Below are 57,671 nucleotides of genomic sequence, written 5' to 3' on the forward strand. Positions count from 1 at the left end.
GATGGTAAACGCCCATAGACCGGAACCGCCATAGCTAAACATAGGCAGCGGAATGCCAATAGTTGGTATTAAGCCCATAACCATACCAATATTAATAAGAAAATGTATAAAAATAATTGATGCGACACCGTAACCGTACACTCTGCTAAATTGTGTTTTCTGGCGTTCGGCCAAATGTAAAATACGAATAATAAGAAGCACAAAAAGCACAACAACAAATGTGGTGCCCAAAAAGCCCCATTCTTCGCCAACGGTACTAAAAATATAATCGGTATGCTGCTCTGGTACAAATTTTCCGGTGGTTCTTGTACCTTCCATAAAACCCCTACCGGTTAAACCGCCAGAGCTTATCGCTTTTTCAGATTCGTTTAAATTATAAGCAAAGGTTTTTTTCATTTGCTCTAATTTTTCAGGGTCTTTTTCTAATCGAAGCCAGAGGCTTATACGATCTTGCTGGTGTGGTTTTAAAATGCTCTGGTAAAAAAACTGTACTCCAATCGATACGGCTATAGCGACCAAAAAAACAGATATAGATTTAAACATACGCCACTTTTTCTTACTTAAAAAATGAAAACCAGTAAGCAACGTCAATACCAGGGTTGAGGTGATCAAGGCGCCAAATTTTAAAGATAAAATTGATATTATTATTACAGATACGCCAAGCGTTAAGTGGTATTTAGGCAACCCTTCGCGATAGAGCACAAAAAAGAATGCCCCATAGACAACGGTGCTTCCCGTATCGTTTTGCAACAGCACCAAAATAGCTGGGATAGCTATAATTATAATGGCCTTTATTTGGTCTTTTAACCTGTTTATATTGGTATTTAAATCGCTAATATGCTTAGCTACGGCCAGTGCTGTTGCTACTTTGGCAAACTCACTGGGTTGTATGGTAAGACCTCCAAAAGCATACCACGATGTGGCTCCGTTTACATTTTTTCCAAATATAAAAAGCCCTATTAAAGACAGCATGGACACCATGTAAATAATGCTGGAAAAGCGTTCGTAAAATTTAGCATCGACAGCCAATAAAAGAACAATTAAACCAAAGGTTAGAAAGATAAAGATTAGCTGCTTTCCATAAGGTTGCGAAAAATCGAAATAATCTATTGTGCTTCCTGTATGTGATGCCGATAAAATATTCAAATACCCAAAACCTACTAGCAATAAGAAGATAATAATGGTGATCCAATCGAATCTAAAATGTCTATTCGTGTCTCTAACCATTTAATTGCTTTGGTTGTTAATCTTGTTTAATCGTTTTTTCAAGCGATTGCTTTCTGTTTTATCTACAAATTGGTAGCTAGATTGCTCGTTAATTTTAAAAGGTTCTCCAGAGTAGGGTTTGGCATATTCTGCTTCTAAGCTGCGATCTAAAAGCCAATTTTCCAAATCTTTTCTGGTGGTAAACCCTTTTATGTGCTTTTCAATCATTAAACTTGCTACTTTTCCTGCAAATCTGCTACCGTAATATCCGTTCTCTACAAAAACGGCGAGTGCAATTTTAGGGTTTTCTTTAGGTGCAAAAGCCACAAAAATAGAGTGGTCTGTTAGCTGTGTTTTTACGCTGTCAATTATTGCAAAGTTTTCAACGGTTCCTGTTTTGCCACAAATGTCTATGTCTTTTACCTGCAACCATTTTGCAGTTCCGTTTTTGTAAACTTGGTGCATCCCCTCTATCACGGGCTCAAAATGGGCCTTGTCTATAGATGTGTATTTTGGTCTTGTGAATTTTTCCGGTAGTATTTCTCCTTCAATATGTTTTATTATGTGCGGCGTGTAATAGTGCCCCCTGTTAGCTATGGCTGCAACCATGTTGGCGAGTTGAATTGGTGTGGTTGCAACTTCGCCTTGGCCAATGGCATTAGAGATGGTATAGGTTGCATAAAAGGTTTTAGGATATACTCTTTTATAGTATGCCCTATTAGGGATTCTTCCTTTTTGACCTACTTTTAGGTCGTAGCCCAAAAAGTTGCCCAGGCCAAAGCTTTTGGCGTGTTTGCTCCATACATCAATACCGTCAGCAGCATTTCCTGTTTTATCTAAAATCTTCCGGTAGGCCGTAGCAAAATAAGCGTTGCAGGATTCTTGAATACCGCTAACCAAGTCATTGCGTTTACCAATATAGCAGTGGCATTTCATAAACCTGTTTCCGTATTTGTAACCCGCGTAGCAGGTAACTTTTTCGTTGGGTGTTATTACGCCTTCCTGCAAGCCAATTAAAGCATTCATAAGCTTAAAGGGAGACCCGGGTTCGTAAACGCCTTGTAAGCTACGGTTAAATAGGGGTTTGGCAATTGAATCGTTATATAGTTTTGTGAAATTTTTAGAGCGTTGCCGGCCAACCAAATCGTTAGGGTTGTACGTTGGGGCAGCAACCATGGCCAATATCTCTCCTGTTGAGGGCTCGATGGCGATAACGCCACCACGTTTGTTATGCATTAGCAACTCGCCATATTCTTGTAATTTGGCATCTATGGTTATGGTAATGTCTTTGCCTTGTTCTGGAATGGTATCTAGTTTTCCGTCTTTATAGGGGCCTATGTTTCTGTTAAATCTGTCTTTTTGAATAAATTTAATGCCTTTTACACCTCGTAGTGTTTTTTCGTAAGAAGCCTCGACACCCTGTTTGCCTATTAAATCGCCCATTCTGTAATAGGGGTCTTTTTTTATGTCTCTGGTATTTACTTCTCCAATATCGCCCAATACATTGGCGCCAATTGAGGTTTCGTATTTCCTTAGCGATCGCTTTTGAATGTAAAACCCTGTGAATTTTCGCATTTTTTCTTGTAATACCGCATAGTCTGCTTTTGATAGGTGCGAAACAAATACAGATGGCAATCTGGGTGAGTAGCGATAGGCCTTGTTGTATGTTTTCATAAATTGTCCTTTATCGATTTTAAGTAAGCTGCAAAACTCAAGTGTATCTAAAGGTTCTACTTCGCGCGGAATAACCATAACATCGTAAGATGGTTGGTTGGCCACTAAAAGTGTGCCGTTCCTGTCGTAAACAAAGCCGCGTTTTGGGTAATCGTAAACTTTTCTAATAGCGTTGTCCTCGAATAAATTATGGGAGTTAGAGCTATATACTTGCAAATAAAAAAGCCTTCCTATAAATACAATGCCAACAAAAATTACGGTTATGAAAAGTAAAAGCTGTCTCATTTTGATTTTCGGCTAAAAATAATAGTTATTAAAACACATAGAATAATGGTAAATATACTTGAGAATAACGTTTTTTGAAGCACTAAAATTATTTTGGAAAAGCTAAAAATTTCCAAACAAAACAAAATAATGTGGTGCGCAACTACCATTATGGACATATAGGTTAGTTTTGCACCAAAATCTACGGCATCAAATTTCATGTTTTGGTGCTCGTACACCATACCAAACGAGAACTTTAATGCTATGGGTCTTGCATAAGCAATAAATACAGAGGCTGCAGCATTAATACCACCCGAATCCAGAAAAAAATCTACTATTAACCCCAATAAAAAACTTAAGAAAATAAATAAAGAACGGTTGTTTTTTACTGGATATAGAATAATGAAAAGCACATAGATATACGGGTTTATGTAGCCCAAAAAATTAATATGGCTGCATATTAATACCTGAATCAAAATAAGTATTATAAAGCGAATGCTATGTATAGATACAAGACTATTCATTCGTTTGGTTTAGTAAATTAGCGATCTCTTCGGCATCTTTGTTTTTTATGATGTAAACATGCTCTAGGTTGGTCATGTCGGTAAAGAGTTTTACATTAATCTCATAATAATTTTCGGCAACATCTAAATTAAAATCCTTTACTGTTCCTATATCTATGTTTTTTGGGAAAATCGATGAGCGACCAGAGGTAACAATGGTATCGCCAACCTTTACAGGTGCTATTTTTTCAACATCTATTAATTGTACAATGTTTGGTGAATTGCCATTCCAGGTTAAGGACCCAAAATGGTTTGTTTTTTTTAATTGTGCACTAATTTTACTTGTTGTGTTTAATATTGAGATAATGGTAGAATAGTTTGGGCTGGAATTATCAACTATACCCAAAATACCTTTATTGCTAATTACTCCAAAATCTTCTTTAATGCTATCGTTTGTGCCTTTGTTTATAAGCAAAACATTGTCGGTTAAAGCATAACTGTTTTTTATGATTTTAGCCGTTTCAATTTTATACAGTCCATTAAAAATTGTACTATTTATATAGGTTGGATCTGTATTGTTTTCAGAATTGAACAGCAGCGATTTTAAGCGTTTGTTTTCTTCGGCCAAAACCTGGTTCTGCGATTTTAAGCTAAAATATTCGCTAATGTTGTTTGCCGAGTTGTAAACGCCACCAGTTAAAAAATTGGCAGAATTTATAAACTTGCTCTTATGGTACGAATGTGACTGAATGGTAAAAACAATAGCCACAAAAAAAAGCAACAAGAACAATAAAAACCGTTTGTTTCTTATTATAAAATTAATAATCTGTTGCATGATTTAGGGACTGTTTTATGCTTATTACTCGATAATCGAGATTTAAATGCTATAAAGCTAGCTACTATATTTTAAGTTATTTTTTTCTTAAAAAGCCTCGTGTACTAGCCCCGAGGTAGGTTATTTAATTAAAACACTTTTGTATTTAGGTAAATTTTTAAGTGTAATACCTGTGCCTCGTACTACGGCACGTAAAGGGTCTTCGGCAATATAAACAGGAAGGTCTGTTTTTTGCGACAAACGTTTGTCCAATCCGCGTAGCATCGATCCGCCACCGGCCAAATAAATACCGGTGTTGTAAATATCGGCAGCCAATTCGGGAGGGGTTTGCGATAGGGTTTCCATAACCGCATCTTCAATTCGTAAAATAGATTTATCTAAAGCTTTCGCAATTTCGCGGTACGAAATAGAAACTTGTTTTGGTTTTCCCGTTAGCAAATCGCGCCCCTGCACGCTCATGTCTTCTGGCGGTAACTCTAAATCTTCTGTAGCGGCACCAATTTGTATTTTTATTTTTTCGGCAGTACGCTCACCAACATATAAATTGTGTTGGGTACGCATGTAGTACACAATATCGTTTGTAAACACGTCTCCAGCAATCTTAACCGATTTATCACAAACAATTCCGCCTAGGGCTATTACCGCAATTTCGGTAGTTCCACCACCTATATCTACTACCATATTGCCTTTGGGCTGCATAATATCTACCCCAATACCAATTGCGGCCGCCATGGGTTCGTGTATTAAATACACTTCTTTGCCATTAACGCGTTCTGCACTTTCTTTTACCGCACGCATTTCAACTTCGGTAATCCCCGACGGAATACAAATAACCATGCGCAAGGCCGGTGTAAAAAACTTCTTTTTTAAAGCCGGAATGTTTTTAATAAACATGCTTATCATTTGCTCTGAAGCATCAAAATCTGCAATAACACCGTCTTTTAGGGGGCGAATCGTTTTAATGTTCTCGTGGGTTTTGCCTTGCATTAAGCTGGCTTGTTGGCCAACGGCAATTATTTTTCCAGAAATCCTGTCGCGGGCCACTATAGATGGCGAGTCCACGACCACCTTGTCGTTATGTATAATGAGTGTGTTTGCAGTGCCTAAATCTATTGCAATCTCTTCGGTTAAGAAGTCAAAAAAGCCCATGTGCTATAAGTCGTTTTTAAGGGGTTGTTAACAAATCTTGTAAAAGTAATAAAAGTTAATAAATATATGGGTTTTAAGCTCCTCAAAATTCCATAAACAATTACAGATTATTTCATGTACGCAGTTCATCGGTTTTTAGACTATAAAATTTATTATTTGGGTTTTGCTTAAAGGTAGGGCTTGTAGTTTATCCTGAGTGCGGTTTAAGGGTTGTGTCTTTTTAAAAACCTTATTGCGAGGGCAAAGCAACTGTTAATCTACTAGGTTTTTGTTTACCCAAATTTTGTTACATTCAAGCTTTAAAAAAGGACGCTCCCGAAGCCTTGGGACAACCCCTTACGCGTCTGTTTGTTGTCTGAACTTTTAAAACTGATAGTTGTTTTGCTTTTTTGGAAGTAGTTTCGTTTGGCGGTTAGTGTAAAGTTAGTTGCGTTTTTTTGTTAATTCTCGGTTACAGAGCTCCAATTTTCTCCTTTTTTTATTCTATGAATTTGTGTGTCGGATACTCCAAAACGTTTTGCAATCATATTGATTCGGGTTCTTTGGTTTTTTAATTGGCGTTTAATTATTTTTACTTTGCCTTCATTTAATTTACCAATTTTTTTGCTTCTGTTTTTAACAATTTTTTCCCAATTAGGATTGTTAAATTGATGAAGTTCTTTTTCTCTTTTGGTCGCCCATTTTAGGTTTTCAATTCTATTGTCGGTTTTGTCGTAATTTAGGTGGATAACATAAATACCGTCATTTTGTTCAAGGAAATGTTGAGCCACAAGTTTGTGAACATATCTACTTGTCGATTTTCCATTTAGTTTTTGTTTCAGCGGAAGGTTTTGGTAGCCATTTATAAATGATTCTTTAACTAAAAATTCCTTTTCTCCTTTACAATTTAAAATTCGACCATAATTTGAGATTTTGAACTTTTCGTTTTCTGCAATTCCTTCGTCAAATTCAACCTTTTTCCATTCTTCCTTCCAATAGTTTCTTATCATTCCAAATGTTTTTCAAAAATGCTCCACAATGCTTTAAAATATAAAACCGTTTTAATACTTAAACAAGTTCTGCAAAGGTTTTTACATTAGCCGTTTAACGACTAAGGTAGTTTAAATTTTTTAAAAACTCAAGCCATGCGTTAATTGTAGAAACATCTAGCCTACTTCTGTTAAACTTCGTTATTGTTAAAAAAAGCAAGACCTGTTAGGTCTTTAAAACTTAACAGGTCTAAATTTTGGTTAGTTTTTAAAACAAAAATTTAATGCTTAAAATGGCGCGTACCCGTCATTACCATCGCAACATTATTGGCGTTGCAATAATCAATGCTCAATTGGTCTTTTATAGAGCCACCTGGCTGAATTACAGCAGCAATACCCGCGTTTTTAGCAATCTCTACACAATCCGGGAACGGAAAAAAGGCATCGCTGGCCATTACGGCTCCGTTTAAATCAAAATTAAAAGTGCCGGCTTTATGTATAGCTTGTTCTAAGGCATCAACACGACTGGTCTGCCCCGTTCCGCTAGCGCACAATTGTTTGTTTTTTGCCAAAACAATGGTGTTCGATTTGGTGTGCTTACATATTTTTGATGCAAATATTAAATCTTGCAATTCACTATCTGTAGGGTTTAAATTTGTAACGTTTTTTAAGCCTTCAATAGTATCGGTAATATTATTTCTGTCTTGCACTAAAACACCGTTTAGGCAACTTCTAACATTGGTTTTTGGCAAATCAACATCATGGATTTCTAATAAAATCCTGTTTTTTTTGCCTTTTAAAATATCTAACGCTTCCGCGGAAAAAGAAGGCGCAATTACAACTTCACAAAATAATTTATGAATTTCTTCGGCAGTTTCTAAATCCATCTCTTTATTACTAATTAAAACACCTCCAAAGGCCGAAACCGGATCGCCAGCTAAAGCATCGATATATGCTTGGTGTAAGGTGTTGCGTTGCGCTAATCCGCAAGCATTGTTGTGTTTTAAAATGGCAAATGTTGGTGCGTCGTTTTTAAATTCCAGCATTAAATTTACGGCAGCATCTACATCTAAAAGGTTGTTGTAGCTTAATTCTTTGCCGTGAAGTTTGGTAAAAAGCTCATTAAAATCCCCAAAGAAAAAGCCTTTTTGGTGCGGGTTTTCGCCGTAGCGTAAAGCCTTGCCTTTGGTTTCGCTTATTTTTAAAACCACTTCATCATGGTTTTTGTTAAAGTAATTAAAAATAGCCGTATCGTAATGCGATGACACATTAAATGCTTTTGCGGCAAAACGCTTTCTGTTTTCTTCAGAAATACTGCCGTTGTTTTCAGAAATCAATTCTAAAAACTCAGCATAATCATCGACTGATGGCACACAAATTACATCAGCAAAATTTTTTGCAGCGGCACGAATTAACGAAATACCACCTATATCTATCTTTTCAATAATGTCTTGCTGGCTGGCACCAGAAGCAACTGTTTTTTCAAACGGGTATAGATCTACAATAACAACATCGATTTGCGGAATGTTATATTCTGCTAATTCTGCAACATCGCCATCATGGTTTTGCCTGTTTAAAATCCCTCCAAAGACTTTAGGATGCAACGTTTTTACGCGGCCACCAAGAATAGAAGGGTACGAGGTAACATCTTCAACCGGAACCACATCAATACCTAAATCGTTAATAAATTTTTCTGTTCCGCCGGTGGAATAAATAGTAACACCTTGTTCGTTTAATTTTTTAACAATGGGTGCTAATCCATCTTTATTAAATACAGAAATTAGTGCAGATTTAATCGTTTTTTCGTTGCTCATTTTAGTGTTTTATTTAAAGAGATTTAAATTGCGTTTAGCTTAGCGCCTTTAATAAATGCAAAAGTAGTTATTCCTATTAAAAAATAAGCTTTGTAATTCTCAAAAAAGAAGACGTTTTTTTTAACTAAAGTAAAGAGTTGTTAACAATGTGATGTTTTCAGACCTGGCAATCCCGTGGCTTTGGGTTAAAACCAAGCAGGTCTTTGGAGTTTATAATTTGTAAAATTGGAATTTTCATGAAAGTATCGTAGCCACATGAGCACAAACAAACTCCAAAAAGCGCTCGTCTGCTTCAGTAAAAGGGTCTGGTGTGTTAGAGTCAATATCAATCTGCCCAATGTTTTTTCCGTCAACAAATATGGGCACTACAATTTCAGCCTTTACTGTAATGCTGCACGCAATATAATTGTCTTGTGCCGCAACATCGGGCACTACAAAATTTTGGTTGCTAACAGCTACTTGTCCGCAAATGCCTTTCCCGAACGGAATTACTGAATGGTCTGTGGGTTCGCCAACATAAGGTCCAAGATGCAATTCTTTTTTATCGCTATCTGCAAAATAAAAACCTACCCAATTGTAATGATCTATATGGGTTTCCAATAATTGGCAAATGGATAATAAACGCTCGTTGGTTGTTTTTGCAGTATCAGAAATAATAGTTTCTATTTGTGGTTTTAGCACTTCAAAATTCATAAATAAAAATTTTTGGTAAAAGTATTTAAAAAGGTGTACATTAGATATTTGGTTTCAGATAATTTTAACGCTTTTATTTTTTTTTTTTTTGAAAGAACTCGTTGTAAAATATAAATTGGTAATTAAATTTATACTTACTTTTTTGTTGGTGTATGTTGTGTTTTCGGTGTTATATCATTTTTATTTGGAGTTTTCAGATGGCGCGACATATTACCCCGATTACTTAACGCATTTAGTGGCTCAACAAACCCAAAACTTGTTAAATGGTTTTGGTTACAACACGCAGGTTTTGCCCCACCCAAACGAAGCCTCGATGCAACTTATAGTTAATGGCACCTATTTAGCTCGGGTAATAGAGGGCTGTAATGCGGTAAGCGTAATTATTTTGTTTGTGTCTTTTGTTATAGCGTTTTCGGGCAAATTAAAAACCACATTGTTTTTTATACTTTCTGGTAGCGTATTAATTTATGCGGTTAATTTATTGCGCATTGCTATTCTGTGTATGGCGCTTTACCACTACCCGGAACACGAAGGGGTTTTGCACGGTGTAGTTTTTCCGGGTATTATTTACGGTATGGTTTTTTTATTGTGGATTTTTTGGGTAAATCGGTTTTCTAACTTAAAAAACAAGCATGGGTAAATTAGTTAAATACGGATTGCTTTTTGTGGGTTTCGGATTATTGGTTTTAATCCGATGGTTTGAAAACGACTTGTTTTACGACCCCTATCTAGCCTTTTTTAAAAACGATTATTTGTATGCCGATAGCCCAAGTGTTGAAGTTTTTAAGCTAACGGCGTTTACCGTGTTGCGTTTTGTTTTAAATACCTTTATTTCTTTAGCCATTTTATTTGTGATTTTTAAAGAGAAAAGCATCGTTAAATTTTCTGCGCTTATTTATATTATTGCCTTAGTTTTATTAATGGCCGCATATTTGTATTTTGTTTTAAACCCAAAACAAGAGACCTATTATATGTTTTTTAATGTGAGGCGGTTTTTAATTCAACCTATAATTTTAATCTTGTTATTGCCGGCGTTTTATTATTATAAACTAAAGCATTAACTGTTAATCATTTTATAAAATAGGGAGTATAATTTTTATGTTTTTGTATTTTTGCTCTGTGATAAAACCGTTTTTACATAAAAGCTTTTCAACGTTACTTGCACTTTTAGTGTTGTTTTCAACCGTGTCTTTTACTATTGAAAAGCATTTTTGTGGCGATATTTTAGTTGATGTAGCCTTGTTTACCGAAGCCGAAAAATGTGAAATGGAGGTTTTAGAAATAAAGCAGAACAAAACCTGTTGTAAAGATGTTACCAATGTTGTTGAAGGACAGGATGAATTGAAATTTTCTTCTTTTGAAGATTTAGAATTTGAACAGCAACAGTTTTTAGCATCTTATGTTTATTCGTATATCAATCTTTTTGAAGGGTTGCCAAATCTTATTATTCCTCATAAAGATTATTCGCCGCCAAATCTGGTTACGGATATTCAGGTGCTTCACGATACTTTCCTAATTTGATTTATTTTTTTTGTCATTCCTGCAAAGGCAGGAATCCACTTGTGCAATACAAATTAAAATAATATCAAATACAAAATCATGACACATACATATACAGTTACGGGCATGACCTGTAAGGGCTGTAAAACTTCTGTTGAAGGTAAATTGAATGCTTTAAAGTATGTTGTAAAAGCTACGGTAAATCTTGAAAAAAGTGAAGCGATTATTGAAATGTCTCAGCATATTTCAACCGAAACTATGCAAAAGGCTTTATCTAATAAATACACCATTTCAGAAAAAAAGGAAAGGAATGTATTTAATCCTTCAGCTTTAAAAGAAGAAGAAAAAAGCGATTTACAGCAGCTGTTTCCGTTGTTTTTAATCTTTGCTTTTATAATTGGCGCATCGGTTTTATTGAATTATAAGCCGTGGAATACCAATGGGTTTATGCTAGATTTTATGGGCTTGTTCTACATTGTTTTTAGCTTCTTTAAATTTTTAGATTTAAAAGGATTCCCAGAATCTTTCAAAATGTACGATCCCGTTGCAAAAGTCGTTCCCGTTTACGGATGGGTTTATCCGTTTATAGAGCTGGTTTTGGGCTTGCTTTTTTTAATGCGTATTCAAATCCCAATGGCATTAATAATCACATTAATCATTTTAAGCATTACAACTATTGGCGTAACAAAATCGCTGATAAGTAAAAAAACGATTCAGTGTGCTTGCCTCGGAACTGCCTTAAAATTACCGATGACGAAAGCCACATTTATTGAAAACAGCATTATGATTGTTATGGCTGTTATCATGTTATTAAAAACCTATAATTAAGCCCATAATGGGCATTAGGCATTGCAAAAATTTAAAAAAATGAAATACTTAATATATATATTATTAATGCTTCCGATAGTTAGCTTTTCGCAAGACAAAATAAGCGGAATTATTATGGAAGCAAACGATAAAAATGAACACATAGGATTAGCGGGAGCTAACGTATATTGGCTCGATACCACTGTTGGCACCGTAACCGATATTGACGGAAAATTTACCATTCCATATAAAAAAGAATACACTAAATTGGTAATTAGTTATGTGGGTTTTAAAACCGATACCATAACTGTAAAAGAGCCAAAAAAGGTGCATCATTGGTTACAACCAACAAAAGATTTAGATGCAGTAACCATTACGGCAAGAAAGCAAACTACGGTTAAATCGTTTTTAAAAGCCACTAATACGTTTACGGTAAGTAGCGACGAGTTGCTTAAAGCGGCATGTTGTAACCTATCTGAAAGTTTCGAGACCAATCCATCCATAGATGTTAATTTCGCCGACGCCGTTACCGGTACACGACAAATTAAAATGCTGGGTTTAACGAGTCCGTATATTTTAATTGCTACTGAGAATATACCGTCCATTCGAGGCGCATCACAAGCTTTCGGGATGAGTTTTATTCCAGGAACTTGGGTAGAAAGTATTCAAATTACCAAAGGAGCGGGTAGCGTTGTAAACGGTTTCGAGAGTATTGCTGGCCAAATAAATGCAGAACTGGTAAAACCAGCAACCGACAATAGACTTTATGTAAACGCCTATGCCAATGCCAACGGACGCTTGGAATTAAACACCCATTTTAATACCCCGGTAAACCATAAATGGAGTACAGGCCTGTACTTACACGGCAATCTGCGCGACCAAAAACACGATAAAAACAACGATACCTTTTTAGATATGCCTTTGCAAGAGCAAATTAATATAATGAATCGTTGGCAATATATTGATGCAGAAAACGGCTTTATAGGTTTTGTAAACCTAAATTATTTAAATGACGAAAAACAAACGGGACAAATCAATTTTAACCCTAAAACAGATAGAAGAACTACCAATGCTTGGGGCAGTGAAATTGATACGCGCCGTTACGAAATCTCGACAAAATTAGGTTACGTAAATCCAGAAATCCCATGGCAAACACTTGGTTTGCAAACGGCTTTTAGTAGCCATAAACAAGAATCGTATTTTGGATTGAATCAATACGATATCAAACATAACAGCTTGTATGCCAATGCTATTTACAACTCCATTATCAGCGATTCCAGACATAAAATTAAAACAGGAATTAGCTATACTTACGACCATTATGATGAAATTGTAAATACAGATGATTACGAAAGAACCGAGCAATCGGTCGGGGCGTTTTTCGAGTATAATTTTGATAATCTCGATAAGCTCAATTTAACCGCAGGGATTCGAATAGACAAGCATAATTTAATGGGCACTTTTGTTACGCCCAGATTTCATGCACGATACACACCTTGGGAAAAATCGGCGTTACGTGCCTCGTTTGGAAGAGGAAAACGAAGTGCTAATATTTTTGCCGAAAATCAAAGTATATTTTCAACCTCGCGAGCTATTAATATATTAAATACAAATGGTGCTATTTATGGTTTAGACCCAGAAATAGCTTGGAATTACGGCGTTTCTTTTTTACAAGGCTTTAATCTTTTTGAAAGAAAAGCAGATATTACTTTAGATTATTACCGTACCGATTTTATAAACCAAATTGTTGTAGATTTTGAATCTCAAAACTTTGGGACGCCAGAAGTTAATTTCTATAATTTAGAAGGCGATAGTTATGCCAACAGTTTTCAGGTTGAAATGAATTATAATATGTTCGAGCATTTCGATTTACGATTGGCCTACAAATATTACAATGTAAAAACCCAGTACCAATCTGAAAAATTAGAAAAACCGCTAACGCCAAAAAACAGGTTTTTTGCAAATGCAGCTTACGAAACCCGCCCACAGGAAAATGGCGCACAATGGAAATTTGATACCACCTTTAATTGGTTGGGTAAACAACGTTTTTCATCAACAACCGGTAATCCGGTCCAATATCAATTACCAGAATACACGCCAACCATAGCCACTTTAAATGCGCAGATAACCAAAGTGTTTTCTCCTAAATTTGAAGTATATTTAGGCGGCGAAAACATAACAAACATAAAACAAGACAATCCTATTTTAGGAGCAAACAACCCTTTTGGGTCAAATTTTGATACAACCTTTGTATATGGTCCAATTTTTGGAGCCAGTTATTATGCCGGATTACGATTTAAAATAAAATAACTTGTCATTCCTGCGAAGGCAGGAATCTTATAAATTGAAACTTAATTATCATCAAGTGGATTCCTGCTTTCGCAGGAATGACAAAAAAACAGAATTAAATAGTTTCCCGCTTTCGCGGAAATAAAAAACAAATTATATAATATGAAAAAATTAATGATTTTAGCACTCATGCTAATAGGAACAGCAACCTTTGCGCAAAACAAAAACCAAAAAGCATCCATTGAGGTAGATGGGGTTTGTATGATGTGCAAAAAACGAATAGAAAAAGCATGCCTAAGCTCAAAAGGCGTAAAGTCTGCCGTTTGGAATGTTGATACCCACGAGTTGAAATTGATTTACGATGCCCGTAAAACCGATTTAAAAACCATACAAAAAGCAATTGCTAAAGTAGGCCACGACACCAAAGAAATAAAAGCTACCGATGAGGCCTATGCTAACATACACGCATGTTGCAAGTACCGCGACGAAGCTGTTGTTGATGAGCACAAAGATTAGTGTTGTTTTTTTAATGCCCCAACAAGCTGTTTCATTCCAACCGTAGCCGTTTCGGCAAAAACAGTTAAGTGTTCTTTACTGTTAATATTGGGTTTGGGATCAATAAAATACGTTGGTGTTTTTTCGGGCACATAATGCATTAAACTTGCCGCAGGATATACTTGCATGCTAGTGCCAATAATAATTAAAATATTAGCAGTTTCGCAAATATTGATGGCTTTTGGTATCATGGGGACATCTTCACCAAACCACACGATATGTGGTCTTAGTTGGTGTCCCTTTTTACAAAAATCGCCTAAAAACAAATCGGTTTTCCAATCTTTAATATCGGTTTCATCAAAAGTACTTCTTACTTTTAAAAGTTCGCCATGTAAATGGATTACATTGGTGCTGCCAGCACGTTCGTGTAAATCGTCAACATTTTGGGTAATGATGCTTACTTTAAAATCGGTTTCCAATTCAGCCAAATCAAAATGTGCTGTGTTAGGTTTAACTTCAAATAATTGCCTACGGCGTTGGTTGTAAAAATCTAAAACCAATTCTGGGTTGGCAGCAAAACCTTCGGGTGTGGCTACTTGCATAACATCGTGCCCTTCCCATAAACCATCTGCGTCTCTAAAAGTTTTAATGCCACTTTCGGCACTCATGCCTGCTCCTGTGAGTACTACAATGTGTTTCATAATAGTAGTTTTTTTTTATTCCGCGAAAGCGTTAATCCATTCAAAGATACTAACTTTAACGCCATTGTGAATCACACTTTTTTGTTTTGCCAGCACTGAGCTTAGTTGAAATGTGGCAATCTTTAAATTTAACTACACAAAAAAAGATTAGCACGTTACTTTGTTCCTCGTAATGACATTCCGTATTTTTGAAATATGACTGATTTAAAACTTCTCGAACATTTAGAAGGCTATTTAACCGAATCGCGAAAAGCACGTTTTGATACCGTTTTGTCGCAGCGCACCAAACATTTTACGGTAGCAACCGAAGATGTGTATCAATTGCACAATACCAGTGCTGTTATTCGTAGTTGCGATGTATTTGGTGTTCAGGAAGTTAATATTGTTGAAGAGCGAAACTCGAAACGGATAGATAGGGAAATTGCTATGGGCGCACAAAAATGGGTGGATGTAAACCGCTTTCATTCGGTAAAAGATTGTTTGCAGGATTTAAAACATAATGGCTACCAAATCGTGGCAACCTCACCACATAAAAACAATGCGTTGCTCGATGATTTTGATGTAAGCAAAAAATCCTGTTTTTTCTTTGGAAGAGAAACCGAAGGCCTATCGCAAGAGGTTATAGACGAAGCAGATTGTTTTTTAAAAATTCCCATGGTTGGTTTTACCGAGAGTTTAAATATTTCGGTTTCTGCGGCAATTATTTTGCAACATGTTACCACCAAGCTAAAACAAACCCATATTAACTGGCAATTAACAGAAGAAGAAATACTTGAGAAACGTTTAGACTGGATTAAGAAAACCATTAAAAGCTACCCCGATATTGTGGGGCGGTTTTATAATGCCCAAAAAAAAACGTAAATTTATAACCATAAACCAATAAGTAAGAGTCATGTATATAGTGATTTACATTATTGTTGGGTTTCTGGCCATTATTGCTTTAGTTGCTTTGCTCGCCCCAAAAACATACGAAGTTAACAGAAGTGTTATTGTAAATAAACCAGTTTCAGAGGTGTTTAAGTATTTAAAATACTTAAAAAACCAAGACCAATGGTCGCCATGGAAAAAGAAAGATCCAAACATGAAACAGGAATTTATAGGTGTCGATGGCGAAGTGGGGTTTATCTCTAAATGGCAAGGAAACAAACTTGTGGGCACGGGCGAGCAGGAAATAATAGGCGTAGAGCAAAACAAGCAGATAAGTTCTGAGCTTCGTTTTTTCAAGCCTTGGAAATCGGTATCGAGCGCTTTTATAAAAGTAGATGGGGTTGATGCAACCCAAACCAATGTAACATGGGGTTTTACGGCAAAAAATCCGATGCCCATGAATATTTTTATGCTCTTATTTAATTTTGAAAAAACCGTAGGGAAAGATTTTGAAGCTGGTTTAGATAGTTTAAAAGACATTTTAGAATCTTAGCTTATTTTACTGCTAAGCGTATTCGAAGCATTTTGATGATATAATAAATTTTTTAATTATGAAAAAAAACATGGTAGGTTGGTTTGAAATTCCTGTTGCAGATATGGATAGAGCCAAAGCATTTTACGAAACGGTTTTTAATATAGAAATTGCTATTCACGATTTTGGAGAAACATTAATGGGTTGGTTTCCATTTGAAGAAGGAAAAGAAGGTGCAGCTGGTTGTTTAATTATACAAGAATCTTATGTGCCAAGTCAAGAAGGAACACTAGTATATTTTATGAGCGACGATGTGCAAATCGAACTCGATAGAATTGAAAAAGCTGGCGGAAAAATTCATCAACCCAAAACCAAAATTTCTCCAGAATATGGTTTTATGGCTGTTTTTATTGATACGGAAGGCAATCGGGTGGCACTACATTCAAACGCATAAACGGCGTTATCTAAAATTATAATTTTACGTTAAACAGAACTTGTTTCAGTTTCGCAAAATCATATAAAATCAATGTATTGATATTTTGATATAAATTTAGAATGACGCTTAGTATTTCAGAATTTAGCATTATTAAAAGAATCACAAACGTTTACTACGCCCTCTACTTAATAGTTTATATTCTTCGTAACATTCGCTAATGGCATCTAGTATTTGCAAATCGTTTGCGGTTTGTATAAAACCTTTCGAGTAGTTGCATTGGCTTACAATTTCATCTAAATCCACACGATCTACTTTTAGTAAAACGGTAAGCATTTCCCTATCGAAACGCGATGCCAGAAGGTTTCTAATTTCATCATCTTGTTTCATTTTTTTAAGCTTGCGCAACTCGTTTGGTTTTTTTCCGAACATGCGGTATAAAAAATCGGCAGGGTTAAAAATAGATCCTAGTATCTTGGTTACCGCTGTTGGTTTTCCGGCTTCGTAACCCGTGCTTGGCAACCCGGAAATGCTGTAGCGGTAATTACGGTTAATTTCAGGTACTTGTTTAATGTCCACCTCTAAATAGCCGGTTAGTTTTAGTTGGCTTACAACTACCTCTTCTAGGGCTAGAGCTAATTCGGTGAGCTCTATTTTAGAACTTCCAAATTTCAACCAATCATTGGTTACCCTTACCTTTATGGATTTAAAACCTAAATAAGAAAAGTGTAATGTATCATTCGCTTTCGCGGAAATTTTAAACTCTCCCTTGTTGTTTGTTGTGGTACCGATAACCTGATTGAGGTTAACAATGTTTACGCTTTCCAACGGAGAATCGTCAGCAGAATTAATAACCACACCAATTACTTTGTTGGCATCTTGTGCTGTACAAAACGCTACCATTAGTAAAAAAGTAAAAAGAATCGTGTAGTTTTTCATCTGCAAATTTTTATTGTTTTCTAACGTCCTAGATGTAATTAGCCGTTAAAAATGTTGATTTGTATCAAAGAATTAATAGCTCATTTTACGGTATTAATTGGGTAACACAGATTAAGTTGTAAAAGTACTAAACAAAACGTTAACCTTAGGCCAGTACTTTTCATTTTGACTTAAAATTAACAAAAAAGTTTTGATTCCCTTAAAAACAGAAATCAAAACTTTAATTGAAAACCTTTGTAAAAGTTCCGAGGAGTATATTTTTTCCTAGCGTCTAGAACGTCTAGGTATTGAGGGGCCTGAGCCAGAATTGGAGCGTCTTGGTTTGTCTGAGCTGGAGTTTGTGTTGCTGCCGGAGCGTCTTGGCTTAGAGTAAGAATCGCCGCCGCCACGTCTTTCGCTTCTGTTGCCAGAGCCACCACGCCTGTCGCTTTTTCCGCCACCACGCTTGTCTTCGCGTCTTCCGCCACTGCGTTTGCCATCGCGTCTTCCGCCGCCACCGCGGTTTTCAGAAACTTCAACATTTACAAATCGGCCGTCGTGTTTAAAGTCTGTAAAGAATGCCAGTACTTTTTCTTTTAATTCGTTTTCTGTATTGAAAAACGAAAAGCTGTCTTTTACTTCGGCTTTAAAAATATCGTCTTTACCAAGGTCAAGCTGTTCCCTTAAAAAGTCTTTAAGCTTCATCCAGTCAAACCCATCTTTTCTGCCAACATTAATAAAGTAACGTGTCGAGTTTTTGGTTCCACCATAACTGCGTCCACCTTCACTATCAAAAGAACCTTCAGCAATATTCAGGTTTTTGGATTTGTTGTAGTAGTTGTAAAAACGTGTAAACTCTACCGAGAAGAATTTTTTAATCAATTCGTCTTTATCGGTATCTGCAAAAAGCTCATTAATGCTTGTTAAATGCTTGTCGATTTCGTGGTTTATCTCGGTATTGTGTATTTTGTTGGCCAGAGACATGAGTTGCACTTCGCATATTAGCGCACCGTCAGGAATGTCTTTTTTCTCGAATTTTTGTTTGATTATGCGCTCTATGCTTTTTATTTTACGCACTTCGCTTTTAGAAACTATTACCATAGAAACCCCGGTTTTTCCGGCACGTCCAGTTCTGCCCGAGCGGTGTGTGTAAGTTTCAATTTCGTCTGGTAGTTGGTAGTTTATAACGTGTGTAATATCGTCAACATCAATACCACGTGCAGCCACATCGGTTGCCACAAGGGTTTGTATTTGTTTGTTTCTAAACGATTTCATTACCAGATCGCGTTGGTTCTGGCTTAAATCGCCATGCAATGCGCCGGCGCTATACCCATCTTCAATTAATTTTTCGGCCACTTTTTGGGTGTCGCGTTTTGTGCGACAAAACACCACCGAGAATATATCGGGGTTTGCATCAGATAAGCGTTTTAGCGCTTGGTAGCGGTCTCTGGCATTTACCAAATAGTATTCGTGCGATACGTTGCTGGTGCTTTCATTTTTATTGCCAACGGTAATTTCTTGTGGGCTTTTCATGAATTTCTTTGCAATGGTTGCTACTTCGCGGGGCATAGTTGCAGAGAACAACCAGGTGCTTTTGTCTTCTGGGGTGTGCGATAAAATCTCGGTAATATCTTCGTAAAAGCCCATGTTTAGCATCTCATCGGCTTCATCTAAAACGGCATATTCGATTTTGCTAATATCAACCAAACGTCGGCTAATCATATCTTTCATACGACCTGGGGTTGCCACTATAATTTGTGCGCCACGTTTTACTTCGCGTGCTTGGTCTGTAATGCTCGATCCGCCGTAAATAGCCACCACATTTAGTCCTTTGCAATACTTGCCGTACTGTTTTATTTCGTTTGTAATCTGCAAACAAAGTTCGCGGGTGGGCGATAAAATTAAACCTTGTGTGGTTCGGCTATCAATATCAATTTTTTCCAGCATCGGAAAACCAAAGGCAGCCGTTTTACCGGTTCCGGTTTGGGCCAATGCCACTAAATCGGTCTCCGAGTTTAATAAAATTGGGATTGCTTTTTCTTGTACTTCACTGGGTTTTACAAAGCCTAAATCTGTTATGGCTTGCAATAGGTGGTCGTTAAGACCTAAATCTTTAAATGTGCTCATTCTTGTTTAATGTATGCGATTATGTTATGTAGTGTTACATAAAGAAGCGCATCGACATACTTAACCTTAAACCTCTAGTAACACATCCTCAGTCTGAGGAATCTTGGTGAAATACAGATTTTAAAAGCTTAAAAAGCGTATTAAAAATTAACCTCTTGCAAATTTTTTGAGGTCTCAACCTGTTAATTTCGAGCGGCAAAGATACATTTTTATTTGGCACTTAGACTTTGCTCAGTATAAAATTTACGATTAACGATTTTTCGGTTGCTGATTTGAGTTATGGAATTTAAGTTTTTGGTTTTTTAGGGATTTTAAGTTTTTGGGCGTTTTAACACGCTTTCATTACTCAATCCCTCCTGCGTCGGGGATTTCAAACATGCCGTTCAATCGTTAACGCACTTATCTGCCAAGGTTATTGTAAAAGCCAATAATAGTAACGATCTGCTAAATATTAGCTGTTAAAATTGAAGTAAACGAGAAACAGATTCTCACGCTTTTTTTCTAATGAAAAAGCTCAGAATGACGCTGTATAACAAACAAAACGTCATTGCGAGGGAGGCACGACTGTGGCAATCTGTTTAATTATAGTTCGCCTTAAAATACATGTTGTCAAGTTTTAAAAAGGATTTCAAACATGTTGTTTCTCCCGATTGTTAACTGGACGATAACGAAATTGTTAACTAACTAATAGATTTAATTGGATGTTTTATTTATTGAAGGTTCGTTTAATGGTTCGTGGATATGCGCCTGTTTCAATGGCTTATATCCGCCGTTAAACGAAGGTATCGTTTTTTTCTGACAAAGTCAAGTTTCAACCAAAAACAAAAAACGACTTTGCTTTGCGCCATGGCAAGAAAAAACTACTTCCTCAAATTCTCAATCCGTTGCAACAACGTCGGATGCGAATAATGCATAAACACATAAGCGGGGTGGGGTGTTAAATTACTCAAGCTGTTTTTAGATAACTTTTTAAGCGAGGTTATCAATGGCTCTGCCTTATAGGTGTTTTTCGCATAATCATCGGCTTGGTATTCAAATTTTCTGGAGAACACATTCATAATCAATCCCGTAATTTCAGAAATAGGCGAGTAGAGGAGCCCGAAAGCAATCAACCCGATATGAAAACTCGGAATCTCGACACCCAAAGCTTGTGATAGCAACGGATTTGAAATAAACAACGATAAAATATAAAGCGTCAATCCCGTTAATAAAACAGACGCAAATAAATTAAAAATGATGTGTTTCTTTTTGTAATGCCCAACTTCGTGCGCTAAAACGGCAACGATTTCTTCTTCGTTTAAATCGTTAATCAACGTATCGTAAAGTGTAACGCGTTTTTCGCTGCCAAACCCAGAAAAATAGGCGTTTGCTTTGGTGCTTCGTTTGGAGCCGTCAATCACGAAAATCTTATCCAATTTAAACCCAACGGTTTTTGCATACGCCGAAATTTTATCGCGTAAACTACCAGCTTCTAGTGGCGATTGTTTATTAAAAAAAGGGACAATAAGTTTGGAGTAAAACATATTCATAAACAAAGTAAAAACAGCGACCAATCCCCAAGCATACAGCCAAAAGTGTTTTCCGGTAACGTTGTAAAACCAAATAATCAACGCTAAAATACCGCCGCCAATTATGGCCATCATCAACCAACCTTTAATTTTATCTAAGAAAAATGTTTTAACGGTTGTTTTATTAAACCCGAATTTTTCCTCGATAACAAAAGTGCTGTAATATGAAAAAGGTGTCGTGATAATATCGCTGCCAATCATAATAATTCCGAAGAAAATAAGAGCGATAATAATCGGGTTTTCGCTGTATGTTCGGGCGATGTTATCAACAAATTCAAACCCATCAAAAAATAAAAAACCTAAGGTTAAAAGTAGTGAAAAGGTTGAGGTTAACAATCCGAATTTATAATTAGTGGCTTTATAATTTTGCGATTTTTTGTATTCGGCTTCATCATAAACATCTTGCAATTCTGTTGGAATAGCATCGTTAAAATGTTTGGCGTTTAAGGCATCAATAATTTTATCGATTATAAAATTGATGACTATAATGGCGATGATGATGTAAAATAAAGTTGTTGATGTCATATTAATTCTTTACTGTCATTGCGAGAAGCTTTTTCAGCGACGTGGCAATCTGTTTGTTTTTAGTTCTAATTTATAGTATTCTTGCTTTGCGACTTAGCGCCTTTGCGAGAAAAAATCATTTAAACTCCCGTTGACGTTTAGCCTCAAAAATAAGAATTCCGGCTGCAACCGAAACATTCATGGAATCGATTTCGCCTTGCATGGGGATAATAATATTTTGGGTTGAATTTTTTAACCACTCATCGCTTAACCCTGTGGCTTCGGTGCCCACAACAATGGCCGTTGGTTTACTGAAGTTTTGTGTATGATAATTAACCGAGGCTTGCAACGCCGCACAGTAAATATTAATGTTTTTGGCTTTTAAGAAATCAATAATTTCTGAAGTATTACCTGTTGCAATTTGATTGGTAAACACGCAGCCCACACTAGAGCGGATGATGTTTGGGTTGTATAAATCGGTCTTTGGGTTTGCAATGATTACCGCATCTGCATTTGCAGCATCGGCGGTTCGTAAAATGGCACCGATATTACCGGGTTTTTCGGGCGCTTCCGCCACTAAAATCAATGGGTTTTTGGTTTTGAATTCTAATTCTGTAAGCGTATGGTTTTTACTCTTTGCTACGGCTAAAACACCTTCGGTAGTATCGCGATAGGCTAGTTTTTGATAGATTTCTTTTGAAATTTCAATGCAGTTGGGTTGGGCTCCGACAGCGCTCAGCCTGACATTAGTTGTTAAACTGTTAAGTTGTTCTTTGGTAAATAAATCTGGATAAAACAAAACGGTTTCCAAGTCGTAATTGCCTTTTAAAGCCAACGAAATTTCGCGTTCACCTTCTATTAAAAACGTGCCTGTTTTTTTGCGTTCGCGCGACTTGTCTTTTAGCTGTGCAAGTTGCTTTATGTAGGTGTTTTGAGTGCTTGTAATTTGTTTTGTCATAATAATGGCAAAAGTAATTGTTTTGTAGGCATAAAAAAAGGAGCTTCAAAAGCTCCTCTTCGTTATTGATTTTTATACTTTTCAGAATAGCGTTTCCAAAGTTTGGTTTGGTGGGTTTCCAAACTAATTTGCCTGCCATCAATAAAGGCATGGGTTAACTTATTTGTTCGCATATCCAAAGCGTCGCCTTCGCTAATAAATAGGGTAGCACTTTTACCGGGTTCTAAACTTCCGTAATTCGCATCGATACCCAATATTTTAGCGGAGTTTAGGGTAATTAGCTGTAAAGCTTGGGCTTTGGTTAAACCGTGTGCCACTGTTGTACCCGCATAAAAAGGCAGGTTTCTTGAGTTCATGCGTTCCATGCGTCCGCCTGATGCTACTTGTAACCCTACTAAAATCCCACTATCTACCAATAGTTTTGCGGTTTTAAAAGGTAAATCGTAATCGTCGTCATCGCTACTTGGTGTAGCGTGTACACGTCGTAAAAGCACAGCAATGTTATGTTGCTTTAATAAATCGGCAACTTTATAAGCATCGCTACCGCCAACAATCACCATGTTTTTAACGCCATTTTCCTTTGAAAAATGGATGGCATCGGTAATGCCTTTTTCGTCGTTTACATTGATATAGAGTGTTTTAGAGCCATCAAAAATACCTTGTATGGCTTCGAAAGGTAGATTTATCTCTGGTTTATTTCCTTGGTTATAGGCCTTACTTTCTTTAAAATAATTGGCGATTTCGGTTACTTGTTCCCTATACTTTTTGTTGGGTTTAAGCCCAGGGTCTTCACCAAGCCACCAACGTCCTCTGGTAAAGCTACTAGGCCAATTCATATGAATACCCTCATCGGTTTTTATTGCAGCATCTTCCCAATTCCAAGCATCAAATTGAACCACGGATGAGCTGCCCGAAATACGACTGCCCCGTGGTGCGATTTGCCCTAAAAGCACACCGTTGGGACGCATAGATTCTACAATCTTAGATTCGGCATTATATGCAATTAAGCTTCTAATGTGTGGGTTCCAAGTGCCCATTTCGGCATCGTCGTCCGATGCTTTAACGGCATCGATTTCAACTAGGCCTAAAGTGGAATTAGGAATAATAAACCCGGGATAAACGTGTTTTCCGTTGGCGTTTATAACGGTTATGCCTGCTAAATCTTTATTAGCAACATTTAGGTCTGCAACCGTATAAAGCTTTCCGTCTTTAACAATAATAATACTCTTATCAATTACTTTGCCGTTACCAATATGAGCCGTTGCGCCAATTATGGCAAAATCTTTGGTTTGTTTTGCAGCTGGTGTTTGTTGCGCTATTGCTATTGTAACACACAACATTATAATGAGTGAAAATGATAGTTTTAAATTTTTCATTTGTGATAAATTTTTAGTGTTGGTGTTCTTCGTTATCGATTGAATCGCAGTGTAAATGTTCTTTAACTTTCTTTTTAATAGGCTGCGTTTTTAAACCTTTATTTTTGGCTTGCATCATCATATTGATAAGTGTGCTTTTTTCTTCTTTTATTTTTTTGCGTTTTTCTTTATCCTTTTCTAAATCAAAATAAACGGCACCTTCAATAATGGTTTTTTCGGCTTTGGCGTAAACGGAAAGCGGATGGTTGGACCAAAGCACCACATCGGCATCTTTACCTACTTTAATACTTCCAACTCGATCATCAATATGTAGCAGTTTTGCAGGGTTTAGCGTTACAAATTTCCATGCTTCTTCTTCGCTGATATCGCCATATTTTACAGATTTTGCGGCTTCTTGGTTTAAACGTCGAGACATTTCGGCGTCGTCGCTATTAATAGCCACCGTTACGCCTGCGTTGTGCATAATGGCAGCGTTGTACGGTATCGCATCGTTAACCTCGTACTTGTAGGCCCACCAATCGCTAAACGTTGAGCCACCAACCCCGTGTGCTTTCATTTTATCGGCCACCTTGTAGCCTTCAAGAATATGGGTAAACGTATTGATGTTAAAGTTGAATTTCTCGGCCACTTTCATAAGCATATTTATTTCGCTTTGTACATACGAGTGGCATGAGATAAAACGCTCTTTGTTTAATATTTCAGCAAGTACCTCCAGTTCAATATCTTTTCTGTACGGTTTGCCGCTTTTCTTTAAGGCTTCGTAGGCTTTAGCTCTATTAAAATAGTCAACAAAAACCTGCTCGACACCCATACGGGTTTGCGGAAAACGAACATTGGTCTGGGCACGGGTTTGTTTTACGTTTTCACCCAATGCGAATTTGATGAATTTCGGACTGTTTTCATAAATGAGATTATCTGCCGATTCGCCCCATTTTAACTTTATAATGGCCGACCGGCCCCCAATGGGATTTGCAGAACCATGTAATATTTGAATGGAGGTAACACCGCCAGCTAGGTTTCTGTAGATGCTAACATCGGTCTCGTCTATAACATCTTCAATGCTAACTTCTGCCGATGAGTTTTGTCCGCCCTCGTTAACCGATGATGTGGCAATATGCGAATGCTCATCAATAATTCCAGCGGTTAAGTGCTTGCCCGTGGCATCGATAATTTTAGCGTTTCTATCGGATAGGTTTTCGCCGATTTTTGCGATTTTCCCGTTTTTAATCAACACATCGGTGTTTTGTAAAATACCCTCTTTTTCGTTGGTCCAAACGGTAGCATTTTTAAATAGCAGGGTTTCGGCTTTTGGTAAGGTTTCAAATCCATAAGAATTATTAGGATAAGTAATCGGCAGCACCATTTCTGATGCTTTTTCTTTTTTTGATTTTTCAGTTGAAGTCGACTCCTTTTCAATGTGTTTCGCATAAAAAGGAAGCTCATTTCCGTTAGGTAAAATGGCTTTTCCGCTTAGGTTTTTGTTGGCATCGATAGTTGCGGCAATTCTAATAAATTCCTGTTTGGTAGAATCGGCTGTTGTAAAGGCAATATGAACCCAATCGTTGCTGTACTTTATTTTAGAACCACGGGTTTTTTCAGCCGATGTAATTTTAGATTTAGGCTTTTTCAATTCGCCGCTAATGTTCATTTTAAAAGGCGTTCCGGTTATTGAAAACTCATAATCACCAGTAATATCTTTGATGTTCATATTTTCAATAACGTTCTGTTTTCCTTGAACCCAATTCTCAAAGAGTTTCGTTTTCTTGTCAAAAATATCGCCAGAAGTAATTAAAAAATTGGCCTGACTTCCGTTTTTAAGTGAGCCAATCATATTGGATTTCCCTAAAAGTTGTGCCGGAATCGTAGTTAAAGCTTCCAGGGCTTTTTCTTTGGAAAGACCATATTCAATAGCTTTTAAAAGATTGGATTTAAAATCTTTGGGCGATTTTAAATCGTGAGTGGTCAACGCAAAATTAATATGGTTTTCGGCCAAAACTTTTGGGTTGGCAGGTTTTTGGTTCCAAGCGCGCATATCGCCCAACGATAATGTTGATGCTAAAAAAGGGTCTTCAACATCGTAAGCTTTTGGGAAATTAATGGGAATAATTAGCGAAGCATTTGTGGCTTTAACTTCGTTTATACGCTCGTATTCATCGCCGCCGCCCACAATTACATATTGCACGTTGTGAGCATCACCAACCTTATCGGCCCTTAAAATATTGGCACGACTTCCAGCATCGAAAATTTGAACTAAATTTTGGTTGCGGTTTAATGCTTCAAGCGATAAATCCTTGGTTTTGCTCAATCCTTTAGCATACCAATCGGCATCTAAATACATTTGGCGCAACAACGCCATCGCACCCATTAAAGAGCCTGGGTAAGACTGTCTTGAGGTTACACTTTTTCTAAAAGATAAATATTGCCCCGAGTTCGCATCTAAAACCCTAGTTTCGTTGCCATCTTTTTCATTGAGCGCTACAAGCGTTCCACTACCTCGTACTATACCATCTTGAATGTGTGTATTTACAACGCCAAAACCAGCTTTAAGTAATTCGGTAGCCGATTTAGAGTCGTATTTAAAGGCAGTAATGGCCTTGTTTTCTGGCATAACATGGTCGTTCCAATAATAGCCCGTTCTGCTGGCATTGTATTGGGCGCTTCTTCTACTGCTTGACGAGCGTTGTGGTTTTACAACTCCAAAGCTGGAATACATATCAATAAACGACGGATAGATACTTTTGCCCGAAACGTCTGTAATTACAGCGTTTTTAGGAATGTTTACAGAGGTTCCCGTGGCAACTACTTTCCCATCGCGAATAAGCAAGGTGCCTTTATTGATAACCTGTGTGGGCGTTACATAAATTTTGGCATTGGTAAATGCGGTGAAGTTGGTGTTTTTTGCCGTTACGCCATCATTTTTTGGAAAATAATCTTGCGACAATACAGACAAACTACACAACAGCGTCAGGATTAAAAACTGCTTTTTTATCATTATAATGGTTAGTTAAAAAGTTTAATTTCTAAAGATATAAATTAAGAAGATAGTTGTAGCGTATTAAGAATTTTTTAACATTGTTGCAAGGAGGCATCTTCAAAATAATTAACCAACAAGGCCACAACGTAGTTGTAACTTTCCATGCCTTTACTTTGGTTGTTGACTTTTAAAAAATTGCCGTAAAAAAGCTTAAACAATGGTTCGGTTGGGTTTTGGTGCGCTTCCCAAAACAAACGCACTTCCTCGTAATTTTTTAAAATACCAATATTTACATCGGCAACAATGGTTTCGTATAAAGCCTCATCGCGTCGGTAAATTTCATTCAAACAAAACCGCAGTCCAAAGGTGTAGCCCGAGTATTTAAAGTAAATGTCATCGTTATTTATAGTGGCCAAAAACCCAATAAAATTAGCTTCGTTTTCGGCGGCATAACCCAACTGATGTGCAATTTCGTGTGCCGTAGTTGTGGGGAATTTATAAACCGGAATCAAGGCATCCACCTGCGCTTCGTTGGTTAACGGATTCAAATAACCGCTAAAACCCATATAGGTTAAAGGGTAGCTAAACAACGATTTTTTAACACTTTTCGGGTGATATTCCAAATGCGGAAACGTTTCCTTTAAATGGTCGTAACCATTTTGGGTACGCTTAAAAATTTCAGATTTGCTATACGGAACCGCCACCCTTACCGTATCGTTATCGGTAATTTTTAAATGGTATCCGTTCGATTTTTCAATCAGCTTTTTAGTTACCAAAACCAACTGCTCGGTGGTGTAATCGTGGTTTAAATTCAAGTTTTTATGTAGTGGCAGCCGGTAATAATTCAAACCCCAAAGCGCATGGAACGCAAAGTAAAAAATCGACAAAACCGCAACCACATCCACCAACCATTGCTTGGTATCCTTTCGCAAACGCTTCCTGTTTTTATACAACCATCGCACCGCGTAAATAATGGCAAATGCGTAAATAAAATCGCCAAACGAAAACGGCAACCAACCCAAAACATACCTAAAAATTTTCGAAATAAAAGGGTACAAACCATGGCTGTAATAGGTTTCAACAAACTCCGGATTATTTGATAATAATTTGATTAAAAAATACTGCGGAATCAATAAAAGTGCAATAATCGTTTTCTTATTCTTTGGCATTTTTCAAAAGTAATAAAAATTTGTACCCAATGTTGGTTGTTTATGTGTTAAGGTTTCTTCCTGCTTTCCGCTGTATCTTTCTGCGAAGCAGTCCCGAACTTGTTTCGGGATCTCATCGGGCTTGCTTTTGCTTTGCTAAGTTATCACATTTAATAGGTCGCATAAAGGATGCCGCTGCAATCAGGAGTAGCCGCCAAAGTCTGTCTTTATTTATTATGTAAATTTCCTTTTAGGTTTTTAAAACCCGCAAGGTATTCCGGTTCACTATTCGTATCTTTGAGGCTTTAAAAACAAAAACCAATGAGCTCAGAAATAAGACAACTCGAACCACAACAACTTTGGAATAAATTCGCCGACTTAAATGCCGTACCGCGACCATCAAAAAAAGAAGAACGCGTTATCGCATTTATGAAAGATTTTGGAAAAAACCTCGGCTTGGAAACCATCGAAGACGAAGTGGGGAACGTGATTATAAAAAAACCGGCAACCGCAGGAATGGAAGACCGCGTAACCATTGTAATGCAGTCGCATTTAGATATGGTGCACCAAAAAAACAACGACACGGTTTTCGATTTTGATACCCAAGGTATCGAGATGTTTGTCGAGGGCGATTGGGTAAAAGCCAAAGGCACAACTTTGGGCGCCGATAACGGCTTGGGCGTAGCCACCATAATGGCCATTTTAGAAAGCACCGATATTCCGCATCCGGCCATTGAAGCTTTGTTTACCATTGATGAAGAAACAGGAATGACGGGTGCTATGGGATTAAAAGGCGGATTGCTTAATGGCGAAATCCTTTTAAATCTGGATACCGAAGAAGATGACGAAATAGGCGTGGGTTGCGCCGGTGGTGTAGATGTTACGGCAACCCGAACTTACAACGAAGAAGAAACACCTGAGTTTAAAATAGGTTACGAAATTAATGTAAAAGGTTTACAAGGTGGCCATTCGGGAATGCAAATCCACGAAGGTTTGGGCAATGCCAACAAACTAATGAATAGGGTTTTGTTTGATGGTTTCGAGAATTTCGGATTGCGCATTTCAGAAATCGATGGTGGTAGTTTACGCAATGCCATTCCGCGAGAAAGCAAAGCCATTGTTGCTATTGATGCCATTCACGAAGAGGCGTTTTTGTTGGAAATGAAACAACAAGCCGAAACCATAAAAAAAGAGCTTAAAACCATGGAACCCGATTTGGAAATTACCGTTTCTAAAACCGATACGCCACAGAAAATTATGGATTTGGGCGTTCAAGAAGGGTTAACCCGAGCCTTGTATGCCGCTTCAAATGGCGTTTACCGTATGAGTGCCGATATTCCCAATTTGGTGGAAACCTCAAATAACATAGCACGCGTTATTGTAAAAGACGGTAACATTAAAATAGGGTGTTTAACACGAAGCTCGGTGGAAAGTTCTAAACTGGATTTGGCAAACACCCTGCGCGCCACCTTTGAGTTAACAGGTTGCGAGGTTGAGTTTTCGGGCGATTACCCAGGTTGGACACCCAATATGGATTCTGCGATTTTAAAGGTTATGGCGAAGCTATACGAAGATTTAAACGGCGAAAAACCACACGTAGCAGCATGTCATGCCGGATTGGAATGTGGTATTCTTGGGCAAAATTACCCAGACATGGATATGATTAGTTTTGGGTCCAATATAAAAGGCGCACACTCACCCGATGAACGTGCCCAAATATCATCGGCGCAAAAATATTGGAAGTTTGTTTTGGAGATTTTGAAGCATATTCCTGTGAAATAACTTCGTGCCATTACTAAAATTAAGGGCGTTTTTCAATGCCGGCATTAGGAGGCATTTCATATTTTTGGTTTAGAAAATTAATTTGATGGGATTTCTCAATCGTTCCTCATTTCGAAATGACAACTTGAATATATATATATAATGCTTTTGGAAATTTGAAGGCGAAACCAAAGAGGTAAATGTGTTTTTGAGTTTCGTTAATGGTTTTTGTATGAAAAGCAGGGCGGTCGTTTGCGCTATTTTTACATACATTGTTGCTAATAGTGTTATCAACAATGTTGTTCAATAATCTTGTTTCAAAACTTCAGTTGGAATATGCAATTTGGCGTTCAATTTTTTAGTCATTTCCGAAGTCAGTTTGCGCTTGTTGTTCATCACTTCGCTCACTCTGCTTTTAAATCCAATCATCTCGACCAAATATTTTTGTTTTAAGCCCATTTGTTCCATTCTAAAATTAATGGCCGAAATTGGGTCTGGCATCCCAATCGGGAATTTTTCATTTTCGTAGTTATCAATTACAATTACTAGCATTTTCAATTCGTTGTCTTCTTCAGTTCCTTTTTTTTTCATCAAAAATTACTTCTAAACGTTCAAGAGCATTTTGCAAATCCACCTCGTTTCTAATCGGTTTTATTTTCATCTTAAATATCGTTTGTGTTAATTTTATCATATTCAGCGTGAGTTCCTATAAAACGTATCCACACTAGTATGCTTTGAGCGAACCGCTATTGTATTTTTTTTAAGTAAATTATAAGCCAATATCTTCTTTTTTAGCTTATTGTAGTGGTAAAGTCGTGGTAAAACAACAAAAAAAAGGTATTTAAAAAAATTAATAAAACCCTTGGTTAATAGCGGTTTTGTTAAAAATTTACCTTGTTTTTTGTGATTTTGACACAAAATTAGTTAACTGTTTGTTAATTATTAGGATTATTTTATTAGATTTGTTTCAAATCATTCTAAATATAATTGATTTGGTATTGAATTAAGCTTTTTGTTTTAAAGCCTTTTTTTAAATACTGCTTCGGTTTTAATTCAGGGTGATTTTTTCCTGTATTACCCAAAGGTTTTTTCAGGTAATAAAAAAAAATGTAAATCCGTATAAGTTATCAATATAATATAACAGCATACTGTTCCGATGGCTGTCGGGATACAATAACGAAACAGTAATGTTACATTATGTGCAATGAAAAAAAAAGTCATTACTATACCTATTTGCAAATTTTTTTAATGTAAATAATAAAAACTATTAACCCTAAAACCTTATAAAATATGAATTGAGACAACCTTGATAACTTGGGGATTTTTAAAGTTATAAACGGTTTCGTTAACTTAGGTTATACGAAACATGTAGTATGTAGCATCAAATAATTGTAAGAAAAATACAGGGAGTTTTCCCTTTTTTTTGTTGTTATGGTACTAGAGAACAAAAACACTTAAACCAAACTAAATTATGAAAAAAACAGACACTAAATTTTTGTCGCAAAACTATCTAATACGGATTGTGAAAATTTATGCCCTCTTGATTTTTGTTTCCGTAGGGAATTTAAATGCCTTAGAGGCTCACAAAAACAATGTAACCAACAATGTAGAGAACGTTAGCTTAAAAGTGGTTTTTAACGAAATAGAAACTGCTCATTTTGATGCTTTTCAGAGTGAAGTAAGCGGAACGGTAGTAGATGCGGCCGGAATGCCCCTTGCAGGTGTTACTATTATTATTAAAGACACATCTAAAGGAACACAAACCAATTTTGATGGAGAGTATAGCATAGAAGTTGCTAAAGGCGATGTTTTAGAGTTTTCCTTTTTAGGTTTTAAAACCCAGTTAATTACTGTTGGAGATTCTAATACTATAAATATAACCATGGAGGAGGACGCCAGTAAGCTAGATGAAGTGGTTATAACAGCTTTAGGTATTTCAAAACAGAAAAAATCGCTGTCCTATGCTACTCAAAATGTTAAAACAGATGATATTACACAAGCTAGGTCTTTAAATGTAGTAAACAGTTTATCGGGTAAAGTTGCCGGTATTTCTGTTACAACAGGTGGTTCTGGAGTAGGTTCTGCCTCTAAGGTGCTTTTAAGGGGAAATAGATCTATTGGCGGTAGTAGTGAGCCATTATATGTTGTTGATGGTATTGTTCTTAACGGGGATATTGCTAATATAAGTCCCGATGACATTCAAGAAATATCTGTGCTAAAAGGCGCTAATGCAGCAGCACTATACGGTAGTAGAGCAGGTAACGGTGCAATTATTATAACAACCAAATCTGGAAAAGGATCTGCAGATGGTATTACCAGTAGTCTTGGATTTACTTTTATGGCAAATACGCCCATTATCCTTACCGATTTTCAAAACCAATATGGCCAAGGATCTGCTGGGGTTTATGCTCCTGCTGCACTAACGTCTTGGGGGCCAGCATTTGATGGTAGCCAGGTTGCGCATTGGAGCAACAATCCTAATTTTGGAACCTCTACCTATGCATATTCTGCTGCGCCAGATAATGTAAAAGACTTTTTTAGAACAGGTACAAATATGGCAACAAACCTTTCTGTAAATATTAAGAAAGATAATTCCAATACGTTCTTTTCTTACACCCATACAGATGCTTCGGGTATTATTCCAAATAACGATTTAGATAGCCACAACCTAAGCGCCAGGGTTAACGCTCAGTTATCAGACAAATTAAGCCTCGATACTAAACTGAATTATATCAGACAAGATTTTTCAAACGTATTGGCAGCAGGAGAAGATTATGACAACCCACTGCGTTACTTATATATACTTCCCAGAAATATCCGTACCCAAGATATTTCTCAATATTCTTTTAAAACAGACATCGGTCAAGATAGGCAACACTACTTCGCACCTTACTTTAATGGTGGCGGAAACCCGTATTGGACGGTAAATAACATTACCCGCCCAAGGCTTACTGAAAGGGTTATCGGTATGTTTTCATTAAAATACCAGATTATTGACGGTCTGTCTATTATTGGTAGATCTGCAATAGATAGAACCAGTGATTCTGAAGAAAGAATGTGGCATAACGATACCTATACCCGTGCCGTAAATGGACGTTATCAGAAAACAAATAGCTCATCTTACGAATGGAATACAGACGCACTGCTAAACTATAATGTTGATTTGTCTGACGACTTTGCATTAGATACCAATATTGGCGCCAACCAACGTATCTTTAAAGAAGAATTTGTAAGAGGAGACGGCAGTAATTTCAAAATAGAAAATTTGTTTGCTTTATCTAACACCACTAACCCCGTGCCCACAGAATTATTTTCAGAAAAGCGAGTGCACTCTGTTTATTGGACCGGAGAATTAAGCTATAAAAACGCAATTTTCCTTAATGCTTCAGCTAGAAACGATTGGAGTTCAACATTACCTAGCAGCAATAGGTCTTATTTTTATCCGTCTTTTGGTTTAACAGCTGTTGTTAGCGATTTAATTGAGCTTCCAGATGCCCTGTCTTACTTAAAGCTTAGAGGGTCTTGGGCAGAAGTAGGCAATGATACAGAACCATATCAGCTTTTTCAGCAAGCATCAGTGGTCTCTGGATCCATTATTGATATAAATAACGCCTTGCCAAACCCAGATTTGTTGCCCGAGACTACAAGATCCACAGAATTAGGGTTCGATGTAAGACTTTTAAACGATAGGTTCAACGCTTCTTTTACCTGGTACAAAACCAATACTTTCGATCAATTGTTCAGAACACCGGTTGGACCAGCTTTCGGTGCCGAATTTATTTTTCAGAATGGGGCAGATATACAAAACACAGGTGTAGAGATTAATATTGGCGGAAGAATTATTGACGGTAATGATTTTACTTGGGATGCTAATTTTAACTTTGCGGCAAATAAAAGCAAGGTTTTGGATATCGCAGAAGGATTTGACCAATTAACCCAAAGTACCGACTTTATTCGTGCCTACAGGTTGGTTAAAGGCGAAGAATTTGGAAATGTTTACTCCAGAGGATTTGCAAGAGACGATCAAGGTCGGGTTATTGTTGATGCTTCAGGTTTACCAACTGTAACATCGGGTTTAAGTGCCAAAATAGCAAATTTTAACCCCGATTGGTTAGGTGGTTTTAGTAACACATTTAGATATAAAGATTTTTCTTTAAGTGTTTTGATAGATATTCGTCAAGGAGGAACATTAGCAACCTTTACTGAGGCTATTTTAGCTGGTAACGGATTACTTGATTATACTGCTAATGGCAGAGATGGAAGCCTTGTTTTTGGGCAAAATGTATTTGCTGGAGAAACAGCCGTTACAGCCGCTGGACAACCCAACACTACAAGGGTTTCTTCTGAAGATTTATGGAACAGATTGGGTGGTCGTAACACCCCAGTTGGAGAAGCCTTTGTTAGAGATGCATCAAACATAAGGTTAAGAGAAATGGTTTTAGGATACACGGTTCCTACTAATGTATTAGATAAAGTTAAATTTTTAACATCGGCAAGAGTATCATTGGTAGGCCGTAATTTATTTTTCTTTTCAAACAAAGCAGGAAGTATAGACCCAGAATCTGTTGCAAGTACAGAAAATACTGCTGAAGGTAGAGAAGCATTTGCTCCGCCTACAACACGTTCAATAGGATTATCTCTAAATGTTGGATTTTAATTTAAAATAAAAAAAATGAAAAATATTAAATATATACTTTCAATACTCACTGTTAGTTTATTTCTAAACAGTTGCACAGAAGATTTTGACAGCATTAACACTGATAAAAAGAACCTTTTAACAAGCGAGATTGCAACTGCAGATGTTGCCCTAATTGCCAAAGGATCTTTTTATGGCGCTACCTATGTGGGCGCTCCATCAAACCCTGGTAGAAATGCAGGGCCATTTCAATTAATACATTCTTTATTTCCAGATGTATATTCCAATTATTTCGCCACAACGGCAGCCAATTTTGGTTCCGATCAATTTGAGTTGGTAGGAAGATGGCTTAATGGTGGCTATAACTATAATTATTACAATGTAGCACCAGAATTAAAGTTCGCATTAGATTATAGTGCAGAAAACAATCTGGAAGTAGAAAATGCCATGATGAAAGTTTGGAAAGTTTACTTTTATCACAGAATTACCGATTTGTGGGGACCAATCCCATATTCTCAATTTGGAAAACAAGAAAGTGGTCCAATTGCTTTCGATTCGCAACAAGAAATCTACAACGATTTTTTTAAGCTTTTAGATGAATCTGTTGCCGTTTTAAAGGCCAATAGCGGTTCTTCATCGTTTTTTGGTGTTCCCAGTGCCGATGTTATATATGGCGGATCAACAGATAAATGGCTAAAAATGGCCAACTCGCTGCGCCTTCGTTTGGCTATAAGGGTTAAATATGCAGATGCCGCACTTTCTAAAAATGAAGCAGAAAAAGCAGTGTCTGATGGCGTAATAGAATCTAACTCAGATAATGCGGCAATACACAGTGATGGCCCCAATTTTATAAACCCGTATAATGTTATAACGGGATGGGGAGAATTTAGAATGAGTGCAGATATGGAAAGTATCTTAAAAGGATACCAAGATCCAAGGGCGGCTCAATATTTCTCTGAAGCTGTTACTCCAGACCCTACCGATGACCCTGCAGGAGTTACTTTTAATTTCGAGGGGATGAGAAACGGTCAAACTAAATCTCAAAAACAAGGCACGTCTTTTAATACTATTGCCTCTGATATGGCCGCACCATACACAGAGCGTGGAGCCATTGGCCCAGATATGCCTGTTATTAGAGCTGCAGAAGTTTATTTTTTACGCGCCGAAGGTGCTCTTGAAGGTTGGGCCATGGGAGGCACAGCACAAGAACTTTATGAAAGTGGTATAACAGCTTCTCATTTAGAGTACGGATTAGATGGTAACGATTTATCTGGGAATGATTATGTTAGTAGCGCTAATGTGCCTGCTGCATTAGATGCCAGTACCCCTGCCGTATCTACAGTACCAATAGCTTTTGATACTGCCGGAACTAAAGAAAGGCAGCTAGAGCAGATTATTACCCAAAAATGGATAGCCTTGTATCCCAATAGCGAAGATGCCTACGCCGATAGAAGAAGAACAGGCTACCCAACCCTTTACGATAGGTTAAATAGCCTAAACCCCAATATTGGAGTGAACGAAATTCCGCGCAGAATGCCTTGGGTTTCCAGCGAGTACGACAATAATGGAGAGGCTGTACAAAGTGCCTTAGGATTGCCAGAAATGTCTGGTGGAGATAACGGTACTACCAAAGTTTGGTGGGATAAAAAATAAGTAATAGTTAGTTGTTTAAAAAGTGCCAATGGAAATACCAAGCCATTGGCGCTTTTTTTTATGTTTCTTAAAGTAAAAACAATAAAAAGTTTATTTTTATAAAATATTTAAATTTCTGTGAACTTTAATATAATGCAACATCTAGTAATTCATGGTTCTTCTCTATTTATTTAAAGACTTAAGAATCTCATCATTCATCTTAACCTAGAGTTATGGGTTTTTAAAATAAATTTTCAGATCATTTTAAAAATAGCATTATGTCTCAAAACAGACCATCAAATAATATACTATCCCAAATAATCTTCAATTTAAAAAGAAATAAAACAATGAATTTTAATATACTTAATCTAAAAACATTAAAACCCTTGCTTATTAGTTTTGCTCTAATTTCGGTAAACAGTTGTAATGATAAAGCAGAAGATGAAAAGCTTGTAGGTTTAACCGAACCTCTGTTTTCAAGTATTCCAACCGAAACCTCTAAGTTGAATTTTAAAAACCCTGTAGCGCAAACAGAAAAAAACAACCACTTAATTAATACCAAATTTATACATGGGGCAGGTGTTGCAGTGGGCGATATTAATAACGATGGGCTGCAAGATGTGTTTTTTACCGGAAACCAGGTAAGGGACAGATTATTTATAAACAAAGGCGATTTTAAATTTGAAGATATAAGTGAAAAAGCAGGAATAACAACAGATAACAAATGGTCCACCGGAGTTACTTTTGTAGATATAGATAATGATGGAGACCAAGATATTTATGTGTGCAGAAATGTATATTTAGAAACCGAGAAAAGTGCCAATCAGCTATACATCAATAACGGAGATTTAACATTTACAGAACAGGCCAAACAGTTTGGAATTGCAGATCAAGGCTTTTCCATTCAAGCCACTTTTTTTGATTTTGATAATGATGGGCTTCTAGATTTATATCTTGTAAATCAACCACCAAGTTTGCCAAACTTAAAAGGCCAATTAAATTTAAAAAAACTATCGGACATTAAGTTTTCAGACCGCTTGTATAAAAATACCGGGGCAGGCAGGTTTTTAGATGTTACCAATCTTTCAGGCATACGTAATTTTGCCTTCGGTTTATCTGTATCTGTAGGCGATTTTGATAATGATGGGTATCAAGATTTATATATAGCAAACGATTTTGATGCGCCAGACCATATGTATATCAACCAAAAAAACGGAACCTTTAAGGATGTTATCCACCAATCCGTAAAACATATCTCTAATTTTAGTATGGGTAGCGATGTGGCCGATTACGATAACGATGGCCATTTAGATATTATGGTTTTAGACATGGTGGCAGAAAACCACAAACGCATAAAAACCAATATGAGTGGCATGGACCCCGAAAAATTCTATAACATAGTAGAAGATGGCGGCCACTACCAATACATGTTTAACACCTTACAAAGAAACAATGGCAATGGTGCCTTTAGCGAGGTAGGTCAGCTGGCAGGAGTATCGAACACAGATTGGAGCTGGACACCTTTATTTGCAGATTTTGATAACGATGGACATAAAGATTTGTTTGTAACAAATGGCGTAAAAAGCAATAACCGAAACAGCGATTTAACTGGCAAATACAAAAAACGATTGGATAGCTTAACAAAGGTAGCCAAAGAAAAAGGCTATAACACAGAGAAATTTATTAATGTAATGAAGTTTGTAGATATTGCTCCAACCGAAAAATTACCCAATTATATTTTTAAAAACAATGGCAATTTAACTTTTAGCAATAAAGGTGAAGATTGGGGCATGACCATACCAACATTGTCTAATGGTGCTGCCTATGCCGATTTTGATTTAGATGGCGATCTCGATTTGGTTATCAATAATATAGACGATAACGCATTGCTTTATAGAAATAATGCCGTAGAAAAAGGTACTGGCAATTACTTAAGGTTTAAAATAAACCCCATAAAAAACCAGATTATTTACGGCACAAAAATTACACTGTACAAAGAAAATAAAATTTGGCAGGTAAACCATATATCCAATGCCAGGGGTTATATGTCTAAAAGCGAAGATGTTGCGCATTTTGGTGTTGGCAATATTAACAGCGTAGAAAAAGCGACAATACAATGGCAAGATGGTAGCCAAACAACACTAACAGATTTGGCGGTTAACCAAGTGCATGAAATTTCTAAATCTAACTTAGACACGAATAAAGAAAATTTCAATCAAAATAAAAACCTTCCTTTTAAAGAGGTTACAGAACTTTTAGCATTAAACCATGTAAAACATATTGAAAATACTTATGATGATTACAAACATGAAATATTGTTACCACACAAAATGTCTCAATTTGGCCCCTCTATAGCTGTTGGAGATGTTAACGGCGATGGCAACCAAGATTTCTTTTTAGGTGGCGCAGCAGGGGTTTCCGGAAGATTGTTTATCCAAAACAACAAAGGAACTTTTAATGAGGTAGAACAAGGCGGTTGGACCCAAGATAAAGCAAGTGAAGACATGGGTATGGCATTAATAGATGTAGATGGCGACAAAGATTTAGACCTTTTTATAGTAAGTGGCGGCAACGAATTTAAACCTAACCATAAAGCACTTCAAGATAGACTGTACATAAATAACGGTAAAGGCAAGTTTACAAAAAGCACAAATGCTTTACCCAAATATTTAACTAGCGGCTCTTGTGTGGTGCCTAACGATTTTGATAAAGATGGCGATTTAGACTTGTTTATTGGTGGCCGCTTAGTACCAAAAAAATACCCACATCCAGCCAACAGCTATTTATTGGAAAACAGAAACGGTAAATACATAAACGTTTCCAACAAAAAAGCACCAGATTTTAGTAATTTAGGAATGGTTACATCGGCAAGTTGGTTCGATTACAATAAAGATGGATTAGATGATTTGGTAGTCGTTGGAGAATGGATGCCCGTAACTATTTTTACACAATCTGAAAACGGTACATTCGAGAAACAAATTTTAAGTGGTTTAGAAGAAACCGAAGGCTGGTATTATTCGGTTAAAACATCAGATATGGATAACGATGGCGACCCAGATATCATTGTTGGTAATTTAGGGTTAAATTATAAATATAAAGCTTCCTCTAAAGAACCTTTTGAGGTGCATAGCTACGATTTTGATAATAACGGCAGCCTCGATATTGTTTTAAGTTACTACGAGCACGGTGTGGCATTTCCGGTTAGAGGAAAAAGTTGCTCTACCCAACAAATACCGTCGTTAAGCGAGAAATTTAAAACCTACGAAGCATTTGGCGATTCTAATTTGCAGAATATTTACGGCCCATCCTTAAAAGAGGCGTTAAACTTAAAAGCCAAAACATTTGCCTCTGCATACATTGAAAATGAAGGAAACAACAGTTTTAATGTTAAACCTTTGCCTAATTTAGCTCAAGTATCTTCTGTAAATAATATTCTTGTTAACGATTATAATGCTGATGGACATAAAGATTTATTAATATCGGGTAACCTTTACGCTTCTGAAATTGAAACCCCAAGAAACGACGCCGGAATAGGATTGTTTCTAGCAGGAAATGGCAAAGGTAATTTTACACCCGAGCCCGTTACAAAAAGTGGGTTTTTTGCCCCTAATGATGCTAAAGACATGAAAGTGATTACAATAGGTGGTAAGAAAGTAGTGTTAGTAGCCAATAACAACAATTATTTACAAGCCATTCAACACAATTAAAGGGTTGTTAATAACACAATATTATCAATTTCACTTATAATGGCATTGTTAATAATTGTAAGCTCATATTTTTAATACGGATTAGTAGTTGTAAATTTGATTTTATAAAAATGTATTGTAAATGAAACTCGTTTTATCACCAGCAAAATCACTGGATTTTGAAACCAAAATACCAATTGAGCAGACCACCGAAGCTTGTTTTTTAAAACAAGCAGAACGTATTAATGGGTTGCTTAAAAAACAATCGCCCAAAAACTTATCTAAGCTCATGAAAATCTCAGATAATTTAGGGCAACTCAATTACCAGCGCAACCAAGATTGGCAATTACCCTTCACAAAAGACAATGCTCGACAAGCTATTTATGCTTTTAGTGGCGATGTGTACAGAGGTTTAGATGCTTATAACATTCCAAAAGAAAAAATAGAAAAACTACAAAACACCGTGCGCATTATTTCGGGTTTGTACGGCTTGTTAAAACCAACCGATTTAATACAACCTTATAGGCTGGAAATGGGAACAAAATTCCCAGTTGGAAAAAATAAAAACCTTTACGAGTTTTGGCGAAAAACCATAACCCAAGCTTTAAACAACGAGCTAAAAGACAACGAGCTGTTTTTAAACCTGGCAAGTAACGAGTATTTCAAGGCCATAGATGCCAAGGCTTTAAAAGTACCGGTAATTACAGCTAATTTTAAAGATTTTAAAAACGGCGAATACAAAATAATCGCATTTTATGCTAAAGCAGCTCGTGGCTTAATGGCGCGCTATATTATAGATACCAATGCCAAAACACTCGACGATTTAAAAGCGTTTAATTACGAAGGCTATAATTTTAGCGAACCTATGAGTACAGCAACCGAACTTGTTTTTATACGATAATTATTTGTCATTACAAGGAGCGAGCGGCGCGGTAATCTTTTAAATTGAAACTAACTATAAATTAAACATATTGCACATCACATGAAAAAATGTGAATCGCAATGACGGAAAAACAATCTCCATTTTGAATATTTAAAAGACTACTTTTTTTATATGCTATATTACTTAACAATTGCACTTCAAATTTTTTGTATCTATCATGTGTTTAAAAACAGAAACACCTATTATTGGATTTTCTTAATCCTTTTAGTGCCGGTTTTTGGTAGTCTTATTTACTTATTTGTTCAAGTTTATAATAGGGAAGAGGCTGATAAAATAACTGACGAAATCACACATATTATAAACCCTACGAAAAAGATAAAGGATTTGGAAAAACAACTCGAATTTTCTGAAACCTACCAAAACCGAGTAAATTTAGCCGATGCCTTTTTAGAAAACAGAGATTACAAAAACGCCATCCCACATTATTTACAAGCTATAGAAGGCAATCCTCAGAACGATTTTTATGTAATTAAACAACTCATTGAAGCCTATTTTAATATTAAAGACTACGACAACGTTGTGCTGTATGCCGAAAAAATAAAAGAACATCCTGAATTTAAAAAATCGAGATCTCAGTTTTGGTACGGTTTGGCATTAGAAAAACTTGGTAAGTTTGAAGCAGCCGAAACAAATTTAAGAGCTATTGATATACGGTTTTCATTTTATAACGAACGCTTGGTATTGGCGCAGTTTTTATTAAACCAAAAAAAAGAAGCCGAAGCCAAAGCTATTTTAAAAGAGTTACAAACCGAGTCTCAATACCTAACTAAACCCAATAAAAAATTATTTAGAGCAACCATACAAGATGTAGATAAACTATTAACCAGTTTAAGCACTAATTAATTACAGTTTGGGTTGCGCTTTATTGCCAACGTTAATTTTGGTTTCAATTGGTGGTTTCTTTTTAATTCTGGGGCGTCTTACCCCAAAAGTACCTCGGTTTATTTTACCGCGTTTCGTTTTTTTATCGCCTTTTCCCATAAATAGATGTTTTTTCATTCCCACGAAGATGGGAATCTCTTTATCTTTAACTAAAATAATATAACAATTTTAAACACAAAATACAAGTTAAATTTGTTTAAACACAAACACCCATACAAACCCTTCATTAAAAAAGATACCACTAAATTAATTGTGGGCACATTGCCTCCACCTCGGTTTTCAACAGGTGAACTTTTAGAAAAAGATGTCGATTTTTGCTACGGAAGCTATTACAATTCATTGTGGTTGTTTATTGATGAAATTCATAGTTTAAAACTGCGCTACGATAATTCCAACGAAGCTATTGAAGAACGTAAACAATTCTTAATACAACATAAATTAGGTATTTGCGATATTGTTGAAAGTGCCGAACGCGAAAAGATTGATGCTTCCGATTTAGGTATGAAAAATATTAAACTGCGCGATGTTATTGGTTATTTAAAACATTATCCAAAAATCGATACGTTGTTATTTACTGGCGGAAATAGTAAAAACGGTCCCGAATATTTTTTTAGGAAACATATAAAGGATTACAATATTAAATTAGAATTGGTAAATAATGAAGTGCCTAGAATTCATCAATTCGTCATTCCGAGCGAAGCGTGGGAATCTGTTCAATCAAAACGAACCATAAAAACCGTGTCGTTAACCTCTGGTTCGGGTGCAGCAAATATTTCAATTAGCAGACTGCCTTTGTACAAACAGCTAAAAACTAAAAACCCAAAATTCAATACTTTCGATTTTAGAGTGATGCAGTATCGTGAGTTTTTTTAAAATTTGGTTTATTCGAAAATTCTATATATATTTGATGTAAATTATTACACATAAAAATGTTAAGAACAGAACATATTCATGTTTAATGATAACTTAATATGGATGTTACTAATCTTCTCTTCTTCAATTTTTTCAAGTTTTTCCCAAGCTTACAATCCAACTCCTTATTATTTTGATGGTAATGCAACTCTATTTACAACGGCAGACTATCACCCCTTTGTAGATGATTATTCAATAGGGGTTAATTATTACGTTTCAGGGCCTCTTTCATCAATTCATTGCTATTTATATGAAAGTGGTCAAGCGGTGCCTGCCATGTCTTATTCTTATAATTTAGAACGTGAAATTAAAACAAGTACAGATACACCCTTGGTTATATATTATGACGGTGTTAGAACAGATTGCCCAAACTATATGATGCCATGTGATATTCCAAGTCATGGAGGGCTAACACCAGATTGGGCAAGTAAAGCAGATTTTTCAGCGCGTTATTGGCTTATTGTAAAAGTAACTCTAACCCTTTATGGAATACCTCAAACACGATATTATAATGTAGAAAATGTAGGTGTATCTGGGTCAAAAAATTTCTATAAAGGTTCAGAATATTAATACTAAAAAAATAAAATTTACTAAAATGAAAAATAATAGATTACTAATTATGTATTTGGGTTTGGTTGCACTAGTTATTGTTGCTTGTTCTGATGCAGTTGAAAAAAATAATGATAAAAAAAATCAAAGAGATTTTTATATTAATCATTTAAAAAAGGAATTGGCTTTAAATGGCGTAAAAAACACTAGTTATATTACAGTTGATTACGATAACATTAATTTTGAAGGTAAAACCCATAGTGAAATTATGGCGAACATAGATAAGGCGGTTCATGTTTTTAAAGAAAACTATGAAACGGATAATTTGTACAGATTGAATAGAGTCAATTTGCTTATAAAAATTATAACCGAGAATGAATTAATGGACAAAGAATCGTTTTATAAAAAACTAGTTAATGCTCCAACAGATGATGAAAAAATTACGATTTATTATAACGAGCAAAAAAAATATTTTAACGAACTTAGCAGAGCAAAAAAAGATGGAGACTATAAGCTTTCCAACAAAATAACAGATAAATATGCTTACCTCACAATATTGGCTAAAGATAGTCTAGGTAATCTAGTTTTGCAAAAAGATGATGTCCCCAGAATAAATGAAAACCTTAGTTATAGTATAAAAAAATATGATGCAAGCGTAAATAAAAAAATAGAGAAGCCAGAGATGGAAAATACAACTAGCGTAATGTATGTAAATGGTATAGAAGTGAAATAGAATATGGCTGTCTTAAAAGTTTTTTTAAGTCCTTGAGAATTGCTTGCGGTATTTGAAATTGTTCTTAATAAAAAAGAGGCTAACTTAAAAGTTAAGTTAGCCTCTTTTTTAACTTAAATCTTAAAAAAAAGCGCCAAAAATTTTATTTAGTTAATATCAAACGCAGTAATACTTTTAAGTTTTACGGTATATTCAAACCTTTGGTTGTTGTTAATATCCCAAGTTTCCATTAATAAATTTGTGTCGTCTTTATCCCAATCTATTGTGATTAATCCAAAATGATTTTCCATTACAGGGCCTTCAATTCGGTTTTTATTCGGTGTTGCATAATGCCAGGTAGAAGATAGTCCGCTAGATGTAAAATCGTAAATCGGGTAAAAATCGGTTTCTAATTTCGAAATTTCAGAGTAATGCACATCGCCCGAAATAAATACAACCCCATTGGCTTTTGTAGATTTAATTAAGTTTAACATGCGCTTTTGCTCATACGGAAAATTAGCCCAAGCTTCGTAGCCATTCCATTCAATTCCAAACTGTGTTCCCGTTCCAATTATTCTAATATCTGCTGGTTTTTGTAGTTCTTTTTCTAACCAAATCCATTGGTCTTCGCCCAGTAAAGTGGCATTTTTTGTTGTGTGTGGTGCATAGTCTTTGCCGTAAAAGCTAAATCTTTTATCATGGTCCATTTCACCATTATAAGGCAACAAGCTATCGCGAAATGTTCTTCCGTCCAATAAAATAATTTGGAGTTTGTTTTCTTCATAATCATACATATAAGAATGGTAAATACCTTTGTGCGTTCTTCTGGAAGAGGATTCCGGTTCTTCGAAAAAGTCGAGAAATATGTCTTTAGACTCTTCTTTAAAAGGATATTCTTTTCCGGCATCATTCCAGCCAAAATCATGGTCGTCCCAAGTGGCAAGTATAGTGGTGTTTTTCTTTAGATTTTGATATGTTGGTTTCGTTCCCAATAAATTATATTTAAACTTAAGCGTATCCATGTTTTTTGTATCGCCATAAATATTATCGCCTAAAAAAATAAAAAAGTCTGCATTATGGTTTACAACATTATTAAAAATGGGTAAATCGTGATTTTGATAACCACAGGAACCAAAGGCAATTTTTGTTATATGGTTTTTTGTTTTGGGTTTTTCTGTGTCTGTATTGCACGATATAAAAAACAATGCAAGCAATAACATTGTGAAAATCGCTTTGGCCATAATTAAACATTTAATTGATTACCAGACTAAGTTATCGATTTTTTATAACAACCCAAAGTAATTGGTGGCAAGCAGAAAAATAGCTGTACATTTGCACCTTAATAATAAGAAGTAACCTAAAATAGTGTTTGCTTCGGTAAACATAATATATGTCATTTAACACTTTAGGCTTATCCGAAGCCTTGCTAAAAGCCATTAGTAAAAAAGGATACACAAGCCCAAGTCCCATTCAACAAAAAGCCATTCCACCTATTTTAGAGGGTAAAGATATTTTAGCATCGGCACAAACCGGAACCGGAAAAACAGCAGGTTTTACATTACCACTTTTACAATTGCTTTCTGCGAATCCACAAGGAAAACACAGACCCATTCGTGCTTTAATATTAACACCAACGCGTGAACTGGCCGCCCAGGTATATGCCAATGTTAAAGAATACAGCGAATTTTTAAATATAAGAAGTACCGTTATTTTTGGAGGTGTAAACCAAAAACCACAAGTGGCAACCATACGTCAAGGTATTGATGTTTTGGTGGCGACTCCGGGGCGCTTAATAGACCTAGAAAACCAAGGTTTTCTGTCGTTAAAACGCATAGAAATTTTGGTTTTAGATGAAGCCGACCGCATGCTCGATATGGGTTTTTTAAGAGATATTGAACGTATTATGAAGCTGGTGCCTGCAAAACGGCAGAACCTGATGTTTTCTGCAACCTTTTCAAAGGATATTAGGAAATTGGCAAATGGTATTTTAAACCATCCGGTGCAAGTTGAAGCTACTCCAGAAAACACAACCGTAGAAGCTATTAACCAGAAAGTTTACCGTGTTGCCAAAGGCTTAAAAACTGGTTTGACTATCAAGTTGATTTCTGATGGTAATTGGAAACAAGTTTTGGTTTTTACCCGAACCAAACACGGCGCCAATAAACTTTGTAAAAAAATGGTTAGCGCAGGTATAACCGCAGCGGCCATTCATGGTAATAAAAGCCAAGGAGCAAGAACCAAAGCCTTGGCAGGTTTTAAAAGCGGAAGCATTCGTGTTTTGGTAGCCACAGATATTGCAGCCCGCGGACTGGATATTCCGTTGCTGCCGCATGTTATTAATTTTGAATTGCCAAATATTTCTGAAGATTACGTTCACCGTATTGGAAGAACGGGTAGAGCAGGGGCAAGTGGCGAAGCTATTTCTTTGGTAAGCGCAGACGAGACCACTTATTTACGCGATATTGAAAAATTGGTGGGTATAAAAATACCTGTTGAAATTGTTGAAGGTTTTGAACCCGACCCGAACGCTTCAACCGTACCCATAAAGCCTGGGCAGAATCGTTCTCAAAATTCTAGAAATAATAATAGAAATTCAAACTCTAATAAAAACAGAAGCAATTCAAAAAGGAGGCCAAACAGAAATAGTAATAGAAAATCTAACGATAGAAGGAATTAACAATGCGAACCATTCTTAAAGAAAAAATCATAGAAGTTTGTAACCGGAAAATCGAACAAAAGGGAACTAAGGTTGGTTTTTCGTTTTAGGCCTTTTTTGCTAATAAAAATAAAGCCCCACAATTGCTTATGGAAGCTGCAACCTGGTGGGTTTTAACCGAAAAGTTAGATCATTTTTGAAAAAGCCGAAAAAATTAAAAAATTAGTTTCAAAATTATAAATGGAAACACAACCCAACAACCCGTTGCACGGTATAAAATTAGAGCAAATTATAAACGATTTGGTTGCGCATTACGGTTGGGAGTATATGGGTTATAACATTAAAATTAAATGTTTTAATGATAAACCGTCTGTAAAATCCAGTTTAAAGTTTTTACGGCGCACGCCTTGGGCGCGAACCAAAGTAGAGGCTATGTATTTAAGGATGTTGAAAAATAAAAACCACTAATTTTTTTTGATATTACATTAGGGGTTTTACTGTGCTTTTTTAAATTTAGACTTCATCAAAAATTAACCCGAACACTCACATTTGGTGTAATTCCTAAAGATATGTTTTCAATGGGAATAACATTTTTATCAGCATCTAAAGTATAATAAGTGTTTATAATGTTTTTTCGGTTAAAAATGTTCCAAACCGAAAGGCCAACAATGGCCGTAGCTGTATCTGTTACATCAAGGGAATAAGTCGCCGAACAATCGGCACGAAAATAATCGTTTAAATTGTTAGCGTTTGGTAATGCATAAGCAATGGTGTTATCGTTTGGGTCATCATTTGCATAATCTGGCAACGTTGTTGGTTTTCCGGAGTGCCAATTTAAACCCAAAGCCAATTTAATGTCGTTATAAGTATAAATACCCGAAAGTGCTAATGCATGCCGGATATCGGTATTGTTAGGAAACGATATGCCGCTATTTAAATCTGGGAAAGTATAATTGTTTTTACTGTAAGAATAGCTTAACCACGTACTAAAAATAGTGTTAAATTGCTTGTTCACCAAAAAATCGATGCCTTTAATTTTATAGCTCCCAACGCTGTTTACAAACTGATATTGGTTTTGAAACCCTTGGCTGCGCGTAGTAATACCATCTACTTTTTTAAGATAACCTTCGGCGCTAACGAGTAATTTGTTTTTATTGTAATGCACACCAATTGATGTTTGCTTGCTTTTTAAAATAGGAACAGGTTGAATGTTTTTACCGTTAATCGTTATAACTTCTTTGTTGTTATTCGATAAAACCCATCGGCGGTTTTCAATACCTAAAAAATCGTTTTGCAAATCGATAATTTGAGCCGTTGTTTGGCTTTTAAGTTCGCCTAAAATTTCAAACCTAAAATAATTAAAAAAGCGTTGGCTTAAGCTTAATCGCGGTTCATTTAAAACCATGTTAAATTTTGGAAAGTAGTTTGTTCTGTTTCCAAATTTTATATTGGTTTTTGCATTGTTTGATAAAAAAGCAGCTTCGGCATAAAGCGAATGACTGCGCACAACATCTCTAATGTAGCTTCTAAAAATAGGGTTGTTAACATCTTCAAGATTACAAATGCCCACTTCGATAAACTGGTATCCTCCATTGAGTTTTAATAGACTATTGTGTTTGTAATTAATGTCTAATTTTGCCGAACCATCGATAACTTTATTTTCTTGTATTAAGCGTTGGTTGTTTATAATATCGAAATTGGTGGCATCCAAATCGTAATTAGAAACATTTACTTGTGCTGTGGTTGAAAGTTTAGAATTCCAATCTCTGGTGTACGAAAACCCCAAAGCCAAATTTTGCTGCGACAGTTTACTGTTCAAGGCTTCGTTTCTATCGTTTATATTAGCTTGTTCTTCGTAATTTAGTTTATTGTTTACGTTTAAAAATTGAAGTCGGATTTTATCTTTTTTAGTGATATCGTAAAGAAACTTTGCTGTAATATCGTAAAAATAAAAGGCCTCGTTTTTATCGATAGCATTATCATTTCGATTGAAATTGGTTAAATCGGAATCTTGAAAAACACGTTTTTTATAGAGGTCGTAAGTTGGTGTAACAATTAAATCTGTAACCGAGCGGCGGGTTGAAATTTGCAATTCGGTGTTTTGCGTTAGCGGGATTTTGGCAAAAACATCGGCATTAATCAAATTAAATCCTCCGCCAGCTTTAAACTTGTTATCAATCTTGTTGGGCATTTGCATATCGATAATACTAGAAATACCATCGCCATATTTTGCAGGCGTGCCGTTTTTTGAGACGTTTACTTGTTTTGTTGTGTATGGATTGAAAGCCGAAATCAAGCCGAAAAAATGCCCCGATTGATACATTTTTATACCATCCCAAAGCAGTAGGTTTTGGTCGTGCGTGCCCCCGCGGATATTAATGTTAGACACGGTTTCATCAATACTCAAAACCCCAGGAAGCGATTGAATGGTTTGCAAAACATCGGGTTCAATCAACCCTGGAAGTATCCCAAAAGTTTCAGGTTTTATGGTAATTATACCATCATTTAATTTGGTAATACCTGTAGTTAAATAGTTGGTTATTATAACTTCGTCGAGCCTTTGGATGTTATTTTGAAGACTTAGTGGTTTATTTATTTTAATGGCGACAAATCGGTTGTCTAACAATTCAAAATCCAGTTTCGTTTCTTTTTTCAGAACATATAAAACGTCGTCTAAACTTAAATTTTCATCTGGAATGGTTGCTTTTTTATTTTGAATGGTAGCATCAGCGTAAGAAAAACTAATGTTGTATCGGGTTTCAATAATTTTTAAAACGACAGTAAGTGAGTGCTTTTCTTTTTGAATAGTTTGAGCATTCAAATTCAAAACATTCAAAAAAAACAATAGTATAAAGATATAACCTGTACCTTTTCTACTCACGCTTTAATGTTATAGTATTGTTGGTTTTACTATGTGTTAAGTGTAAAGGTAAGGTAATAGATTCAATTGCAGTATCTAAACTATCGTGCGGAAAACCACCTGTAAATAGTTGATTGGTGTCAATATCTTTTACATCAAAAGTAACATTGTATTGTCTTTCAAATTCGGCAATAACTTCTTTAAAAGGCAAACTTTTAAATTGGCTTTCGTTATTTAACCACGAAGGTGTTGTGCGGTTTTCTTTTTCTTTAGCAATAATTTTCCCATCGATAATTAAAAAACGGTCTCCCGGTTTTAATTTTGTTTCTTGAGAATTGTGTGTAACGCCAACTAATCCTTCGTAGCAAATAACCTCAAAATAATTGTCCCGTTGTTTTACATTAAATTGAGTACCATAAACCGTAACGGTTCCTGATTTTGTAATAACATTAAATGATGAACCTTTGGCAACTTTAAAAAAAGCTTCGCCATTAAGTTCAACTTCGCGCTCGTGTTTCCAATTGTTTTTATTGAATGCTAACAACGATTTAGCATTAAGCGAAACACTTGAAGCGTCTGGTAATTTTATAGTAGTTTTTTGGGCAAATTCGGTAGTAATTGTAGTATCTAAAGTGGTAGTGTAATAGTATAAACTAAAACAAACAGCAAGTATAGCAGCAACACGCATTAATGGTTTTACCCAATGTGTTGTAGTTTGCTTTTTAGTGCTTTTAATTTTAGATAATACGTTGTCTAATTCGGCAGACGTATTAAAATCTTCAGCCTTAAAAGCTTGCAAGTTGGTATTTAACTTTACTAAATCATCGTAATCTTCAAGGTTTTTAAATGCCTCAAATTCCTGATCATTTAGGTTGTTATCTAACCATTTCGATATGAGTTCTTCTCTATTCATAAATTTGCTATTCAACTATATAACAGTTAAGTTTTATTTTTTCCTACCCTTTAATTTTATTTTTTTTGACATCAATTTTTCGAATCATTTATTATCCAATTAACAGCAGCTTTAACAACAGGGTCATCTGTGAAATCTAAAGGTATATAATGAGAGAAATTAATTTTCTCATCTGGTGGTATTCTATTAGTGAAAGCTTCTTCTTGCCTGTCAGCATAGATTGATGTTGCTAAAAAAATCATTGATCCGTCGCTTAATTCAAAATCAGTATTACCAGTAGTTAATCCAGCCGTAGGCTCTCCAAAACTTTTAGTGTTACTTTTATTATGGAAAGCAGTAACTACTATTTCTCCAGAGCTACCAGTTTCTGGACCAGTTAATATTGCAATAGGATTGGAACTATTGAAAAGTTGATAAGGAGTTCTACTAACTTGTACAATTGTTTTAGAGTTTACACCTGACTTTCCATAATTATAAAACCATGAAGCTTTTGTCTTATTATTACCAATAAAATAGCCACAAATTCCATCTCCTAGTAAGGGGCCTAAACCTGCTAGCATAGGCCAACAATTTCCGCCCGAGTTTTTTCTCAAATCTAGAACCCAACCTTTAAGATTTGTATTATCAATAGATTTAATTTTGTATTGCAAGCTATCTGCATATTTTTGAATTGCAATTGAATCTCCAGATATAAAGCTTTTTAGGTGTAAATAGCCTATGTTGTTTTTTAGTAGTTTGCCAGAAAAAGTGATTAATTCATTAGTGTCATTTGTCTTACTTGTAGATTGCCATTCATTTACTTGTTCGCTTGTAAGGAAAAAGCTGTGGTTGTCTCCTAAATTGTGGAGAATTGACTTAACTATTGGGTAACAATCTTTTAATGAATCTGAATGCTTTAATTCTGCAAAAGCAATTTTTTTGATTTCATCAAAATCAATAGAATCTCTCTTTATTGAATGTTTTTCAACAATTTGAAAAACTTCATTTATATATTTTTCATTTATTGAGATATTATTTTTTGAATTAGAACAGTTCAAAATAAAAACTAAAAACAATGCTAAGTAAAATAATTTCATTTTATTTAAACCTTTAAATTAAAAACGATTTACAACTCCTTAATATCCTCCCGCAATTTTTTCAGCGCCCCATAAATACGTTTTTCAACCGCTTTGGTCGATATATCCAAAAGCGCTGCAATTTCTTTAAAACGTTTCCCTTCAACTCTGTTCATCATAAAAGCAACCCGTTGCGCTTCGGTTAAATTAGCTAAGGCGCGTTGCAACTTTTCATTATACTCAGCTTCCTGCATTAAAAACTCAGGACTTTCGTTGGTAGACATTTTGGGTTTTGTTTGTTGGTGTTTTAATACCACTTTTTGGTGCGCCGCTTCATTCAGCATTAAATTATTTGCCGTAGTAAATAAAAAACTTTTGGCTTTATCGGGCGAGATCTTTGCACAGTTTTGCCATAATTTTATAAAAGCTTCTTGTACTTTATCTTTTGGGTTTAACAGTTCACCAAACTTATAGTATAAAAAGTTGTGTAAATCTTTGGCGTTCTTATTAAAAATAGATGAAAAAATACGCTCTTCGCAAATATTTTCATGTAATTGTTTGCTCATTGTTATTGGTAGTTGGTGCCACTAAAATAGCTTTTTTGTCCCGAAGCTTCGGGGTGGTTTTTGGTTTTTTTTTGAAATTTCTCGTTGTTGAGGGTAGGAATTTTTAAAGTTATCTTGTTTTATAATCAAAATGCTATGTTTAACCCAAATTCCAATATTATGAAAACTAAAATCAGTACATTATTACTATTGCCTTTTTTTGCTCTTTTAATGGTTACGTCTTGCCAAGAAGAAGTTGTTGACATTACCCCACCTGCCGATTCCGAAGCGCTTTCAGCAACTTCCCCTTTAACGGCTTCAATGAGCTCTGTTTCAAAAATGGACGGCTCGAAAGATAATATTATAGACAATGCCAGTTGTTTGTCAATTGAATTGCCCGTAACCGTTGTGGTTAAAGGGCTCGAAATTATTATAGATTCGGAAGAAGACTATAAAGTTATCGAGGCCATTTTTAAAGAATTTGATGACGATAACGATAGTTTGGAATTTATTTTCCCCATTACAATAATAACCGCCGAACACGACGATATTGTTATAAACAATGCCGCAGAGCTAAAAGAATTTGTTGATGAATGTAGAGGTGAAAACGAAGACGACGACGATATAGAATGTATCGATTTTAAATACCCCATTTCGTTTTCGGTGTACGATGTTAACTTCCAAGTTGTTGATGTTATAACTGTTGAAAACGACAAGCAGTTGTACAGATTCCTAAAACGTGTTAAAAACTCAGATTTTTTAGCAAGCCTTAACTTTCCCGTAACCATGGTTTTGGCCGATGGTACAGAAATAGTTGTTAATAATAACCAAGAGTTGGAAAACACTATTGATGACGCTAAAGATGCTTGTGACGAAGATGATGATAACGATTACGGCGACGACGATTTTACAAAAGAACGCTTAGACGAATATTTGCAAATTTGCCCGTGGGTTGTACACGAGTTTAAAAGAAATAATCAAGATAACACCGTAGGTTACAAAGAGTATGCCCTAAACTTTAAAGAAGACGGTGTTGTAAGAATGCGCGCTAGAAATGGCGATATTTTAACCGGTACCTGGAGTACGCGTGTAACCAAAAGAGGCGCACTTTTAAAATTGGAATTTGATACCCTTGCAGACTTTACTTTAGAATGGGTGGTTTACGATATAGAATATGGTAAAATAAAACTTTACGAAACTGGTGGTAACAGAATCATCATGAAAAAGAACTGCGATGTTGTTATCGATATTACCAAAGAGCGCATAGAAGATTACTTAAAAGAATGTTTATGGCGCGTGGCCAGACTACAAGTTGAAGGCACTACTAATAGTGAAAAAGATTACATAGGAACCCCATTAAAATTCTTTGAAAACAACCTTGTTAAAATACGTTTAAATGGTGAGTTTGTTAGCGGAGAATACGAAATAGGTGTAACCAATTCAGGTTTCTTTTTGCAAATCTTTTTAGTTGATAGACCAAATTTAAAATTAGAGTGGTCAATTACATTCTTAGAACCCGGTTTAATTAAATTGGAAAACGAGAACAATAAAATGGTGTTAAAAAAACACTGTGCAGACGACGATATTAACTACATAGACGATGTTCTAATTACGTGGGAGTGGGAAGTAGCCTTGTATAAAGAAGGCGATGAAGACAAAACAGAAAATTACTTTATGTACACCATCGATTTCTTAGATGACGGGTGGGTAAAAGTAACAGACCCCAACAACGGCATTATAGACGGTAACTGGTTAGCTTACCGAAACGACGGACTGTATTTAGGTATGCACTACGGCATAGAACCACCGTTTGAGGCATTAAACCATAGATGGAAAATTGCCAAAATAACGCAAGAAGAAGCCGGTACTAAAGCAAGAGTCGAGTTAAAAGACTTAAATGCCAACGGAGAAATAGAACGCATATTAATCCTTGAGAAAAAAGAATAATCATGTTTTTGATGAAAAGGAAACCCCGCTTTTCGGTTGGTTAGGTTAATTACTAAGTAGGTTTCCTATACAAAAGCTGTCAAATTAAATTTTGGCGGCTTTTTTTGTTTTCGGCGTTACCACAAGGGTCGCGCTTTCGGCAGTCGCTCCCTCCTGCGTCGGGGAGCTTCAACAAATGCCTCAATCGCTAACGCAAAAAAAAGCTATCTAATAAAATAATTATTTTATTAGATAGCTTTTTTTTGAAACAAATTAAGGCAATCAATACACGAAACAGTAACAAATTATAAATTAGGCTAAAACCAAATGCTATCTAAAGAAAAAACAAAATATTTCGCTATTTTTGCAACTTAATTTACGAAGCAGACTGAATACTTAAGACTGCCAACTAAAGACTTAATAACTATGTTCAATAATTTAAGCGATAAATTAGATAAAGCCTTACACGTTCTTAAAGGGCATGGAAGCATTACCGAAGTAAATGTAGCCGAAACATTAAAGGAGGTACGTCGTGCTTTACTAGATGCCGATGTTAACTTTAAAATAGCCAAACAATTTACCAACAAGGTTAAAGAAAAAGCCCTGGGCCAAAACGTATTAACCACGCTTCAACCTGGGCAACTTATGGTTAAGATTGTTAAAGACGAGCTTACCCAACTTATGGGTGGCGATGCCGAAGGGATTAACCTCTCTGGTAATCCAAGTGTTATTTTAATGTCTGGTTTACAAGGTTCTGGTAAAACCACCTTTTCTGGTAAACTGGCCAATTATCTTAAAAACAAAAAAACCAAAAAACCGCTATTGGTTGCCTGCGATGTATATCGTCCTGCAGCCATAGACCAATTGCACGTTGTTGGAGACCAAATTGGTGTTGAGGTTTTTAGCGATAGGGGAAACAACGATCCTGTTGCCATTTCTCAAGCAGGTATTGCCCATGCCAAAGCAAACGGGTTTAATGTGGTTATTATAGATACCGCTGGTCGTTTAGCTGTAGATGAGGCGATGATGACCGAAATATCTAACATCCACAAAGCCATTCAACCACAAGAAACCTTATTTGTTGTAGATTCTATGACAGGGCAAGATGCTGTAAATACAGCAAAAGCCTTTAACGATACTTTGAATTTTGATGGGGTTATTCTTACCAAATTAGATGGCGATACTCGTGGTGGAGCTGCTATTTCGATTAAATCGGTAGTCAATAAACCCATTAAGTTTATTGGTACGGGCGAGAAAATGGAAGCTATCGATGTGTTTTATCCATCGCGTATGGCAGACCGAATTCTCGGGATGGGCGATGTGGTGTCGTTAGTGGAACGCGCACAAGAGCAGTTTGATGAGGTTGAAGCCAGAAAACTGCAAAAGAAAATAGCCAAAAACCAGTTTGGGTTTGATGATTTCTTAAAGCAAATCCAGCAAATCAAGAAAATGGGAAATATGAAAGACCTTGTCGGCATGATTCCCGGAGCCGGTAAAATGATGAAAGATGTCGATATTGATGATGATGCCTTTAAAGGTGTCGAGGCCATTATTCATTCCATGACACCAAAAGAACGAAGCAATCCGTCTATAATTAATGCGAGTAGAAAAAAACGAATTGGTAAAGGTTCGGGCACATCGGTACAAGAGGTAAACCAACTCTTAAAGCAATTTAACCAAATGAGCAAAATGATGAAAATGATGCAAGGTGGCGGCGGTAAAAAAATGATGCAAATGATGAAAGGCATGCAGTAATTTAATTTTATTTAAAAGTTAAAAGTGGGCAGTTTTTAATCAATTAACAGCCAATAGCCAATAGCAACAATTATGACAATTTTAGACGGAAAAAAAACCAGCAACGACATTAAAGAAGAAATAGCAGAACATGTAAAAGCTATGGTTTCAAAAGGTGAAAGAGTACCACATCTTGCAGCTATTTTAGTAGGTTCGGATGGTGCAAGTATGACCTATGTAAATGCCAAAGTAAAAGCTTGTAAACGCGTTGGGTTTAACTCCACCCTTATCGAATTGCCCGAATACACCACCGAAGAAGATTTACTTGAAAAGATTAACGATTTAAATACCAACGATGCCATTGATGGGTTTATAGTACAATTGCCATTACCCGAACAAATTGACGAACAAAAGGTGTTAATGGCTGTAAATCCTGATAAAGATGTTGATGGGTTTCATCCAGTAAACGTAGGGAAAATGGCGTTAGATTTACCAACATTCTTGCCTGCAACACCTTACGGTATTATGGAATTGTTAGAGCGTTATCAAATAGAAACTTCTGGTAAAAATGTGGTGGTTATGGGACGAAGCCATATTGTTGGTCGCCCCATAAGTATATTAATGAGCCAAAAAAGAAAAGCTGGCGATGCAACGGTAACAGTAGTTCATAGCCGTACAAAAAACTTGCCCGAGATAACCAAAAAAGCCGATATAATTGTTGCTGCCATTGGGATTTCAGAATTTTTAACGGGCGATATGGTTAAAGAAGATGTGGTTATTATTGATGTTGGCATAACACGCGTACCAGACGCTACCAAGAAAAATGGCTACAGATTGGCAGGCGATGTGCATTTTGAAAGTGTAAGCCAAAAAGCAAGTTACATAACACCCGTTCCTGGTGGTGTTGGCCCAATGACGATTGCCATGTTACTTAAAAACACACTATTGGCAAGAGAAAGACATTAAAAACTGCTCAATATAATTTTATTAAATTGCATTATGAATTTACTTATTTATAAAGCAATTTTTTTATTTAAAAGAGTGGCTATTGGTAGTTTAGAGCATATATTGCCTATTCTTTTTTCAGTAGTATTTTGTGTTGTTTTTATAAAATATTCCAAACGAAAACTTAGTAATAAACAGCAAGAAAAAGCATTGCACATATTTGGGTGCTTGGTTTCTTTTATTGTAATCGCATTCCATTTATATTATATAAGTTTGGGTAGTTATAATGTTACTACAGATTTACCCTTGAATTTGTGCAGTTTAGTAACATTGCTGATTCCTGTTTTTACTTATTACAGAAAGTTTTGGATGTTCGAAATAGTGTTGTTTTGGGTAATTGCAGGCACTACACAAGGTATTTTAACTCCAGATATTCCTGAAGGTTTCCCAGCCTTAGATTATTTTAGATATTGGACGGTGCATTTAGGACTATTGATAGTTGTTTTTTATGCCATTTTTGTTTTTAAAATGAAACCTAGTTTTAAAAGTGTATTAAAATCGTTTTTTGCGTTGCAGCTCTACTTTATTTCTATGGTAATTATAAACTATGTTTTAGATGCCAATTATTTTTATTTGAATAAAAAGCCAGAATCTGCGTCAATATTAGATTATTTTGGCGAATGGCCCATGTATATTATAGTGGTGCAAATCATCATTATACCTTATTTTTTATTGATTTATTTGCCGTTTTATTTAGTTGAAAGAAAACGTAAAAAAATTAAAACTACTATTTAGCAAACAACTGATTCGTGTCTTTAAAAGCCTTAAACTCGAGTGCGTTTCCCGAGGGGTCGTAAAAAAACATAGTGGCTTGCTCTCCAACTAAACCTTTAAACCTAATGCAAGGCTCAATAACGAATTTAATGTTTCTTTGTTTTAAATCTTCCGCGAAAGCGTGAAAAACATCCCAATTTAATACTACTCCAAAGTGGGGCACGGGAACCGCTTTTCCGTCAACCGT

At 36.0% G+C, this 57,671-nt stretch carries 48 protein-coding genes and 1 pseudogene (2 of these 49 running past the window's edge); 25 read left to right on the forward strand and 24 right to left on the reverse strand.

The features are described 5' to 3' along the window. The 8 genes from rodA to ACFSQS_RS06425 form a co-directional block, all read right to left on the reverse strand. Positions 1–1,227 carry the 5' portion of a rod shape-determining protein RodA gene (gene rodA, locus ACFSQS_RS06390; RefSeq protein WP_388015851.1) on the reverse strand. It extends 51 nt beyond the left edge of the window, so 1,227 of the gene's 1,278 nt are visible here — the first part of the coding sequence; it begins with the start codon at positions 1,225–1,227; its stop codon lies beyond the left edge, outside the window. Beyond that, positions 1,228–3,165 (reverse strand): penicillin-binding protein 2, encoded by a 1,938-nt coding sequence (gene mrdA, locus ACFSQS_RS06395; protein ID WP_388015855.1) that lies wholly within the window; start codon positions 3,163–3,165, stop codon positions 1,228–1,230. Next, entirely contained in the window at positions 3,162–3,668 is a 507-nt protein-coding gene (locus ACFSQS_RS06400; protein WP_388015859.1) for a rod shape-determining protein MreD, read from the reverse strand. Before ACFSQS_RS06400 ends, mrdA begins: the two co-directional genes overlap by 4 nt. Beyond that, on the reverse strand, positions 3,661–4,482 hold the full coding sequence (gene mreC / locus ACFSQS_RS06405) for a rod shape-determining protein MreC (protein ID WP_388015862.1): 822 nt from the start codon (positions 4,480–4,482) through the stop codon (positions 3,661–3,663). Before mreC ends, ACFSQS_RS06400 begins: the two co-directional genes overlap by 8 nt. 120 nt (positions 4,483–4,602) lie before the next feature. Next, positions 4,603–5,631: a rod shape-determining protein gene (locus ACFSQS_RS06410; protein WP_388015865.1), complete on the reverse strand. Its 1,029-nt coding sequence runs from the start codon at positions 5,629–5,631 to the stop codon at positions 4,603–4,605. A gap of 440 nt (positions 5,632–6,071) precedes the next feature. Then, positions 6,072–6,620: an HNH endonuclease gene (locus ACFSQS_RS06415; RefSeq protein ID WP_388015868.1), complete on the reverse strand. Its 549-nt coding sequence runs from the start codon at positions 6,618–6,620 to the stop codon at positions 6,072–6,074. A gap of 260 nt (positions 6,621–6,880) precedes the next feature. Beyond that, positions 6,881–8,413, reverse strand: coding sequence for a bifunctional phosphoribosylaminoimidazolecarboxamide formyltransferase/IMP cyclohydrolase (gene purH, locus ACFSQS_RS06420; protein ID WP_388015871.1), 1,533 nt, complete (start codon positions 8,411–8,413; stop codon positions 6,881–6,883). 234 nt (positions 8,414–8,647) lie between these two features. Further along, the gene (locus ACFSQS_RS06425; protein WP_388015874.1) at positions 8,648–9,106 is read right to left on the reverse strand and encodes a GAF domain-containing protein; all 459 of its coding nucleotides are present in this window, start codon (positions 9,104–9,106) and stop codon (positions 8,648–8,650) included. Positions 9,107–9,194: 88 nt separating this feature from the next. Between ACFSQS_RS06425 and xrtF the strand changes: the two genes are divergently transcribed. From xrtF to ACFSQS_RS06455, 6 genes are all read left to right on the forward strand, one after another. Next, positions 9,195–9,746, forward strand: coding sequence for an exosortase family protein XrtF (gene xrtF, locus ACFSQS_RS06430; RefSeq protein WP_388015877.1), 552 nt, complete (start codon positions 9,195–9,197; stop codon positions 9,744–9,746). Beyond that, positions 9,739–10,167: an exosortase F system-associated membrane protein gene (locus ACFSQS_RS06435; RefSeq protein ID WP_388015880.1), complete on the forward strand. Its 429-nt coding sequence runs from the start codon at positions 9,739–9,741 to the stop codon at positions 10,165–10,167. The genes xrtF and ACFSQS_RS06435 overlap by 8 nt, the downstream gene beginning before the upstream one ends. A gap of 61 nt (positions 10,168–10,228) precedes the next feature. Then, positions 10,229–10,627, forward strand: coding sequence for an HYC_CC_PP family protein (locus ACFSQS_RS06440; RefSeq protein ID WP_417398511.1), 399 nt, complete (start codon positions 10,229–10,231; stop codon positions 10,625–10,627). Positions 10,628–10,705: 78 nt separating this feature from the next. Beyond that, positions 10,706–11,434: a heavy-metal-associated domain-containing protein gene (locus tag ACFSQS_RS06445; RefSeq protein ID WP_388015886.1), complete on the forward strand. Its 729-nt coding sequence runs from the start codon at positions 10,706–10,708 to the stop codon at positions 11,432–11,434. 39 nt (positions 11,435–11,473) lie between these two features. After that, complete coding sequence (locus ACFSQS_RS06450) at positions 11,474–13,723, forward strand: TonB-dependent receptor (RefSeq protein WP_388015889.1); 2,250 nt, start codon at positions 11,474–11,476, stop codon at positions 13,721–13,723. Between the two features lie 141 nt (positions 13,724–13,864). Next, on the forward strand, positions 13,865–14,218 hold the full coding sequence (locus tag ACFSQS_RS06455; RefSeq protein WP_388015892.1) for a heavy-metal-associated domain-containing protein: 354 nt from the start codon (positions 13,865–13,867) through the stop codon (positions 14,216–14,218). Here ACFSQS_RS06455 and ACFSQS_RS06460 read toward each other — a convergent pair. Further along, positions 14,215–14,898 (reverse strand): SIR2 family NAD-dependent protein deacylase, encoded by a 684-nt coding sequence (locus ACFSQS_RS06460; RefSeq protein WP_388015895.1) that lies wholly within the window; start codon positions 14,896–14,898, stop codon positions 14,215–14,217. The genes ACFSQS_RS06455 and ACFSQS_RS06460 overlap by 4 nt on opposite strands. Before the next feature lie 195 nt (positions 14,899–15,093). Between ACFSQS_RS06460 and ACFSQS_RS06465 the strand changes: the two genes are divergently transcribed. Genes ACFSQS_RS06465 through ACFSQS_RS06475 form a run of 3 tightly spaced genes read left to right on the forward strand, consistent with a single transcriptional unit; the run spans position 15,094 to position 16,751 of the window. After that, positions 15,094–15,759 (forward strand): TrmH family RNA methyltransferase, encoded by a 666-nt coding sequence (locus ACFSQS_RS06465; RefSeq protein WP_388015898.1) that lies wholly within the window; start codon positions 15,094–15,096, stop codon positions 15,757–15,759. Positions 15,760–15,790: 31 nt separating this feature from the next. Further along, positions 15,791–16,318: an SRPBCC family protein gene (locus ACFSQS_RS06470; RefSeq protein ID WP_388015901.1), complete on the forward strand. Its 528-nt coding sequence runs from the start codon at positions 15,791–15,793 to the stop codon at positions 16,316–16,318. Between the two features lie 58 nt (positions 16,319–16,376). Then, complete coding sequence (locus ACFSQS_RS06475; protein ID WP_388015904.1) at positions 16,377–16,751, forward strand: VOC family protein; 375 nt, start codon at positions 16,377–16,379, stop codon at positions 16,749–16,751. Between the two features lie 141 nt (positions 16,752–16,892). On the opposite strand, the gene ACFSQS_RS06480 is transcribed toward ACFSQS_RS06475, so the two are convergent. The 7 genes from ACFSQS_RS06480 to ACFSQS_RS06510 all read right to left on the reverse strand — a co-directional run bounded on the left by ACFSQS_RS06480 (position 16,893) and on the right by ACFSQS_RS06510 (position 28,324). Then, complete coding sequence (locus ACFSQS_RS06480; RefSeq protein ID WP_388015907.1) at positions 16,893–17,669, reverse strand: carboxypeptidase-like regulatory domain-containing protein; 777 nt, start codon at positions 17,667–17,669, stop codon at positions 16,893–16,895. Positions 17,670–17,933: 264 nt separating this feature from the next. After that, entirely contained in the window at positions 17,934–19,775 is a 1,842-nt protein-coding gene (locus ACFSQS_RS06485; protein ID WP_388015910.1) for a DEAD/DEAH box helicase, read from the reverse strand. Between the two features lie 860 nt (positions 19,776–20,635). Continuing rightward, positions 20,636–21,868 carry a M48 family metallopeptidase gene (locus ACFSQS_RS06490; RefSeq protein ID WP_388015913.1) on the reverse strand — a complete coding sequence of 411 codons (1,233 nt, stop codon included), beginning with the start codon at positions 21,866–21,868 and terminating at the stop codon, positions 20,636–20,638. 115 nt (positions 21,869–21,983) lie between these two features. After that, complete coding sequence (locus ACFSQS_RS06495; protein WP_388015916.1) at positions 21,984–22,805, reverse strand: TrmH family RNA methyltransferase; 822 nt, start codon at positions 22,803–22,805, stop codon at positions 21,984–21,986. A 62-nt stretch (positions 22,806–22,867) separates the two neighbouring features. After that, the gene (locus ACFSQS_RS06500; RefSeq protein WP_388015919.1) at positions 22,868–24,181 is read right to left on the reverse strand and encodes an amidohydrolase family protein; all 1,314 of its coding nucleotides are present in this window, start codon (positions 24,179–24,181) and stop codon (positions 22,868–22,870) included. A 13-nt stretch (positions 24,182–24,194) separates the two neighbouring features. Then, positions 24,195–27,173 (reverse strand): amidohydrolase family protein, encoded by a 2,979-nt coding sequence (locus tag ACFSQS_RS06505; protein ID WP_388015922.1) that lies wholly within the window; start codon positions 27,171–27,173, stop codon positions 24,195–24,197. A 74-nt stretch (positions 27,174–27,247) separates the two neighbouring features. Next, on the reverse strand, positions 27,248–28,324 hold the full coding sequence (locus tag ACFSQS_RS06510; protein ID WP_388015925.1) for a DUF3810 domain-containing protein: 1,077 nt from the start codon (positions 28,322–28,324) through the stop codon (positions 27,248–27,250). A 300-nt stretch (positions 28,325–28,624) separates the two neighbouring features. Here ACFSQS_RS06510 and ACFSQS_RS06515 point away from each other — a divergent pair, with 300 nt between their 5' ends. After that, complete coding sequence (locus tag ACFSQS_RS06515) at positions 28,625–30,085, forward strand: aminoacyl-histidine dipeptidase (RefSeq protein WP_388015928.1); 1,461 nt, start codon at positions 28,625–28,627, stop codon at positions 30,083–30,085. A 282-nt stretch (positions 30,086–30,367) separates the two neighbouring features. Here the strand turns inward: ACFSQS_RS06515 and ACFSQS_RS06520 are convergent. Further along, positions 30,368–30,725, reverse strand: a pseudogene (locus ACFSQS_RS06520) (helix-turn-helix domain-containing protein). Positions 30,726–31,535: 810 nt separating this feature from the next. Here ACFSQS_RS06520 and ACFSQS_RS06525 point away from each other — a divergent pair. The 5 genes from ACFSQS_RS06525 to ACFSQS_RS06545 all read left to right on the forward strand — a co-directional run bounded on the left by ACFSQS_RS06525 (position 31,536) and on the right by ACFSQS_RS06545 (position 41,804). Beyond that, positions 31,536–34,721: a SusC/RagA family TonB-linked outer membrane protein gene (locus ACFSQS_RS06525; protein ID WP_388015931.1), complete on the forward strand. Its 3,186-nt coding sequence runs from the start codon at positions 31,536–31,538 to the stop codon at positions 34,719–34,721. 15 nt (positions 34,722–34,736) lie between these two features. Beyond that, complete coding sequence (locus tag ACFSQS_RS06530; RefSeq protein WP_388015933.1) at positions 34,737–36,353, forward strand: SusD/RagB family nutrient-binding outer membrane lipoprotein; 1,617 nt, start codon at positions 34,737–34,739, stop codon at positions 36,351–36,353. 326 nt (positions 36,354–36,679) lie between these two features. Next, positions 36,680–40,039 carry a VCBS repeat-containing protein gene (locus ACFSQS_RS06535; protein WP_388015936.1) on the forward strand — a complete coding sequence of 1,120 codons (3,360 nt, stop codon included), beginning with the start codon at positions 36,680–36,682 and terminating at the stop codon, positions 40,037–40,039. Between the two features lie 121 nt (positions 40,040–40,160). Then, positions 40,161–40,919 carry a peroxide stress protein YaaA gene (gene yaaA / locus ACFSQS_RS06540; RefSeq protein ID WP_388015939.1) on the forward strand — a complete coding sequence of 253 codons (759 nt, stop codon included), beginning with the start codon at positions 40,161–40,163 and terminating at the stop codon, positions 40,917–40,919. Between the two features lie 153 nt (positions 40,920–41,072). After that, positions 41,073–41,804 carry a PLDc N-terminal domain-containing protein gene (locus ACFSQS_RS06545; protein ID WP_388015942.1) on the forward strand — a complete coding sequence of 244 codons (732 nt, stop codon included), beginning with the start codon at positions 41,073–41,075 and terminating at the stop codon, positions 41,802–41,804. Here ACFSQS_RS06545 and ACFSQS_RS06550 read toward each other — a convergent pair whose 3' ends face one another. Continuing rightward, entirely contained in the window at positions 41,805–41,942 is a 138-nt protein-coding gene (locus ACFSQS_RS06550) for a 30S ribosomal protein THX (RefSeq protein WP_388017209.1), read from the reverse strand. Between the two features lie 93 nt (positions 41,943–42,035). On the opposite strand from ACFSQS_RS06550, the gene ACFSQS_RS06555 reads away from it, so the two are divergent. The 3 genes from ACFSQS_RS06555 (at position 42,036) to ACFSQS_RS06565 (ending at position 44,037) form a co-directional block, all read left to right on the forward strand. Then, positions 42,036–42,716 carry a uracil-DNA glycosylase family protein gene (locus ACFSQS_RS06555; protein ID WP_388015945.1) on the forward strand — a complete coding sequence of 227 codons (681 nt, stop codon included), beginning with the start codon at positions 42,036–42,038 and terminating at the stop codon, positions 42,714–42,716. A 102-nt stretch (positions 42,717–42,818) separates the two neighbouring features. Continuing rightward, positions 42,819–43,325 (forward strand): hypothetical protein, encoded by a 507-nt coding sequence (locus ACFSQS_RS06560; RefSeq protein ID WP_388015948.1) that lies wholly within the window; start codon positions 42,819–42,821, stop codon positions 43,323–43,325. Positions 43,326–43,350: 25 nt separating this feature from the next. Beyond that, entirely contained in the window at positions 43,351–44,037 is a 687-nt protein-coding gene (locus ACFSQS_RS06565) for a hypothetical protein (RefSeq protein WP_388015951.1), read from the forward strand. A 146-nt stretch (positions 44,038–44,183) separates the two neighbouring features. Here the strand turns inward: ACFSQS_RS06565 and ACFSQS_RS06570 are convergent, their stop codons facing one another. Continuing rightward, positions 44,184–45,257, reverse strand: coding sequence for an alkaline phosphatase D family protein (locus ACFSQS_RS06570; protein ID WP_388015954.1), 1,074 nt, complete (start codon positions 45,255–45,257; stop codon positions 44,184–44,186). Between the two features lie 149 nt (positions 45,258–45,406). Between ACFSQS_RS06570 and ACFSQS_RS06575 the strand changes: the two genes are divergently transcribed. The 3 genes from ACFSQS_RS06575 to ACFSQS_RS06585 all read left to right on the forward strand — a co-directional run bounded on the left by ACFSQS_RS06575 (position 45,407) and on the right by ACFSQS_RS06585 (position 47,140). Continuing rightward, a complete protein-coding gene (locus tag ACFSQS_RS06575; RefSeq protein WP_388015957.1) occupies positions 45,407–46,693 on the forward strand; it encodes a DEAD/DEAH box helicase in 1,287 nt (428 codons plus the stop codon). Between the two features lie 128 nt (positions 46,694–46,821). Next, on the forward strand, positions 46,822–46,872 hold the full coding sequence (locus tag ACFSQS_RS06580; RefSeq protein WP_388017212.1) for a DUF6500 family protein: 51 nt from the start codon (positions 46,822–46,824) through the stop codon (positions 46,870–46,872). Positions 46,873–46,912: 40 nt separating this feature from the next. Beyond that, a complete protein-coding gene (locus ACFSQS_RS06585; RefSeq protein WP_388015960.1) occupies positions 46,913–47,140 on the forward strand; it encodes a VF530 family protein in 228 nt (75 codons plus the stop codon). A gap of 55 nt (positions 47,141–47,195) precedes the next feature. On the opposite strand, the gene ACFSQS_RS06590 is transcribed toward ACFSQS_RS06585, so the two are convergent. The 4 genes from ACFSQS_RS06590 to ACFSQS_RS06605 form a co-directional block, all read right to left on the reverse strand. Next, entirely contained in the window at positions 47,196–49,553 is a 2,358-nt protein-coding gene (locus ACFSQS_RS06590) for a TonB-dependent receptor plug domain-containing protein (RefSeq protein ID WP_388015963.1), read from the reverse strand. After that, on the reverse strand, positions 49,546–50,445 hold the full coding sequence (locus ACFSQS_RS06595) for a FecR family protein (RefSeq protein WP_388015966.1): 900 nt from the start codon (positions 50,443–50,445) through the stop codon (positions 49,546–49,548). The genes ACFSQS_RS06590 and ACFSQS_RS06595 overlap by 8 nt, the downstream gene beginning before the upstream one ends. 71 nt (positions 50,446–50,516) lie before the next feature. Beyond that, positions 50,517–51,521 carry a S41 family peptidase gene (locus ACFSQS_RS06600; RefSeq protein ID WP_388015969.1) on the reverse strand — a complete coding sequence of 335 codons (1,005 nt, stop codon included), beginning with the start codon at positions 51,519–51,521 and terminating at the stop codon, positions 50,517–50,519. A gap of 29 nt (positions 51,522–51,550) precedes the next feature. Then, on the reverse strand, positions 51,551–52,066 hold the full coding sequence (locus ACFSQS_RS06605) for an RNA polymerase sigma factor (protein ID WP_388015972.1): 516 nt from the start codon (positions 52,064–52,066) through the stop codon (positions 51,551–51,553). Between the two features lie 159 nt (positions 52,067–52,225). Here ACFSQS_RS06605 and ACFSQS_RS06610 point away from each other — a divergent pair, with 159 nt between their 5' ends. From ACFSQS_RS06610 to ACFSQS_RS06625, 4 genes are all read left to right on the forward strand, one after another. Next, the gene (locus ACFSQS_RS06610) at positions 52,226–53,992 is read left to right on the forward strand and encodes a hypothetical protein (RefSeq protein ID WP_388015975.1); all 1,767 of its coding nucleotides are present in this window, start codon (positions 52,226–52,228) and stop codon (positions 53,990–53,992) included. A 405-nt stretch (positions 53,993–54,397) separates the two neighbouring features. Next, positions 54,398–55,726 carry a signal recognition particle protein gene (gene ffh / locus ACFSQS_RS06615; protein WP_388015978.1) on the forward strand — a complete coding sequence of 443 codons (1,329 nt, stop codon included), beginning with the start codon at positions 54,398–54,400 and terminating at the stop codon, positions 55,724–55,726. Positions 55,727–55,798: 72 nt separating this feature from the next. Further along, on the forward strand, positions 55,799–56,671 hold the full coding sequence (gene folD / locus ACFSQS_RS06620) for a bifunctional methylenetetrahydrofolate dehydrogenase/methenyltetrahydrofolate cyclohydrolase FolD (RefSeq protein ID WP_388015981.1): 873 nt from the start codon (positions 55,799–55,801) through the stop codon (positions 56,669–56,671). Positions 56,672–56,704: 33 nt separating this feature from the next. Continuing rightward, complete coding sequence (locus ACFSQS_RS06625; protein ID WP_388015984.1) at positions 56,705–57,445, forward strand: YwaF family protein; 741 nt, start codon at positions 56,705–56,707, stop codon at positions 57,443–57,445. Here the strand turns inward: ACFSQS_RS06625 and ACFSQS_RS06630 are convergent. Then, positions 57,438–57,671: the 3' portion of a VOC family protein gene (locus ACFSQS_RS06630; protein ID WP_388015987.1), read on the reverse strand. It continues 183 nt past the right edge of the window; only the last 234 of its 417 coding nucleotides appear in the window; its start codon lies beyond the right edge, outside the window; it ends in the stop codon at positions 57,438–57,440. The two genes, ACFSQS_RS06625 and ACFSQS_RS06630, sit on opposite strands and share 8 nt — an antisense overlap.

It is taken from the genome of Gelatiniphilus marinus, from assembly GCF_042684345.1.
In the GTDB taxonomy this organism is placed as follows: Bacteria; Bacteroidota; Bacteroidia; order Flavobacteriales; family Flavobacteriaceae; genus Gelatiniphilus; species Gelatiniphilus marinus.

What these genes read in the sequence shown, in the direction of transcription:
- ACFSQS_RS06400 (WP_388015859.1), bottom strand. Translation starts at nt 3,668, where the DNA reads ATGAATAGTCTTGTATCTATACATAGCATTCGCTTTATAATACTTATT.
- ACFSQS_RS06460 (WP_388015895.1), bottom strand. Translation starts at nt 14,898, where the DNA reads ATGAAACACATTGTAGTACTCACAGGAGCAGGCATGAGTGCCGAAAGT.
- ACFSQS_RS06435 (WP_388015880.1), top strand. Translation starts at nt 9,739, where the DNA reads ATGGGTAAATTAGTTAAATACGGATTGCTTTTTGTGGGTTTCGGATTA.
- ACFSQS_RS06415 (WP_388015868.1), bottom strand. Translation starts at nt 6,620, where the DNA reads ATGATAAGAAACTATTGGAAGGAAGAATGGAAAAAGGTTGAATTTGAC.
- ACFSQS_RS06505 (WP_388015922.1), bottom strand. Translation starts at nt 27,173, where the DNA reads ATGATAAAAAAGCAGTTTTTAATCCTGACGCTGTTGTGTAGTTTGTCT.
- ACFSQS_RS06425 (WP_388015874.1), bottom strand. Translation starts at nt 9,106, where the DNA reads ATGAATTTTGAAGTGCTAAAACCACAAATAGAAACTATTATTTCTGAT.
- folD (WP_388015981.1), top strand. Translation starts at nt 55,799, where the DNA reads ATGACAATTTTAGACGGAAAAAAAACCAGCAACGACATTAAAGAAGAA.
- ACFSQS_RS06595 (WP_388015966.1), bottom strand. Translation starts at nt 50,445, where the DNA reads ATGAATAGAGAAGAACTCATATCGAAATGGTTAGATAACAACCTAAAT.
- yaaA (WP_388015939.1), top strand. Translation starts at nt 40,161, where the DNA reads ATGAAACTCGTTTTATCACCAGCAAAATCACTGGATTTTGAAACCAAA.
- ACFSQS_RS06600 (WP_388015969.1), bottom strand. Translation starts at nt 51,521, where the DNA reads ATGAAATTATTTTACTTAGCATTGTTTTTAGTTTTTATTTTGAACTGT.
- ffh (WP_388015978.1), top strand. Translation starts at nt 54,398, where the DNA reads ATGTTCAATAATTTAAGCGATAAATTAGATAAAGCCTTACACGTTCTT.
- ACFSQS_RS06510 (WP_388015925.1), bottom strand. Translation starts at nt 28,324, where the DNA reads ATGCCAAAGAATAAGAAAACGATTATTGCACTTTTATTGATTCCGCAG.
- ACFSQS_RS06480 (WP_388015907.1), bottom strand. Translation starts at nt 17,669, where the DNA reads ATGAAAAACTACACGATTCTTTTTACTTTTTTACTAATGGTAGCGTTT.
- purH (WP_388015871.1), bottom strand. Translation starts at nt 8,413, where the DNA reads ATGAGCAACGAAAAAACGATTAAATCTGCACTAATTTCTGTATTTAAT.
- ACFSQS_RS06515 (WP_388015928.1), top strand. Translation starts at nt 28,625, where the DNA reads ATGAGCTCAGAAATAAGACAACTCGAACCACAACAACTTTGGAATAAA.
- ACFSQS_RS06500 (WP_388015919.1), bottom strand. Translation starts at nt 24,181, where the DNA reads ATGAAAAATTTAAAACTATCATTTTCACTCATTATAATGTTGTGTGTT.
- ACFSQS_RS06570 (WP_388015954.1), bottom strand. Translation starts at nt 45,257, where the DNA reads ATGGCCAAAGCGATTTTCACAATGTTATTGCTTGCATTGTTTTTTATA.
- ACFSQS_RS06550 (WP_388017209.1), bottom strand. Translation starts at nt 41,942, where the DNA reads ATGGGAAAAGGCGATAAAAAAACGAAACGCGGTAAAATAAACCGAGGT.
- ACFSQS_RS06410 (WP_388015865.1), bottom strand. Translation starts at nt 5,631, where the DNA reads ATGGGCTTTTTTGACTTCTTAACCGAAGAGATTGCAATAGATTTAGGC.
- ACFSQS_RS06475 (WP_388015904.1), top strand. Translation starts at nt 16,377, where the DNA reads ATGAAAAAAAACATGGTAGGTTGGTTTGAAATTCCTGTTGCAGATATG.
- ACFSQS_RS06490 (WP_388015913.1), bottom strand. Translation starts at nt 21,868, where the DNA reads ATGACATCAACAACTTTATTTTACATCATCATCGCCATTATAGTCATC.
- ACFSQS_RS06535 (WP_388015936.1), top strand. Translation starts at nt 36,680, where the DNA reads ATGAATTTTAATATACTTAATCTAAAAACATTAAAACCCTTGCTTATT.
- ACFSQS_RS06485 (WP_388015910.1), bottom strand. Translation starts at nt 19,775, where the DNA reads ATGAGCACATTTAAAGATTTAGGTCTTAACGACCACCTATTGCAAGCC.
- ACFSQS_RS06560 (WP_388015948.1), top strand. Translation starts at nt 42,819, where the DNA reads ATGTTACTAATCTTCTCTTCTTCAATTTTTTCAAGTTTTTCCCAAGCT.
- ACFSQS_RS06575 (WP_388015957.1), top strand. Translation starts at nt 45,407, where the DNA reads ATGTCATTTAACACTTTAGGCTTATCCGAAGCCTTGCTAAAAGCCATT.
- ACFSQS_RS06455 (WP_388015892.1), top strand. Translation starts at nt 13,865, where the DNA reads ATGAAAAAATTAATGATTTTAGCACTCATGCTAATAGGAACAGCAACC.
- ACFSQS_RS06445 (WP_388015886.1), top strand. Translation starts at nt 10,706, where the DNA reads ATGACACATACATATACAGTTACGGGCATGACCTGTAAGGGCTGTAAA.
- ACFSQS_RS06565 (WP_388015951.1), top strand. Translation starts at nt 43,351, where the DNA reads ATGAAAAATAATAGATTACTAATTATGTATTTGGGTTTGGTTGCACTA.
- ACFSQS_RS06605 (WP_388015972.1), bottom strand. Translation starts at nt 52,066, where the DNA reads ATGAGCAAACAATTACATGAAAATATTTGCGAAGAGCGTATTTTTTCA.
- ACFSQS_RS06530 (WP_388015933.1), top strand. Translation starts at nt 34,737, where the DNA reads ATGAAAAATATTAAATATATACTTTCAATACTCACTGTTAGTTTATTT.
- ACFSQS_RS06610 (WP_388015975.1), top strand. Translation starts at nt 52,226, where the DNA reads ATGAAAACTAAAATCAGTACATTATTACTATTGCCTTTTTTTGCTCTT.
- ACFSQS_RS06525 (WP_388015931.1), top strand. Translation starts at nt 31,536, where the DNA reads ATGAAAAAAACAGACACTAAATTTTTGTCGCAAAACTATCTAATACGG.
- ACFSQS_RS06495 (WP_388015916.1), bottom strand. Translation starts at nt 22,805, where the DNA reads ATGACAAAACAAATTACAAGCACTCAAAACACCTACATAAAGCAACTT.
- mreC (WP_388015862.1), bottom strand. Translation starts at nt 4,482, where the DNA reads ATGCAACAGATTATTAATTTTATAATAAGAAACAAACGGTTTTTATTG.
- ACFSQS_RS06450 (WP_388015889.1), top strand. Translation starts at nt 11,474, where the DNA reads ATGAAATACTTAATATATATATTATTAATGCTTCCGATAGTTAGCTTT.
- ACFSQS_RS06545 (WP_388015942.1), top strand. Translation starts at nt 41,073, where the DNA reads ATGCTATATTACTTAACAATTGCACTTCAAATTTTTTGTATCTATCAT.
- ACFSQS_RS06470 (WP_388015901.1), top strand. Translation starts at nt 15,791, where the DNA reads ATGTATATAGTGATTTACATTATTGTTGGGTTTCTGGCCATTATTGCT.
- ACFSQS_RS06625 (WP_388015984.1), top strand. Translation starts at nt 56,705, where the DNA reads ATGAATTTACTTATTTATAAAGCAATTTTTTTATTTAAAAGAGTGGCT.
- ACFSQS_RS06465 (WP_388015898.1), top strand. Translation starts at nt 15,094, where the DNA reads ATGACTGATTTAAAACTTCTCGAACATTTAGAAGGCTATTTAACCGAA.
- mrdA (WP_388015855.1), bottom strand. Translation starts at nt 3,165, where the DNA reads ATGAGACAGCTTTTACTTTTCATAACCGTAATTTTTGTTGGCATTGTA.
- ACFSQS_RS06585 (WP_388015960.1), top strand. Translation starts at nt 46,913, where the DNA reads ATGGAAACACAACCCAACAACCCGTTGCACGGTATAAAATTAGAGCAA.